Consider the following 57,671-nt stretch of genomic DNA (forward strand, 5'->3'; position numbering starts at 1 on the left):
TCAGGGTAGATCGCGGCCTCGGAACGCTGCGCCTCGACGAAGATCGACCAGCCAGAGCCGAGACGGCGAACGGCATTGTTAATGCGACCGGCAACCGCGACCAGTTCAGCGGCGACGGCGGAATCGAGGTCCGGTCCCCGAAATTTGGCGGTGCGCTGAAAACTGCCGTCCTTGTTCAGCACGACACCGGAACCGACCAGTGCAGCCCAGGGTAGGAAATCCGCGAGCTGTGTGGCGGAGCGTCGATACTCGGTGAGGTTCATCATGGCCACGCCCTCAGACCGACAGATGACCGGGGATACGCAGATGCCTGCGCCCGACCTCGACAAACAGTGGATCGCGTTTCGCCGCCCAGACTGCGAGGAAATGACCGACTGCCCAGATGGCAAGACCGACCAGCCAGAGACGCAGGCCGAGGCCCACGGCTCCGGCCAGCGTGCCATTGACGATGGCGATAGAGCGCGGCGCGCCGCCGAGCAGGATATGTTCGGTCAGCGCCCGGTGGACCGGGACGGAAAATCCCGGCACCGCGTCGAGTTGCTCAAAGCCGCCCGCCATCAGACGAGCGCCCCGCCGCCAAACGAGAAAAACGACAGGAAGAAGCTCGACGCCGCGAAGGCGATGGACAGGCCGAATACGATCTGGATCAGCTTGCGAAAGCCGCCGCCCGTATCGCCAAAGGCCAGTGCAAGGCCGGTAGAGATAATGACGATAACGGCGATGATCTTGGCGACCGGCCCCTCGATAGACTGAAGGATGCTCTGGAGCGGTGCTTCCCAGGGCATGGACGAGCCGGAGGCGTGCGCCGCCGGCGCCAGCATCAGGCTGATGGAAACAGCGGTGGCCGCGGTTGCGATGATACGGCAGCCGCGCGAAATCATGCGGATCATGAGGGATCTCCTTTCGAGGTGGTCGCGGGGGTGATGGCGTAGTCGCCGTCCGGCCCAAGCCCATCGACGCGGGCGAGTTCGACCAGGCGGCGGGACGAACCGCGCCCGGCGAGGACGGCAACGAGGTCGATTGTTTCGGCGATCAGGGAACGCGGGACCGTGATAACGGCTTCCTGGATGAGCTGTTCGAGGCGGCGCAGCGCGCCAATGCCGGAACCGGCATGGATAGTGCCAATGCCGCCCGGGTGTCCGGTCCCCCAGGCTTTGAGCAGATCGAGGGCTTCTGCGCCGCGCACCTCACCGACCGGAATGCGGTCTGGGCGCAGGCGCAGAGATGAGCGGACGAGATCGGATAAGGTGGCCACGCCATCCTTGGTCCGCATGGCGACAAGGTTCGGCGCAGCGCATTGCAGCTCGCGCGTGTCCTCGATGATGACGACGCGATCCGTGGTCTTCGCGACCTCGGCCAGCAGCGCATTGGTCAGCGTGGTCTTGCCGGTCGAGGTGCCGCCCGCGACAAGGATATTGGCCCGCGTGGCGACGTTCAAGCGCAGCACTTCGGCCTGAAGACTGGTCATGATTCCGGCTGTCACATAGTCGTCGAGCGTGAAAACGGCGACGGCAGGCTTGCGGATGGCAAAGGTTGGAGCAGCGACCACCGGCGGCAACAGCCCTTCGAACCGTTCGCCGGTCTCGGGCAGTTCGGCCGAAACACGTGGGCTACGGGTATGAACCTCGACCCCGACATGATGAGCGACCAGCCGGACAATCCGCTCGCCATCGGCGGCGGACAATCTCTCCCCCGTATCGGCCAGGCCTTCAGAGAGCCGGTCCACCCAGATGCGGCCATCCGGGTTCAGCATCACCTCGACCACGCCGGGATCTTCCAGAAACCGGGCAATGGACGCACCGAGCGCGGTGCGCAGCATCCGCGCGCCGCGGGCAGTCGTCTCGGGTTTCTGATGCGATGCGGTCATGGCGGCCCCGTTCATGACGGGGCGCGCGAAAGACAGACCCCGGATCGGGGTCGATTAAAAGAACCTGATTTGGGGCTGTTTCAACAGGTGTTTACGCGCGTGCGGGCATCGGCGGCGGGAGGCGGCGAATCGGAGGGCCCATTTCAACTGATAGAATCATGCCTACTTTCTTGCGCCGGACGATTAGCGCTAGCATGAGCGCCATCGACGGCCACGCTTTTCGCCAGATTATCATACTCGCGTTGGTCATCGTACGACCGAGCATTCGTCACACCGGAACAGCGACTTTTAGATACCTTGATCGGGCCATGAGCCAACCTGGGCCGGTGGCCGCTACAGTCGGGCCCAGGTCATCGTCGAAGACGACGTGATCGGGATCGAGCGGGGAGAACGCTGAGGCGGAGCGCTGGCCGTCGCTGCACCAGCTGCCACGGGTGCTGGCTCAAGCGGTGAATCTGGTGCTCATTTCATCCGATACGATGACAACGTCTTTCGTTAATTCGATTTTCTACTTACGATAACTGCGGGGCCGACAGGGGGATTTGTGCTGAACTATGGACGTCATTAATCTTCAGGCAGGTATCGAGAAGGCGCTGGACGCGATCCTCGCGGACAGACTGGCACTTTTGTGCGGTGCCGGTCTGTCGATGGCCGCTCCCAGCTCGGTTCCAAGCGCAGCGGTATTGGCGTGGAAGGCGAAGCAGAAATACGGCGCGACTCATGGCGCGGCGCGACCGCCACTGGCTGACTCCATCGACGATCAGGCAGAGTTCTTCTTTCAGCGGGGCGAGTTGGCCGATGTCTATCTGAAAACCTACATCGATCATGATGCGTTTGCCGGTGTTCCGAACGATGGCCACTTCGCAGCCGCCGATCTTCTCCTCACCGGTGGCATCGGCACGGCCGTCTCAACTAACGTAGACACCCTGATCGAAGCGGCGGGCAATCTGCTGTTCGGCCATGTCGGCGCAGGCGTGAGCCGCGATAAGGTCGCCGCGCTGCCGGCAAACAGGTCGCCGTTGCTCAAGATCCATGGCTGCTGGAGCGATCCTGTCGGCACCGTCTGGGCAGCAGGTCAGGTCGCCGCCGAACCAATTCATACCCGTCTGGCGGAGGGTGCCGCGTGGTTGACCCAACGCCTGCTCGACCGCGACCTCGTGATCGTTGGCTATTGGACCGACTGGGATTATCTCAATCAGGTGCTGGAACAGGCTCTGGCAGCGGTCAGCCCGAGCCGGATCATCGTCATCGATCCCTGTGACACGGCCGCGTTCGAAACAAAGGCGAAAGCGCTGTTCGATCTCGGTCAGAGAGCGACGAGCGGGTTTTACCACGTCCGGGAATCGGGCGCGGTCTTCCTCAACCAGCTACGAGTCGAGTTCTCAAGGTCGATGTTACGGCGAATCCTGCATTCGGGTGTGGCCAACTTCGAGGCGCAAGCTGGGGCGGCACCGGACGCAGCTTGGCTCGAACCTTCGTCGACGGATGCCCAGACGCTCTGGCGCATCCGACGCGATCTTGAAGGGGCGATGCCTAATGAACCCGCAAAGGGGCACCAGCCTGTCGAGGAGCCACTTCTGGGAATGACACTCCTCCAGTTGCAAGCAGCAGGCGCCGCTGCCGAGGATATTTGCTGGAATCTCGGCGGCAGTCGAATCCGTGTGTTACGATCGGTGAATCGGGCTCTCCACGAAGTCGAGGCGGCTTATGCGCGCGAAATCGCCCCGGTAGTTGCCCCCGAATATGTCATTGCCGTAGGCGCCGAGGCGCTACTCCTGCCAGCAAGCATCGCGCGGGGCGGCGGAACCGGATCCATCGTGCGTGGTTCGCCGACGAAATGGCGTTCCAGACCCGACGCTGTTGCGGAGTTAGGATTGTGAGCGTGTTGCAGATCGTGTCGCAGCAATTGAGCGAGGCCAATTATTCGGTCGCCGCACTTGAGGAGCCCTCGGTCAAATACCTGGCGTTCGAGGGCGATACAGTGCTTGGCTTCGTCCTGGCGTTTCCGGACACACGCAGTTTGATTGAGAATTGGCGGTCGCACAGCCAGCAGGTCTTGAAGGCCGCGCAATTCGGGCTGCGGCGTGCGGAAGCCAAGTCCTGGAATGCCTATCTTATCCTGCTAGCCGCAGAGCCAGCGGGTTATGGTGCTAGCGTGACGCTGAGCGCGATCGAAGAAGACCTGACGGGTACCCGGAAGATTGCACGTGCCGGGATCGGTAACGAGGACGACGCGCGCGGCGCATTGCTGCCGCTGCTTGCCATTCAGAATGCTCCCCAACTCGATGCCGTGGACATGGCAGCGGAAATCCGCCTGCGCACCACCGAGCTGCCGACCGATCTCGTCGAGGCGTTTGTCGGCGGTGCGCCAGATGCGGCGATCCTCCAAATGTTGGAGACCGGTCAATGAGGCTCAGTTACGTGCATCTTTACGGTTTCCGGGGCTACCGCGAACCCGTTCGTCTCGAATTTGCCGATAGCTTCACAATCATCGATGGTCGTAACGGTGTCGGCAAGAGCACTATATTCGACGCTGTGGAATTCGCGCTGACAGGCACGATCAGTAAATATCTCGACGCGAAAGCGGATGGTGAATCCGTCGCCGACTATATCTGGTGGGCCGGTCCCGAGGCGCAGGACCGGGACCTCTCCCACCATTTTGTGGAGGTCGGATTCTCCGACGGGAACGCGCAATTCGCGATCCGCCGTACCCCGCTCGATCCGAAGGACTTCGATGTCCGCGCCAAGGCCGAGCACTTGTTTCAGCCCGACGCGGCGCCGCGCGAAGCGATCGCTCAATTGTGCAATTCGACGATCATCCGGGACGAGCACATTGCGCGATTAACAGGCTGCGGAAAAAGGCGCTTGCCTTGATGTGGCATTGCTGATTCCAGGATCCCGTCGAGGGATGTTGAAGGGATCGGGATGCGCGGCGGTGATGAACGGAGCGAGGGGCTGTTCTCGTACGTGAGTTGCGAGGCTCGGGTGCCGGCGAACCATGCTCTTCGCGCGATCCGGGCGATTGTCGATGAAGCGCTCGAAGTGCTGTCCGCGGACTTCGACGGCCTGTATTCTCGTATCGGGAGGCCGTCGATCCCACCCGAGAAACTTCTTCGGGCCTTGCTCCTGCAGGCCTTCTATTCGATCCGCTCGGAACGCCAGTTGATGGAGCAGATGGACTACAACCTGCTCTTTCGCTGGTTCGTCGGCCTGGCGATGGATGCGCCGATCTGGGATGTCACGGTCTTCACCAAGAACCGCGAGAGGCTGCTGTCCGGGGACGTTGCCGCCAAGCTCCTGTCGGCCATCATCAACCAGCCACGCGTGCAAGCTCTTCTTTCGGACGATCATTTCTCGGTGGACGGCACGTTGATCGAAGCGTGGGCAAGCGCGAAAAGCTTCAGACCCAAGGATGAAGGCGGCCCCGGAGATGACGATGACGCCGGGTTGGCTTCCAGCCGCAGCGAGCAGGCAGCAGCGCCGACCGACCGTAATGCCGAACGCGATTTTCGCGGCGAGAAGCGCAGCAATGCAACCCATGCATCGACCACAGATCCTGATGCCCGACTATTCAAGAAGGCGCGCGGCCAGGCAGCGAAGCTGTGCCACATGGGCCATGTCCTGATGGAGAACCGCAACGGCCTCGTCGTCGATGCGATCCTCACCCACGCCACCGGCACCGCCGAACGCGAGGCCGCGCTGACCATGTTGGGCCGCATGGAAGGACGCCACCGGATTACACTGGGCGCGGACAAGAACTACGACACCGCCGCCTTCGTCGCGGCGCTGCGCGAGATGGAGGTCACCCCGCACGTAGCCCAGAACAACACCAACCGGCGCTCCGCCATCGACAGGCGCACGACACGCCATCCCGGCTACGGCCTCTCCCAGAAAATCCGCAAGCGGATCGAGGAGGTGTTCGGATGGACGAAGACCTGCGGCACCATGCGAAAGACCCGCCATCGAGGCCAGGACCGCGTCGGATGGTCCTTTACGCTCACCGCTGCCGCCTACAACCTCATCAGACTGCCAAAACTTCTGGCCGCGGCCTAATCGTGTCGCTCACGTCACCACGACCGCGCCAACGTGGCCGGTATCTCCGAATTTCACCCTGAAACGAGCGACAGACCAGTCCCCCTCCTTCGAACGCAGATCGACGGTGACCACTGCGGCGCCTTTTTCCGCAGCCTGCTAAAGCATTGTAGAGGCGGTATTACACAAGTGCGTCTTTGGTCAGGTTAAATATTCGTCACAGGATTGTTTTTTTGAGAATTACGGCATGAAGAACCCGCCGTTGACGTCCAGCACCGTCCCGGTGACGAAGGCGGCACGCTCGGAGATCAGGTATTCGACCCCGGCTACGATGTCGTATGTCTCGCCCAGGCGGCCGACGGGAATATCGTCGGTATAGGTATTCTTGTTGCCGAATCCCTCGCTTTGCGGGGTGACGATGCGGCCCGGCGCGATGCAGTTGGCGGTGATGCCGTGGGCGCCGACCTGCCCGGCGAGTACGCGGGTAAAGCCGATTACGCCCGCCTTGGTCGCGCCGTAGTGTGCCCCCGACAGGCGCGAGCGCATCCGCCCTCCCTGCGAGGAGAAGTTGACGATGCGGCCCCATCCGCGCGGCTTCATGACCGGCAGCACGGCCCGGCACATCAGGAACGTACCAGTGAGGTTGACGGCGATCACGCGGTGCCACTCATCGATGTCCGTCTCCTCGACCGGCAATGAGCGCCCGCCATGGCTGGGGCTGATCCCCGCATTGTTGATAAGCACGTCGACATGACCCCACTCGGCGACGATGCGGCCCACGCAGTCCTCGACACTGGCCGGATCGGCCACGTCGCAGCGCAGGGCGAGGCTGCCGGGCAGGGCATCGGCAACGGCATCAAGGCCCTTGACGTCGAGCAGCGCCAGCCGGTGCCCCGTTTGCGCCAGCCTCTCGGCGACGGCGCGGCCTATGCCCTGCGCGGCGCCGGTGACGATGGCGACCTTGCCTTCATTCATGGCATTCTCTCCCGAGTAATGCGGGCCGGACCCGCATGATTGTGGCCGCAAGGGCTTGCGCCGGGCGCGGCAAGATGGTCATGATCGGCACGAATTCTTGCGGTCGGGACAGGAGGGGAGCCCCATGCACGACGCCATCCGGTCCGATAATGGCCTGCCCGATACTGATGAAACGCCCGGCGCGCCCGAGCGCGGCCGCCGTCGCCACGTCACCTCGGCGGCAACGCGGATCAAGATCATCGAGGCTGCCGAAAAGCTCTTCGCCGATCGCGGGATCGACGGCGTCGCGCTGCGGGAGATCGCGGCGGCGGCAGGGCAGGGCAACAATACCGCCGTCCAGTACCACTTTGGTACCAAGGAAGCGCTGGTCTACGCGATCTTCGACTATCGCACCGACATGTTCGAGCCACTGCGCGCCGTCATGCTCGACCGCGCCGAGGAAGCGGGGCTGCTCGGTGATGCGCGCACGCTGCTGGAGATCATGTGCCTGCCGCACCTGACCATCAGCGACGAGAACGGGCGGCATCCGTACTCCGCGTTCCTCGCCCAGTACCTCACCCGCACCCGTGCGGAAGGCATCCCGCACCCTTACGACGATCCCGAGGTCCCCGTGCCCGCGCTGCGCCGGGTGCGCCGGCTGATCGTCGAGCGCGTGAACTACGTGCCGCCGGTGGCGCTGCGTTTGCGCGTGGGGCTGTGCAAGCTGATGTTCCTCAACATGCTGATGCGGCGGGACAGCGGCTTTCCGCACTTCGATCAGGGCATCACTCTCGATGCGCTGGTGGACGATACCATGGTGCAGATGACCGTCGCGCTGACCGCGCCTTACAACCATCGTCATGCGCCGCTGTTCGCCGACATGATCAAGGCCAACTGACCTTCACGTTCGTCCGTTGAGCCCGCCTCCTCATGTCCGTCATTGCTTCGCTGCGCTCGCAATGACGATGAAGGGTGACGTGCTGCCAAAGAGGTTTGAAGCCATCCCGTCTTACGCCGCCTCGTCCAGCATGCGGCGATACGTGGGGAGGGCGCGGGCGATGAACACCGTCGATGCCGCCGCTGCGACGGCGCAGGTTATGGCGAGGGAGTCGCCAACGCGGCCCTCGTCGCCGAAGACATGGTCGGTGATGAGCGCGACGAACGTAGGTGCCAGCGCCAGCCCCGCCACGCTGACGACGAAGACGTAGATGGACGAGGCGATGCCGCGCATCCGGTTGGGCGTCACCAGCTGCAGCGCGGAGGACGAAAGCGCCTGCGGCAAGCTGTAGAGCACGCTCGCCGCCGTTGCGATGGCGAAGGCGGTCCAGTAATCGGTGGCGGCCATGAGCGCGAGGCTGAGCGGCACCATCGCGACCGAGGCGCCCAGCGCGACCAGAAGCAGGTTGTCGCGCCGTCCCATGCGCTCCACCGCGCGGGCCACCCAGGGGCTGACCAGCACGCTGAGCGATCCGGTGATGAGCACGGCGATGCCGTACTCGACCCCGACTTGCGCGGCGGAGACCCCGAACTTGCGGATCAGCACCGTCGGCATCCACGCCGGGAAAGCGTAGAGCGGGATGATGAACAGCGGCATGCCGAGGTAGAAATTGCCGTAGAACCCGCGCCAGCGCCGGAACGTCGCCCGGACTTCGGCCGGGGACATCGTCTGGACCTCGGCGCTCGCCGTACTGGCGCGGCGGGCTGGCTCCCTAACGAAGACCAGCAGCAGCGCGATCAGGATGCCGGGCAGTCCGGCCGAGAAGAAGACCAGCTGCCACGGCTTCATCGCGCCAAGCAGCGGCACCGCAGACAAGTCCCAGCCTTCCGCGCCCTGCAGCAGCAATCCGCCGAAGATCAGCGCAAGCCCTCCGCCGAGGTACGGCCCCATCATGTAGACGCTGAACGCGCGCGGGATCAGGCGCGGCGGGAAGGCGTCGGCGATGATCGACCATGCGGCCGGGGTCAGGCAGGCTTCCGCCCCGCCGACGCCGAAGCGGGCGAGGAACAGCTGCCAGTAGCTGCGCGCAAGCCCACAGGCGCTGGTGCCGATACTCCACAAGGCGATGCCGAACATCAGCACGCCCTTGCGACTGCCGACGTCGGCGATGCGGCCGAACACCGGGCTCATGACGACGTAGGCCGATGTGAACGCAAGGCCCTGCAGCAGGCTGAGGCGGGTATCGTCGAGCCCGAACTCGGCCTTGATCGGGCCGACCAGCAGGTTGAGCACCTGCCGGTCGATGAAACTGGCGGTGTAGGCCAGGGTGAGCACGAAGATCAGATACCAGCCCGCCCGCGATCCCCCCTGCGGTTCGGGGGCGGCCTCCGGGTAATCGGCGCCGGCTTCGCGGATGGGCGTCACGACCGTCACTTCGCGAGGCCGGCCGGGTCGATCTTGCGTTCCGGCGTGAAGCCGCGCAGCAGTTCGAATTTCTGCACTTTGGTGGCGCTCATCGGCCAGCTTTCGACGAACCGGACGTAGCGCGGGATCTTGTAGCTGGCGATCCGGCCTGCGCAGTGGCGCGCGACGTCCTCCTCGTCCAGCGTCTCGCCGGGATTGAGTTCGATGAAGGCGGCGGCGACTTCCATCAAACGCTCGTCCGGCACGCCGACGACCTGCGCCATGCGGATCGCCGGGTGCGTGGCGAGGAAGCTCTCGAGTTCCACGGCCGCCACGTTCTCGCCGCCGATCTTGAGCATGTCCTTGAGGCGTCCTTCGTAGACCACGCGCCCCATCGCGCCGATGCGGCCAAGGTCGCCGGTATGGAGCCAGCCCCCGGCGTCGACGGCGGCGGCGGTGGCCTCGGCATCGTCGAAGTAGCCCGCGAAGACGCCGAAGCCGCGCATGCGGATCTCTCCGGGCTCGCCGTCGGGGACGATCCGGTCGTCCGCGCCGAAGATCGCCAGTTCCATGCCTTCGCAGATCGGGCCGGAGGTTTCGAACAGGACGTCGTCGGGGTCGTCGATCTCGCTGTAGCAGGGGACGCCGGTGCCTTCGGTCAGGCCGTAGCTGTTGACGTACTTCGCGCCCGGAAACAGCGTTCCGTAGCGGCGCATCAGATCGACCGGGCCGACCACGTGGTTGATCCGCAGGTCGGACTGGTCGTAGCGGCCGAACTGCGGATGCGTCACCAGCGCCGAGATGATCGTCGGGAAGCCCGCGTACTGCACGGTCGGGCGGCGCGCGATCAGCAGGTCCATCGCCTCGTCGGCGGAGAAGTGCCCCATGCCGATGAAGCAGGCACCCGTCGCCCGGCAGCCGGCCATCGGCAGGATCGTCGACATGTGGAACAGCGGCAGCGGGTCCCAGACGCGGTCCCGCTCGGTCAGGCGGAAACGTCCGGCCATCGCGGCGCCTATCCGGCTGAGCGACCCGTGCGTCAGCATGCAGGCCTTGGGGCGCGAGGTGGTGCCCGAACTGAAGATGATGAGGCCCACGTCGTCAGGCTCGACCGCCGCCGCCCGCTCCATCACGGCGTCGGCGCCGACGCCCTTGGCGGCGGCTTCCAGCATGGCGAGGCCGGGCCAGTTGCCGGGGCGCTCGTCACCCAGTTCGATCACGCCGCGCAGCGCCGGTGCGGCTGCGACGGACAGTTCGCCCCCGCTCCATCCGGCCAGCTCGGGAAAGACCTCCCCCAGCATCGGCCGGTAGTCGCAGTGCCGCCAGGCATGGCCGCCCACGAACAGCAGGCTGATCTGCGACTTGGGGATGACGTAGGCGAGGTCGTCCGCCCGATACCGCGCATTGAGCAGTACCGCGCAGCCGCCCACCATCTCGATCGCATAGTACAGGACCACGTAGTCCCAGCAGTTGGGCGCCAGCACCCCGACGTGGTCCCCCGGCTGCACCCCCAGCCCGACCAGCGACCGCGCCCGCTCGACGACTTGCGTGAAGAGTTCGGCATAAGTCGCCTCCCGCCCGTCGTAGACGAGCGCGGGACGGTCGGCGAACCGGTGGGCGGCACGGGCAAGCGTGCCGCCGACCGTCAGCGCCTGCAGCGCCGAAGAACCGTGAAGATCGAGAAGGTCGGGTTGGGGCAAGACTGTCTCCGTGAGTATGATCGGCCGCCGCTCAGGGCATGCGCCAGGTCAGCTGCAGCGCGATCGTGCGCGGCATGGCGCCGAACCCGGCCTGGTCGGCGATGCGACTGGTGTTGGTTCCGGTGCCGCTGCCCGAGCCCGCCGCATCGGTGACGCCGGTGACGACGAAGCGGTTGGTGAGGTTCTTTCCGAGCAGCGCCAGTTCCCACCGCTCATCGGCGGTGCGGATGTGGATCTGCGCGTCGAGGTTGATGTACGAACCCTGCCGCGACAGCGGCGAGCCGAAAGCCGAGGTCAGGTAGCTGGAGCTGTAGCGGCTATCCACCCCGAACCCGGCGGTCAGGCCGTCGCTTACGTCCATGTCGTACTTGACCCCCAACGTTGCGGTCCAGCGCGGCGCGGCGAACGTCGGCACCCCGTCGAGGTTTTGCCCCGGCGTGCCGGGCCGCGCAGGCGTGGTCGGCGTCGCTGCGACAGGCGGCACCAGCAGCCCCGGCGTGCAGCCATCAGCCAGCGACTGACCACCATAACACGGCGCGATGCCGTCTCCGTAGTCCGCCTTGCTGTAGTTGAGCGAGCCGTTCAGCTGGAACCCGGCAAGACCATGGGGGGCATAGTCGAACTCGATTTCCGCACCGCGCGTGCGCGCCGATCCGGCATTGATCGAATTGTAGCTGAGCGCCGCCGAGTCCAGATAGGTAACCTGAAGGTCGGTGTACTTGAAGGTATAGAGGCTGACGTTGAAACGCAGCTGCCGGTCGAACAGCATCGTCTTGACGCCCGCCTCGAAGCCCTTGCCCTTCTCGGGATCAAACGTGAAGAAGTCCGGCGCGGTCAGCGGCGTCAGGATCGAGCTGTTGGAAAAGCCGCCCGACTTGTAGGCCGTCTTGTAGGCGCCGTAGACGTTGATATCGGGCGTCACCTTCCACGCGACCGTCGCTTCGGGCGACCAGTTGGTGAACGTCTGGTCCGCCGCCAGTCGCCGCGTCACGTCGTAGTTCACGCCTGCGAAGCGCGGGTTGGCGTAAGGCTGGAAGAACGTGCTGTCCTTGGTCTCGTGAATGTAGCGCACGCCCCCGGTCACCTCGATCTCGGGGATGACCTTCCAGATCAGCTGGCCGTAGCCCGACAGCGTCTCGCCGTCGGTGGTCGATTCCTTGGCGTACTGGACGTAGCGATAGCCCTCGGGCGCGGCGCTGTTCTCGGCATTGGCGTTGATGACGACCTGATCGAAAGTGCGCTTCGTGTTCTGGTAATAGCCGCCGACGAGGAAGTTGAGCGGACCGTCGAACTGCGACAGCACGCGCAATTCCTGGCTGAACGCCTTCCACCGGCTGACTTCGCCGCCCCAGATGTTGACCGTGGGGGACGACTGGTAATCGATGTCCGCCGTCCAGTGATTGCGGTTGAAGTTGTAGTTGGTGACCGAGGTTACGGCGAGGTCGCCCAGCTGGTAGTCGATGTTGCCGGTGACGCCCCACGAACGGTAGTCGTTGAAGTTGTGATCCTTCACCAGCGCGGTCTGGTCGGCGATGTCCTTGGGCAGGTCGTTCATGCGATTGTAGAAGCCGGGGGTACAGGCGACTCCGGGCGTCGTCGTGCTGGTGCCGCCGTCGCAGGCGAAGATGTTGTAGTTCCAGGCGCCGCCGTAAGTCCTGTTCCAGCCGTAGTTGGCCTTGATCGTGGCGGTCAGATCGTCGCTAGGTTCCCAGCGCAGGGTGCCGCGCATGAGCAGGTCGCGCTCGCGCGGGCCGGCCTTGCTGGGCAGGGCGGTATGCGCGGTATTGGGGGCTACCGTGGTCGCGGTCGGCGTGTCGCGGGTATTGTAGGTGATCGGCCCGGCGCGGTTGTCGAACAGCGACCCGAAATCCTTCGATCCGCGCACGGCAAGGCGGAAGCCCGCCGTATCGCCGATCGGGCCGGAGACGAAGCCTTCGGCATAGACCTTCTGCGCGTTGAATTCGTAGCCGGTGCGCATCTGCGCGGTGAAGTGGTCGGTCGGGTTGGCGGTGGTGATCGAGATCACGCCCGCCGTCGCGTTCTTGCCGAAGAACAGCGACTGCGGACCTTTCAGGATCTCCATCGAGGCGAGGTCGAAGAAGCCTTCGTTGATGGTGCGGCCCTGGCCGTAATAGACGCCGTCGACGATGACCGCGACCGACTGCTCGACGCCGATCGAGAGCGAGTTGGAGCCGATGCCGCGCAAGGTCAGCTGTGCTCCCGAGCCCGAGACGTTGCGGCCGATCACCAGCTGCGGCGTGGCGGCGGCGATGCGTTCCAGGCTGGTGAGGTCGCGGCGGGCGATGTCCTGCGCCGAGATGACGGTGACGGCGACCGGCACGTCCTGCGCCGATTCCGCGCGGCGGCGGGCGGTGACGACGATGTCGTTGGCGCTGAACGCCGGAGCGTCGCCCTGTTGCGGCGGCGCGGCGTCCTGTGCGAACGCGGTGCCTGCGCCGCAAGTGACGGACAGGAGTGCGGTGCCCGCGAGCAGGGCTGCACGACACGACCAATGGTTCGTTGCTTCGATCATTTCAGGTTCCCCTCGACCATGCTTGTTTTTGCATTTGTGCTTGGTTCGAGCCGCGCTTATATCGTTGAATTTGGTGCGGCGGACTTAACTTATCTCGCTTTAAAATTAAGGCAACTGCCTTTTTAAATGGGACGCATTTTGCGGGCTTAGGGGGTGGTTGCGGGGGCTTTCGGCCGCCTGAAGGTGTGTTTCGGTGCTGTTAGGGTGCGCTTGGGTGCCGTTGAGTGCCGCTGGGCGGAACCACTTCCGAAACCGTTCTGCACCGCTCCGGACGGCTTCGCTACGCACGCAAAGGCGAGGTGGTTTTTCCGGTCGGAGCGAGCGTCAGAACTACGAGCGGCGCGCCCATTCGCGGGCATCGTCGCTTGCCACCCACCGCACCGCGTTGCCGACCAGTTGGCGGTAGTGCGGGTTCTCGTAAGTTCGCGCGTCGTCGCCGGGCTGGATGTAGACGAGCGGCGAATTACCCGCCGGTTTCGCCCAGGCCAGCAGCGGATTGAGCGGACCGGGCCGCCAGGGCGCACCTTCGCCGTCGCCAAGCCGCTGGACGGCACGGCGGGCCGAATGGAACCGCTCGGGCGCCACTTCGCCGTCGAGGTAGAGCAGGGGGTGGATCGCCGGATCGTCGAAGACCTGCTGGAGATACAGTTCGTCGACAAGGTCGATCCGCTCGGGCAGTCCCGTCGTGACCGGATGCCCCGGATCTGCGATTTTCGCGGTGTAGGCCAGATCGCCGAGGTAACCGGAATCGGCGCGCTCGACGCCATCGATCACGGCATCGCGATAGAGGAACTGCCCGCCGATCGCCTCGGCATAACGGGGCCACGCAGGCCATCCGGCAATGGCGTGGTGGAGCATGACCATACCCTTGCCTTCGGTCATAAGTTCCTCGAAACCCTGCGTAAAATTCTCGGGAGGCGCGATGAATCCGGGGCGCTCTGCCGCCGGAGCGCGAAAGTCCAGCCCCGGCATGTCGTAGAACAGGACCGCGTCGTAGCGCCGCATCTGCTCGGGGTTGAGCAGCACAGCGGCGGCGGGTTGGTCCACGAAAGTCGGCTCGCAGCCGATGGCGCGCAGCATCGCCTCCAGCCCATCGCGCGAGAAGGCGTGGCCCTTGACGACGACGAACAGTTCGATGCGATCTGCCTTGCGGGTCATCGGCGCGCCCGGAATCGGATCGGCAGTTCGCGCAAGGGCAGGGTCAGGAAGTTTGCCCGGTGGATCGGCTCGGTCAGCGGGAGAGCCAGCGCTATGTCGTCGAGCCGGTCGAGGATTGCAGTCACGCCGATGGCGATTTCCTGCCGTGCCAGTACCGCCCCCACGCAGAAATGCACGCCCGCGCCGAAAGCGAGGTGGGTTCCGGCGTTGCCGCGCTCCATGTCGAACATGTGCGGGCAGGCGAACTTGGCGGCGTCGCGGTTGGCGGCGCCGTAGCGCACGATCACCACCGAGTCCTTCGGGATCAGTGTGCCGCTCAGTTCCACGTCGCGGGTGGTGCGGCGGCGCAGGCCCTGCGTGGGGCTTTCGAAGCGGATGACTTCCTCGACGAAGTTCTTGATCCGCTTGGGATCTTCTCGCAGTTTCGCCATCTGCCCGGGGTGGTTGAGCAGTTGCATCATGGCATGGCCGATGGCGGTCATCGTCGACTCGAAACCGCCGCCGATGAGCTGGCTCATCACGCTCTGCAGTTCCGCCATCGACAGCGGTTCCTCGGTATCCGCATGGGCGGTGGCGAGCGCAGAAATCCAGTCTCTCGTGGGGTTTGCACGCCGTTCCTCAAACAGTTTGGCAAGATGGTGCTGCGCCTCCAGTTCGACATCGGCGTTGCGCAGCAGTTCCTCCTCGCTCATCACGTAGGACGCAGGGGCGAGCATGGCATCGGCCCATTTCTTGAAGGTCGCCACCTGGTCGGACGGCAGGCCCATCTCCTCCGCCAGGATCGTGCCGGGCAGCAGCATCGCGTATTCGCTGATGAATTCACACTCGCCGCGCGCTGCAAACGTGTCGATCAGGCGGTGGGCAACCTCCTCGATGTGCGGCGTCATCTCTCGCACGCGCCCGACGGTAAACACCCGGTCCACAAGCTTGCGATAGCGCCCGTGATCCGGCGCATCGGTGCGCTGCAGCGTGGAGATATGCGGCCACCCCCGCGCTTCCATATAGGCGCGCAGCTTCTCCGCATTCTCCGGCCCCTGCAGCGAGGCGCGATCGACCTTGTTGGAGAACGTCACCGGGTCCGTCAGCACCGCCCGCAGATCGGCATAGCGCGAGACGATGTAAAATCCCGTCTCCGGCATCCGATAGATCCCCGGCGCCTCCTGCATCGCTGCGTACATCGCAAACGGATCGCTCTGCGTCATCGGATCGAGCAGGCTGAACCCCTCCAGCCCCTCCGTCACCACGGCATCGACCATCAGAATCTCTCCCATTTTGTCGTTTGCGAGAGATTAGCTCATATGCCTTAAAAATAAAGTCGAAAGCGTGAGCGCTAGAGACGGTCGAAAACGGAACCCATGCGGGGACTGAAAAGACGCTCGTAAGTCTTGAGCAAATGCGTGTCGGTCATCGCTGCAACATGGTCGCAAACGACGCGCAGGTCGCCACCGGCAGCGTCCAGCCGGGAAAGCGCCTCGCGCGGCAAAAGCCGAGCCGGGTCGGCCGCGAGCGCCTCGAAAACGGCGACCACCATCGCCTGCCCCTTGAACTCAAGCTGCTGTACCTCAGGGCTGGTGATTACCTCTTTGACCACGAAGCCTTGCAATGCGTCGAGGAATTCGCGGCGCTGCCCCTTGAGCGCGACGCGCCAGCGCAGCAGTGGCTCGCGAAAGCCCTTGACCTCGACATAGTGCGCGCCGGTCAGGAAATGGTGGACGAGGCGGCTGATGTAGCGCTTGCGCGTGTTGGCATCGCCGAACAGGTCGTCGACCATCCGCGAGAAAACGTCGTTCTCGCTTTCGCCGGGGTACTTCTCCTTCAGTGCATCAAGGAAAGAGGCGCACTTGCCGTCGATCGCGGCGGCGAAGGCATCCTTGCTCACGAGCCCGATCGAGATCGCGTCCTCAAGGTCGTGGACGCCGTAGGCGATGTCGTCCGCCACGTCCATGATCGTGCAGTCCAGCGACTTGTGGAGCGTTCGGGCGTGCTTTCTTTCCGGGCGTTCCAGCGCCTGGAACCGGTCGCGATCGGAGGCGGAGACGGATGCGAGGATCCAGTCGACGACGTCCTGCTCGCTGTCGAAATGACACTTGGGCGGCTTGCACGAACGCGCGTCGAGCACCCGGATCGTCGAGGTTCCGGCATGGAGCGACGGCACGAGCGCGGGATTGCGGGCGACCGACCACGCGACCGGATACTTGAGCACCCCCCAGCATCGTCCGACGGCACAAGTTGGCTCCGGCGCTGGCCGAGAAGGATTCGAGCCGCGCGAGAATGCGCAGCGTCTGCCCGTTGCCCTCGAACCCTCCCGCGTCGCGCATGCAGTAGTTGAGCGCCACTTCGCCGCCATGGCCGAACGGGGGGTGTCCGAAGTCGTGCGTGCAGCCGATCGCGTGGATGAGGCTCCGGTCGGGCAAAAGTGCCGTGGCGGTGTGATCGGGGAAAGACTTGGCCAGCTGCCGGGCAAGCCCTCCGGCGATCTGCGCGACTTCGAGCGAGTGGGTCAGCCGGGTGCGATAGAAATCGCTGTCGCCGAGGTTGAGGATCTGGGTCTTGCCCTGAAGGCGCCGGAAGGATGCGGAGTGAATGACCCGCGCATAATCGATGTCGCCATCCTCGCGGGCGTCCTCGGCCTGCGGGTTCCAGTTTTCGCGTCGGGCGTGCCAGCTCATGCGACTGGCTATTCCAGTTGGAGCCGGGCTCGGCAAGGGCCGGGCCTTCGATGGGACGGGATAATCAGTCCGTCACGAAGCGGCTATTGGCATATACCGGGTCGCCGCTGCCCCATTCGCCGATGGGGCGCAGGTCGGCATGCATTCCTTCGTCGCGGATTTCGTTCGAGGGCCGGGAATCGTTCCAGTCGGTGACGACCTGCCGACGCAGGATGCGCCACTCTCCCTCGCGGCGTTCGAGGCGATCGAGATAGCGCCCGGCCATCACGAACATCTCGTTGCCCTGATTCAGCCCGCTGCCGGCCAGCTGCCCAAAGTAGCGGCTCCCGAGCAGGGCCTCGACCATCCCGGCCCGAACCCGGCAGGCGGAATAGAGGTAGCTTTCCGCGACAGCGAAATCGCCGGAGACCTCTATGTCGATGTTGAGCAGGCAATGCGTGCCCATGGCGAAGTATTGCGTGATCTCGCCGATGATGAAGGGCACGAATTCGCTGGCTCGGCCCACATAGATGCCGTGGATGTCTTCGCCGTCGGGCCAGTACACGGTTTCCATGAGGGCAAGGTCGGCGCGGTCGAGGGCGCGGCAGTAGCGCGTCAGCACGGCTTCCACGTCGCGCACCGCGATCAGTTCGGCAAGGCGCTGGCGGGCGCGGAGGGCGGGGCTCACGGCCGGTTGGCCCAGACCGGGTCGCCGGGACCGCGCTCGCCGAGCGGGCGCAGGGTGGCGAACATGCCCTGATCGAGAATTTCGTTCGAGGGGTGGTTGTCGTTCCAATCCATCACGACCTTGCGATGGAGAATGCGCCATTCTCCCCCACGCCGCTCGAACTGGTCGAGGTAGCGGCCGCCGAAGTAGAAGGTGTGGTGCGCCGGATCGAGGCCTTGCCCCGCGAACATGCCTATGTAGCGCGAACCGAAGATCTCCTCCGCCTTGCTCTCGCGGACCTTGTGATAGGCGAAGAGGTAGGTTTCGGTCGCGGCGCGGTCGCCTGCGATTTCCATGTGCACGTTCATGAGGCCGTGCATGGTGACCTCGAACCATTCCTGTATTTCCCGGATGATGAAGTCCGCGAAATCGGCCGCGTTGCCGTCGAAGACGCCGTGGCTGTCGGTGCCGTCGGGCCAGTAGACGCTGCGCATGAGGTCTACGTCGCAGCGGTCGAGAGCGCGGGAGTAACGGGTGAGAACGGCATAAATGTCGCGGCGGGCGACGAGATCCTCGACCTCGGCATCGGTCACCATGGGCCTCTCCTCTTGCTGGTCAGCAGCTTGCTCAGAGCGCCGATCCGTGCGCAGAGGATAAGGGGACAGGACAATAAAACAATCGTGAATGTTTATATTGTCGTCTCGGCCGATTTCCGGACGTAAGCCCGATGTTAACCATGGATAAGGGAATATCCCCTAGTCGCGCCTCTGGATGGGGGACCGCCTGTGCGCGTCTCGGGAATGAGGGATAATTTCTATGGTTCGTATGGTCAGTCATGTCGCGCTGGTCTGTGCGGCTGTCATGAGCACGCCGGTCATGGCGCAGGAACAGGCACCCGGTGCGGCGGATACCGATGGCGATATCATCGTCACCGCCCGCAAGCGCGAGGAACGCGCGGTCGATGTGCCGATCGCGGTCACGGCGGTCAGCGGCGCGGTGCTGGAGAAGCGCGGTGCGGCGAATCTGGCGGACTTCCTGCAGGAAGCGCCCGGCGTCGGCATCTATGACGGCGGCTCGGCGCTGGGCACCAAGATCACGATCCGTGGCATCTCGTCGTCGCTGGGCGCGAACGAGAACGGGTTCTACCTCGACGACCTGCCGTTCACCGGCGTCACCGTGCCGCTCAGCCCGGACGTGCGGGCCTGGGACCTCGACCGCGTCGAAATCCTGCGCGGGCCGCAGGGAACGCTGTTCGGTGAGGGTTCGATGGGCGGCACCGTGCGCATCCTGACGCGCGGCGCGGACCTCGACGAGTGGGAGGCCAAGGGCCTCGGCATGGTCTCGGACACGCGCGGCGGCGGCACCAATGCGGGCGCCAAGGGTGCCTTCAACGCACCCATCATTCCCGGCGTGCTCGCGTTGCGTGTCGCTGGCACGCATGAACGCTATCAGGGCTGGGTCGATAACAGCGACACCGGCAAGACCAACGTCAACGACCAGACTTACGACACTTTCCGCGCCAAGCTGCGCTTCGATCCCATCGACCGGCTGTCGATCACCGGCAGCTACTGGTGGTCGAAGTCGGACTTCCCGGCGGGCGGATCGAGCGCGCGCGACGACGACCAGCAGACGCGCGGCACGGTGCCCTACAGCAAGAGCCGCATGGAACTCTACGGAGCGACGGCCCGCTACGACCTTGGTGGGGCGGAACTGTTCTACTCCTACACGCACAGCGACTTCGGGGTGCCGCAGAGCGGCATGTCCTCGATCGGCAGCATCGAGACGAACATCGACATCGCGCTCGACGCGCACGAGCTGCGCCTTGCCTCCACCGGCGACGGCCCGCTCAAGTGGACCGTGGGCGCATATGCGCGCGATTCCCAGCGCAACGACACCGTCAAGTTCCCCGCGCGGGGCATCGACAACGATGCGCAGATCAACTCGCGCGCCCGCGCCCTCTTCGGCGAGGCGACTTACACGCTGCCCGGCGTGCCCGTCGATCTGACCGCGGGCCTGCGTTACTTCGAGGACCGCCTGCGCGGCTTCGAGGCCAATTCCGGCGTCGTCACCGACCAGCCGGGCGACACCTACAAGTCGTGGAACCCGCGCTTCTCGGTGGCGTGGCACCCGGTGGAAAACACCACGATCTACGCCAGCGCCGCCAAGGGCTTCCGCTCGGGCCAGTTGCAGCCGACCGTGCCGCTGATCCTCGGCCCGATCTACGGCGTGGAACTGCCTGCCGCGCTCAGCCAGGATTCGATCTGGACTTATGAAGTCGGCGCCAAGGCCGAACTGTGGGAGCGCAGGCTCTCGCTCGAAGCCGCCGTGTTCTACAGCGACTGGAAGGACGTGGCGGTTCGCATCCCGATCCCGGGGACTTCGTTCAACGGACTGGTCAATTCCAACGGCACCCACACCAAGGGCGCCGAACTGAGCCTCGTCGCGCAGCCGGTGCAGGGCCTGACGCTCTCGGCGGGCGGCGCCTACGTCGATGCCGAGTACACCGACGCGGTGGCCGGCACCGCCATCGTCAAGGGCTCGGCCGTGGACGACGTGGCGAAGTTCACCGCCAATGCCTCGCTCGATTATGCGACGGCGATCACCGACACGGTGCAGGCGTTCGGCCGCGTGGGCTGGCAGCACAGCTCGCCGCGCCGCAATTCGTCCTACGCGGCGTTCCTGCCCGGCGACACCATCGACCGCGTGGATGCCCGGATCGGTGTCGAGTTCGCGCAGCTGACCATCGCCCTGTTCGCCGACAACCTGACCGACGAGAACGGCGCCACCAGCTTCCGTCAGGTACAGCAGATCGGGCCGACGAGCTTCGACATCACCTCGAACCGCCTGCGCCCGCGGACGCTGGGCGTGGAAGCCAGCTTCCGCTTCGGCGGCTCGGCGCGCTGATCCATACCTGCCCCGCCGCGAGTCCATCGCGGCGGGGCGCCCTTGCGATGCTCGCGCGCGGCGATATATGGTTCATATACGAATCATATATGGAACTACCCAATGGGCATCGTGAACATCGATGATGACCTGCACGAACAGGTCCGCCGCGCGAGCAAGGTCTCCTGTCGCTCGATCAACGCGCAGGCCGCGTACTGGATCAAGGTCGGCATGCTGTGCGAGACCAATCCCGGCCTCAGCTTCGCCGAGATCATGGAACGCGAACTCAGTTCGGCCGGAGTGCTGCCGCCAACGCTGGGGGTAAGGGCCGCGTGACCAAGACGCCTGAAGAACTGGCGCTGATGGCGCAGGCCGGGCGTCTGCTGGCCTCGGTGTTCGAGATGCTGGATACCGTGCCGCTCATCGGCAGGTCGACGCTCGATATCGATACTCTCGTCGAGCGGTTCATCGTCGATGATCTCAAGTCGCGTCCTGCCAGCAAGGGGCAGTACGGCTATGGCTTCGTGCTCAATTCCTCGGTCAACGACGTGGTCTGCCATGGCGTGCCGTCGTCGTCGGACGTGCTGCGGGACGGGGATATCGTCAACTTCGACATCACGCTGGAGAAGGAAGGTTTCATCGCCGATTCCAGCAAAACCTACATGGTCGGCAATGTCGATCCGGTAGCACGCAGGCTGGTGCAGGTCACTTACGAGGCGCTGTGGATGGGCATTCGCACCGTCCGCCCCGGCGCGAGGCTGGGTGACATCGGCGCCGCGATCGAGAAGCACGCCAAGCGCCACGGCTATTCGATCGTGCGCGAATACTGCGGCCACGGCATCGGCCGCGAGATGCATGAGGACCCGCAGATCCTCCACTTCGGCCGGCCGAACACCGGCATGATGCTGCGCGAGGGCATGGTCTTCACCATCGAGCCGATGCTCAATCGCGGGCGCCGCAGCGTCTGGACGGAAGACGACGGCTGGACGGTGCGAACGAAGGACGGCTCGCTGTCCGCCCAGTTCGAACACACCGTCGCCGTCACCGCCACCGGCGTATCGGTGCTGACGCTGCGCTCGGACGAGCGCGAGATGGTGCGGCGTAGGAAGGTCGCCGCCTGACCCTTTCACCAACCTCGTCATTGCTTCGCTACGCTGGCAATGACGAGGTGATGGTGCGGAGTTACTCCTCCGGCTTGACCCCGTGGCGTTCCAGGAAGCCGAAGATGCTGTTCCACAGGTGCACGCTGATGCGCGGGCCGCGCACGGCGTGGGTCTGGCCGGGGTAGAGCATCATCTCGAACGGCGTCGCCTCGCCCTGCATTTTCGCGATGAGGGTGGTGCTGTTCTCGAAGACCACGTTGTCGTCCGACATGCCGTGAATCAGCAGCAGCGGGTCGGCGATCTTCCCGGCATCGTCCAGGGTGTCGGCCTTGCGATAGGCATCGGCGACCTTGCGCGGATCACCCATGTAGCGCTCGGTGTAATGGGTGTCGTAAAGCTCCCACTTCGTCACTGGCGCGCCCGATATGCCCGCCGCATAGAGACCGGGATCGGCCTCCAGCATCTTGAGCGTCATGTAGCCGCCGTAGGACCAGCCGTAAGTCGCGATCTTGGCCGGATCGACGAAGTCCAGCGTCTTGAGGTACTCGGCCCCGGCGCGCTGGTCCTGCACCTCGACGGTACCCATAGCCTGATGGATCTGCGATTCGAAGGCGACCCCGCGATTGGCGCTGCCGCGGTTGTCGATCTCGAAGTAGATGTAGCCCTTGTCGACGATGGCCTGCGCCAGCGCGCCCTTCCATCCGCGCGTCACGGTCTGGACGTGCGGGCCGCCGTAATGCTCGAAGAACACCGGGTAGCGCTTGCCGGGCCTCAGCGGCGGGGTGATCATCATCCAGTGCAGGTCGGAGCCGTCCGCTGCCTTGATCGTGCCGAACGTTGTTGGTCTATGGCTGGCCAGATAGGGGCCATAGGGATGCGTGGCATCCAGCTTGTTCTCCTCCACCCAGGCCAGACGCTTGCCGTTCTCGTCGGCGATGTAGGTCTGCGAAGGCTGCATCGTCGAGGAGCGGGTGACGAGCACCGTCGATCCGTCCCGGCTGCCCGATGCGGCATTGGCCCAGCCCGCTTCGGTCAGCTGCTTCGGGGTGCCGGGCTTCGCGAGATCGATGGCATAGAGCTGCGGGGCCAGCACATCGTCGCGGTTGCCTAGGAACAGCACGCGGCCCTTCGCCTCGTCTACGGAGACCAGCTTGGTCACCATCCACTTGCCCGAAGTCAGCTGCTGCCACTTGCCGTTCCGGAAATGGTAGAGGTGCCCGTAGCCGTCGCGCTCCGACCACCAGACGAGGCTGCCATCCTTCAGGAAACGGTAGTTGTCAGTCAGGTTGACCCAGCTGCCCCTGGCGGCCTCTTCGGTGAACAGGACGCGGCTCTTGCCGGTCTGCGGGTCCACCGCCAGCATGTCGAGGCGGGTCTGCTCGCGGTTCTGGCGCTGGACGTAGAGCGTGCGCCCGTCACGCGCCCAGTTGACGCGGGCGAGGTAGATGTCGCGGTCGGGGCCGAGGTCCACTTCGACGCTGCCGCTGCCGTCCGGCTTCATCACATGGAGCGAGACGAGGGCATTGGGCGTGCCTGCCGCCGGGTAGCGTTGCTGGTAGGTGTGGGTGCCCTCGGCCCCGATCGCGGTGCGGGTGACCACGCCGACCGGCGCCTCGTCATAGCGCTCCACGGCGATGAGCTTGTCGTCGGGCGACCACCAATAGCCGTCCATGCGCGCCATTTCTTCCTGCGCGACGAACTCGGCCTCGCCCCAGTGGACGGTGTCGGCGGTTTCCTTCGGGGTGATCGGCTTGTGCTCGGTCCCGCCGAGCGGGCCGACGTAGAGCCGCCCGTCGCGCACGAACGAGACATAGGCACCCCTCGGGCTCAGCGCGGCGTTCAGCTCGTCCTCGGGGGAATCGGTCAGGCGGCGCACCGAACCGTCGATCCCGGCGAGGTAGAGATCGCCGTCGAGCGGGACCAGCACGGCATCGCCGCCCTCGGTCCATTCGTAGGAGATGATGCCCTTGAGGCTGCCGACGCGCTGGCGTTCGCGCTGCATCTTCTCCGCCTCGCTGAGCGCGCGGCCCGAGCCCAGCTTGAGGGAATCGACGAGCATGCGCCATTCGCCATTGCGGCGGTCATAGGCCCACAGATCGTAGCGGTCCTTGTCCTCGGCGCGGCCGCGCAGCAGCGTGATGTAGCGCCCGTCCGGAGAGACCCTGACCGCGCGCGGCTGCGGGCCGTCCAGCGAGGGGCTGGCGAAGACGCGGTCGAAGGTCAGGTTTTGCGCGGTTTCAGAGTCGGCGGTCAGGGGCATGGCAGATGCATTCCGTTCGGCGGGGGCGGCAAAAGCGGGAAGGGCGGCAGTAGGCAGCGCGGCTAGGATGCAGGCGCTCAGCAGACGGGCTCTGTTCATGTCGGGTTTCCTAATCACAGGTCCGTGCGAGGGGAAGCCATTGGCACCATCTTCGACATTTCTTATGTGGAGCATCATGCGCGTTCGGGTCGGCGGGGAGACCGCAATTTGACAAAGAGGTGGGCAGCGGGCCTGTCGATGGCTCTGCTGACGATGACGGGTGCCGGCTCGGCCCAAGGGCGGGAGCACGCGCAAGTGGGGGCATGGGCACCCCGCGCCCGTGCGGCGGCCTCCTATCTCGACGGCCAGTGGGGCAAGCCGGACGGCTGGGCGCAAAGCGAGGCGTGGCAACGCTTCGTGATCGTGGACGCCCTGCTGGACCATGCGCGCCGCACCGGGGACGATCGCTGGAACGCGCGTGTCTCTGCAGCGGTGCGCAATCGCTCGGGGCTCTACCTCAACGATGACGACTTGTGGGCCGTCATCGCCAACGTCCACGCCTGGCAGGTGGAGCGCGATCCCGAATTGCTCGACTATGCGAGCACGACTTATCGGCGCCTCGTTACCGCTTATTGGGACGATCGTTGCGGCGGCGGGATCTGGTGGGACCGCAAGCGGACGTACAAGAACGCGATCACCAACGAACTTCTGCTCTATGCTTCGACGCAGCTCTACCTCGCGACCGGGGAGGCGAGCTATCGCGACTGGGCCTTGCGCACGTGGGCCTGGATCGATGGATCGACGATGATCGATGGCGATGGGCTGGTGAACGACGGCCTCGACGCCGCCTGCCGCAACAATGGCCAGCCTCGCTTTACTTACAACCAGGGCGTTCTGCTCGGCGGGCTGGGCGATCTTGCCCGCATCACCGGCGATGGCCGCTATCGCGCGCTTGCCGTCAGGACCGCACTGGCGGCGACCCGCAAGCTCTCCACGCCGGAAGGCATCCTGCGCGAACCCGTGCCCTCGATCGGTGCGGACGGGCGCATGTTCAAGGGGGTTTTCGCGTTCCATCTCGGCCGCTTGCTGGACGACCTGCCCGATGGTCCGGAGCGCGGTGAACTTGCCGCATGGGCCGATCGCAATGCCGAGGCGGTCTGGACGCTAAGTGATGCCGGCGCCAGGGCCATCGCCGGAGACTGGTCCGAGGCCGCCTCGCAGACGGATGCGGCGGCGCAGACCTCGGGTCTTGCGATGATGCTCGCCGCAGCGGGAGCGGGGCGGGAAAGTGCTGCGGGGCATTCCGGCGCCGATCGCTAGGGTTCTGTCTCTGGGTTTGATCCCGAGGGTCGGTTTGCCATATGACGTCCACAATGGACGCAAACGATATCGCACAGGGCATCCGCCAGTTGACCCCCCGCCAGCGCGAGCGGCGAGAGCGGATACAGGCGGCGACGTTCGCCCTGCTTGCGCTTCATGGCGGCGAAGCGCTGTCGATGCGCCTGATCGCGGAAACCGCAGGCGTCGCCGAGCGTACGCTGTTCAACATCTACGGCTCCAAGGACCGCCTCTTCGCCTTCAACGCGCGCGAGCGCAGCGAGGAGACCATCGCCCAGGCCCATGACGAGGGCGGGGAGGGCTTCGGCTTCTTCGAGGTGCTCCCCAGCCGGTTGGCCGAGAAAACCTTCGAGGCGCCCGAACTCGCGCGGGCGTTCGGGTCCATCCTCGTCGAGCACGCGGACATGGTCGGCCTGCCGGACGTCTACGAGCGCTTCGCCGGGGGGGCGCTTAAAATCATGCGAGCAGAGGGCCTTGTAGCCATCGACGACATCGCCACCGTGTCCCGCTTCGTGTGCATGAGGATGGTCGGCACGATCGTGCTCTGGGCCAAACGCGAGATACCGGACGATGCACTCGAAACCCACTTGCGGCTCGCGATCTGCCAGGTGCTGCTGCCTTATGCAGAAGATCCGCTGGCGACGCAGTTGAGGGACCGGGCGCGGGTACTGACGCGCGCGCTGACCAGGGTGGTTACCCCCGCCTAGCATTTATTGCAGTCCACTGCATTTTTTAATGAAGATACGTTCCGCCCAGTCTCGAATACGAGGCACCGGGGGGCGACCAAGTCAGAACAGGCCCTTTCCGGTTCAAGGGGAAAGGAGCTTTCGATGTCTGGAGAGGCAGCACGAACCGTGCGTACCGCGCTCATGGCGAGCATTGCCATGTCGGCTTTCGCATTCACATCCGCAAATGCTCAGGAAGCGGTCGTAGCGCCGCCGCCAGCACCCGCTGCGCAGGAGCATGCCGAAGGCGGTCTCGGCGACATCGTCGTCACCGCGCGACGCCGGGCGGAGAGCCTGCAGGACGTGCCGGTCGCCGTCACCGCGCTGACCGCCGAAGTGCTTGAACGCTACGACATGACCAGCCTGGAGAAGATCTCCACGCAGACGCCGCAGTTCACGATCGGCCGCGCCTCGAACGGCTCGGGCGCGCAGCTGACCTTGCGCGGCATCGGGTCGTCCTCGACCTCGATCGGTATCGAGCAGTCGGTCGCGGTCGTCGTCGATGGCGTCTACTACGGCCAGGGCCGCGTCATCAATGAGGGCTTCCTCGACCTTGAGGGCGTGGAAGTGCTGAAGGGGCCGCAGTCGCTGTTCTTCGGAAAGAACGCCACCGCCGGCGTGATTTCGCTGCGTACAGCAGACCCCACATCCAGCCCCGAATTCAAGGCCAAGCTGGGCTACGAGTTCCGAGCCAAAGAACTGGTCGGCGAGTTCGTCGGCTCCGGCCCGATCACCGAGACACTGGGCGTGCGCGTTGCCGTGCGGGCATCGAACATGTGGGGCGGCTATTTCAAGAACGGCGGCATCGACAAGACCTACAACACCTTCGACGTCGCCACCGGCGTGACGACGCCGCACTTCGCACCGGCCTATGACGGCGACAACCCCGGCAACAAGGAACTGCTCGGCCGCGTGACGCTGGTGTGGGACCCCGGCAACGATTTCAAGTTCACGCTGAAGGCAAACGGCTCGACCTCGAAGAACAACAACAATTCGTGGAATTACGTCCCATTCGGATGTGCAACGGGGACGTATTCGCTGAACCCGGCGATCAAGTGTGGCAAGTCGTTCACCGTCTACCAGAACTATTTCCCGGAAGACCTCGCCGGCACGAACCCGTGGTCGCGTGACGACGGCGCGCTGTACAACACCTACAAGAGCTGGGCCGTCACCGGCACCGCGGAATACGCGATGGACAACGTTGATCTCACCTGGGTCAACAACTTCAACCGTAACGTCAACCAGTGGGCGTGCGACTGTACCTTCGTATCGAGCGATCTGGCCGCCGCGCCTTCGTCCGAGCGGTCCATCTACCACGCATTCTCGAGCGAGTTGCGCGCCCAGACCAGGTTCGACGGGCCGATCAACCTCCTCGTCGGCGCGTATTACCAGAAGACCCATCGCAACCACCGCCAGAGCGGCTCGTTCGGCAACATCGAGGATTCGACCGCCTCGGCCGAATATCGCTACCTCGGCTACTTCAAGCATTCCGAAACCCATGGTGAGACGCTGTCCGCCTATGGGCAGGCGACCTGGAAGATCCTGCCGACGCTTGAGGCTGCCGTGGGCGTCCGCTACATTCACGAAACCAAGGACAGCTATCTCGTCCAGCCTTACGTGAACGCCGCGTTGCAAGGGATCTTCCTGCAGGATACGCCCATCAACGCGGACCAGACCTTCAACAACTGGTCGCCCGAAGCGACGCTGACGTGGAAGCCGACGGATGACGTCACCGTCTACGGTGCCTACAAGACCGCGTACAAGTCCGGCGGGTTCTCGAACTCCGGTTTCGTCAGCGCCAGCACGGTTCCCAGCGACGTCGCGTTCGCCCCGGAAAAGGCGCGCGGTTTCGAAGTCGGCATCAAGTCCAAACTGCTCGACAACCAGCTGCGCCTGAATTTCGACGTCTACAGCTACAAGTACGTCAACCTGCAGGTCGACTTCTTCAATTCGCAGACGTTTGCCTTCATCACCACCAACGCCGGTGCCGCGCGGACCAAGGGTGCGGAACTGGAGTTCGAATTCGCACCCTACGCCGCGCCGGGCCTCAACCTGCACGGCTCGATCAACTACAACAAGGCGCGCTATCTGAACTACATCGCACCCTGCTATGGTGGTCAGTCGGTGGCGCAAGGCTGCGACACCACGTTCCAGGGCGCACCGGGCCAGGACCTGAGCGGCGCTCCCACGGCCGTCGCGCCTCGATGGACCGGTTCGCTCGGCGTCGGCTATGAAAGCGACATCGGTGAGGGCACCAAGCTGGGTGCCACGATCGACACGCGCTATTCCAGCACCTACCTTACCTCCAGTTTCGCGCATCCGCTCTCGCGTCAGGCGAAGTACCTGACGGTGGACGGCACGATCCGCGTGAAGTTCAACGATGAACGCTTCGAACTGGCCCTGATCGGCAAAAACCTGACCAACCAGTTCATCGTCGGCGGTGCGATCGACGCGCCGAACACCGGCAATACCGGGATTGCCGACCAGATCGGCTTCGTCAACCTGCCCCGCACGGTGCAGTTGCAGGCCAGCGTGAGGTTCTGATCCAGTGGGCCGACGCATGATGCGTCGGCCCTTTCCATCGAAAGGAGCGGCCATGACCGACCTTCAGACGCTCATCGCCAAGGATGAAATCCGTGACCTCGCCATGCGCTATATGCGTGGACAGGATCGGCTCGATCGTGCGCTGCAACTGGATACTTTCTGGCCGGATTCGACGACCGACTACGGCATCTTCAAGGGCAGCGGACCGGACTTCGTCGCCTTCGCGCAGGACCTGCTGACCCAGCATCTCGCCAACCAGCACATCATCGGGCAGCACCTGATCGAGTTCGACGAAACCGATCCCGACCGCGCCTATGGCGAAGTCTACTATTACGCTTTCCACCGCATCCTGGCCGAAGGCGTGCCCACCGACATGATCATCAGCGGCCGCTATGTCGATCGCTACGAACGGCGGGGCACGGAGTGGCGCTTCGCCCACCGCAGCGAACTCGTCGACTGGGCGCGCACGGAGCCTGCCGCAGACGGCATCCTGTCCGGCGACCTCGCCGCCTGCCTGCTTGGCCGCCACGACATGACCGACCGATCCTACGATCGCGAATGGCTCAGCAACGCCTGACCGGAAAGAGATAACCCAATGACCCATAAGAGCATCATCGTCACCGGCGCCGCGTCTGCGGGCGGCCTCGGCTTCGCCACCGCACGTCTGTTGGCCCGGGAAGGCCACGGCGTGACCCTGACCGACCTCGATGGCGATGCCGCCGCGGCCCGTGCCGAGGAATTGCGCGCTGAGGGCCTTGCCGCCACCGGATTCGCGCAGGACGTCACCGACGAAGCGGGCTGGGCCACGCTGATCGATACGGTGAAGGCGCAGACCGGCCGCATCGACGGCCTCGTCAACAACGCGGGCATCGCGGTACTCAAGTGGACCGCCGACCTCGATCCTGCCGCATGGGACCGGCAGATCAACGTCAATCTCAAGAGCGTCTACCTCGGCTGCCGGGCGGTCCTGCCGGTGATGGAGGCGCAAGGCGCAGGCTCCATCGTCAACTTGTCTTCCGTCGCCGGACTCGTCGGCATTCCCGGAGCTTCGGCCTACGCCGCGAGCAAGGGGGGCGTGCGGCTCTACTCCAAGTCGCTGGCGCTGGAAGTCGCCGCCAAGGGCATCCGTGTGAACTCGGTTCACCCCGGCGTGATCTGGACCGACATGCAGAAGGTCGCGATTGAGGACAACCCGGACCAGTACGACGCCATCAACGCCATGATCCCGATGAAGCGCATGGGCGAGCCCGACGACATCGGCAACATGATCGCCTTCCTCCTGTCCGACCGCGCCAGATACGTGACCGGCGGCGAGTTCGTAGTCGACGGCGGCCTCACCGCGCAGTGATGCCCTCCGGCGTCAGACCAGCACTTCGGCGGTCTGACGCCCGGCCTCGCCGAAGATGCGCAAGTAGCGGTCGATCTCCGCAAGGTCGCCGGTCGCCTTCGCGGGATTGTCGGAAAGCTTGACGGCCGGCCGACCATTCGCTTCCACCACCTTGCAAACGAGCGAAATCGGATCGAGGCCGTTCGTCGCGAAAGGTGCGCAGCCACGGAAGTCGTTCGTCAGGTTGGTGCCCCAACCGAAGCTCATGCGCACGCGGCCGTGGAAGTGGCGATAGGTCGCCTCGATGCTGTCAATGTCCATGCCGTCGGAAAAGATCAGCAGCTTCGTGCGGGGGTCGCGGCCCTTTTCCTCCCACCAGCGGATGATCTGCTCTCCGCCTTCGATCGGCGGGGCGCTGTCCGGGCGAAAGCCGGTCCAGTCGGCCAGCCAGTCGGGCGCATTGCGAAGGAACGAGGCGGTGCCGAAGGCGTCGGGCAACGCGATGAGCAGGTTGCCGCCGTAGTGCGCGCTCCAGTCCTGCAGCACGCGGTAGGGAGCGCTCGCCAGTTCATCCTCATTGTTCGACAACGCAGCGTAGACCATCGGCAGCTCATGCGCGTTGGTGCCGATCGCCTCGAGGTCCGCGTCCATCGCCAGCAGCACGTTGGAGGAGCCGATGAAGCGCTCGCCCAGTCCTTCCTTCAGGGCCTCGACGCACCAGCGCTGCCACAGGAAGCCGTGCCGCCGCCGCGTGCCGAAGTCCGAAATGACCAGATCGGGGAGCGTCGACAGCCGCTCCACCTTCTCCCACAGCTTGGCCTTGGCACGGGCGTAGAGTACATCGAGTTCGAACCGTCCGCGCCCCTTCATCGCCGCGCGCGACCGTAGTTCGTTGATGATCGCAAGCGCCGGAATCTCCCACATCAGCGTATGGGTCCAAGAGCCGTGGAAGCGCAGTTCGTACTGGCCGTCGCGCTTTTGCAATTCGTACTCGGGCAAGCGGAACTCGGCCAGCCACGCGATGAATTCCGGGCTGAACATTTGCCTGCGGCCATAGAAACTGTTGCCCGCCAGCCAGATCAGCTCCTTCTTGCCGAACCGCAGCGAGCGCGCATGATCGAGCTGCGCGCGTAATTCTGTTTCGTCGATGACTTCGGCAAGGCGGACGCTGCGGGTGCGGTTGATCAGCTCGAAGGTCGCCTGCACCTCGGGGTGAAGCTGCCGGATCATCTGCAGCATCAGCAGCTTGTAGAAATCGGTGTCGAGCAGGCTGCGCACGATCGGATCGAGCCGCCAGTTGTGGTTGTAGGTGCGCGTGGCGATATCGGTGAAGACCATGGTGGACCTGCTCAGGCGTTGACGTTGATCGGGCGGAAACGGAAGAGTTCGGCAGGGCGGAACGAGGCCCCGGTCTCGCGCTCCCCGGTGGCTTCGAGCCATCCCCGGTCGAGCATGCGGCGACGGAACGCCGACTTGTTCAGGGATTGGCCAAGGATCGCCTCGTGCACGTCCTGCAGGGCGCGCAGCGTGAACCGCTCCGGCAGAAGTGCGAAGGCGAGGGGGGAGTAGTCGATCTTCCCGCGCAGCCGTTGCATGGCGACGCCCAGGATATCCGCGTGGTCGAAAGCCAGCGGGAGGACGCCGTTCCTGCCTGTGACCTGTGCCGGTTTCCCGTCGGTTACCGAGATACGCGCCAGTGTCAGCGCAGGGTCTGCCTCCAAAGCGGAGGAGAAACGATCGGCCGGCAGCAGCGCGAAATAGGCGACGCTGATGACCCGCATGCGCGGATCGCGATCGACACCGCCGAACGTATAGAGTTGCTCCACATAGGCGCCGTCCATGTGGGCCTTGTCGGCAAGGATCCTGCGTGCCGCGGCGTCGAGATCCTCATCCACCGCGACGAAGCCGCCGGGCAGTGCCGACTTGCCGGCATGGGGCTGCTCGTCCCGTCGAATAACTAAAACCGTTGGACGGCCGTCCACGACCGACATGAGCACGAGATCGACTGTGACCGAGGGACGGCCATAGGCCTGGACATCATAGTCCGCCAGGAATTCAGCCTCGTCCTGCAGCACGTCATTCAGTCCTTATGTGCAAGTTGCGCTTTACTTATGTGCACTATGAATATATGTCAAGTGCATCAGCAACAGCAGGAGGCTCCGGTGGGCAGCTTCGTCATAGTCGTGGATATGCAGCATGACTTCGTGCGGACTTCCGGAGCGCTTCCGGTTCCCGATGCCGAGGCGATCGTGGCGCCGATGCAAAGCTGGCTGGGGTCGCTCGATCCGCAGGACGTGGCGGGCGTGTTGATGACGTTCGATACCCACCAGGCCTTAAATTACGTTGGATCGGCGGAAGCAGAGCTGTTCCCGCTCCATTGCGAAAAGGACACCCCGGGCTGGGAAAGCGTGCTCGATACTTCTGCAATAAACCCCGCCATTCCACTCTACACGCTTGAAAAAAATGTGTTCGACATGTGGCGGGAGGATGCCGTCAGCGTCCGCTCCACTCACGGCGCGCAGATCGAACGTGAGGCGTTCTTCGGCGGCCTGGCGGCTCAGGGTGTAGATCGTGTGACCGTAGTGGGCGTGGCGGCCGACTACTGCGTGCGTTGGGCTGTAGAAGGACTGCTCGCGCGCGGTTTCGCCGTGGACATTTCGGCTTCGTTGACGCGGGGAATTTCTCAGGATGCCCGGGCCGTTGCGCAGGAACTGGGCCGCGAGGACCGCCTGCGGCTGGCGGCATGAGGAACTCTTGCACTGATAGATAACCCGGCGCGGATGTCCGGTTTGTCGTCCAGTGGATAATCACGGTCGCTTTCGTGATCTCGTGCCTCGATGGGGTAAGGGTCGGTACGCCCCATCCGAGGAAGGACCATGATGCGACTAGAGCAGCCCGACATGCGCCCGGATACGGGCCGGGCAATCGGACCCATGATCGCGTGGATCACCGTCGCTACGCTGTTCCTGGCGCAGATCGTGTCCACCATTGATCGCGGCATGCTGGCGCTGGTGATCGACCCGGTGCGTCATGACCTCTCGATCAGCGAGATGCAGATCGCGTTGCTGCAGGGGTTCGCGTTCTCCATCTTCTACGTCACTGTCGGCCTGCCGCTGGGTGCCGTCGCGGATGTGGTCAACCGGCGGCGTCTGCTCATTGGCGGGATCGTGGTGTGGAGCGCGGCGACGATCGCTGGCGGCTTCGCACAGGGCTTCGGGTCGATGTTCGCATCGCGCCTGTTCATCGGCGTCGGCGAGGCCGTGCTGGGGCCATGCGCGGTGACGATGATCAGCGACCTGTTCCCGCCGCACCGGCGCGGACGTCCGATGGCACTCTACGTCTTTGGCAGCATGATCGCCTATGGCCTCGGCTCGCTGGTCAGCGGGGTGATCCTCGACCTGGCGCCAAAGGGGGTGTTCGCCGGGCTGCCGATCATCGGCGCGCTTGCCCCCTGGCGCATCGCGTTCGCGCTGGTCGGCGGATCGGGTCTTCTGATCGTCATCCTGCTGTTCCTGCTGCGCGAGCCTGCGCGCCGAACCGACGACGCCACGAGTTCGGAACCCAAGCTCTCCTTCGCCGAGGGTCTCGGCCTGCTGGCGGCGCAGCGTTCGGTTTTCCTGCCGCTCTACGGATCGCTGGCGCTCTACGCCATGGGCGGTTCGGTGGCGACGGGGTGGGGTGCGGTGTTCCTCACCCGCGCGTTCGGCTACCAGGTCGGCGCGGCGGGACAAGGCCTCGGCACCAGCCAGATCGCGTGGTCGGTGGCCGGAGCGCTCGTCGCCAGCGTCGTCGTCGATCGCGTAGGGGCTCGTTCGGGCGCACGTGGACGCATGCGGCTCGCGGGGATACTGTCGCTGGTCGGCATTCCATCCTGTCTGCCGCTGCTGTCGGGAAGCGGCCCGCTGGCGATGGCCATGCTGGGCGAGGTCATGCTGGTCAGCGCGATCTACGGCACGACGATGCTCTCGGTCATCTCCGAGATCGCGCCGACCAAGGTGCGGGGCTTCGCCGTTGCGCTCTATGCCTTCGTGATGACCATCATCGGCGGCTCGCTCGGCCCGCTGGCGGTGGCATGGCTTACCGAGTCGGTCTTCGGCTCTCCGCTGGCGGTCGGCCGATCGATGGCGATCGTCGGGGTGTGCGCCTTCGTCGCGGCCTCGTTCCTCGCTCTCCGCGCGGCTTCGCGCATCACCTCTGACGAACGGAACTGACGATGTCCAAGATCCTGCGCGGCTATGCGCCGAGCCGCTTCGGCCAACTCCACTACCGTATCGCCGTGTGCGACAGTCCGGACGCGTTGCCGCCGCTGCTGTGCCTCCACCAGACGCCGAGCAACAGCGGCGACTGGGTGCCGGTGATGGAGCCGTTGTCGGCAAAGCGCACCGTGATCGCCGTCGATACACCCGGCTACGGCATGAGCGACTCCCCGCCCGAGCCGGTCACCATCGAGGATTTCGCCGAGATCATGGCGCAGTTCATGACCGACCTCGCGGCAGAGGGCGTGATCCCCGGTGGCCCGTTCGACGTCATGGGTTTCCATACCGGATCGCTGGTTGCCACGCAGCTTGCCCGCAGCCTGCCCGAGCAGGTACGCCGTGCGGTGGTCTTCGGGCTTGCGGCTTACCCTGCCGAACTGCGCGAAGCCAAGCTTGCCAACCTGCTGACGGCTTTCCCGCCGCCGGGACCCGACCTCGCGCATGTCGAGAAACTCTGGGCGATCATCGGCCAGTTGAGCGACCCGCGCATCTCCTACGAAGAACGCCACATCAGCATGGCCGAATGCCTGCGTCTCGGTGCGCGGATGCCCTGGGGATACATTTCGGTCTATCGTTTCGACTTTCTCGGTGCGATGGCCGAAGTGGCCCAGCCGGTGCTGGTGATGAACCCCGAGGACGATTTGTGGGAGCCGACTCTCGCGACCTCGCATCATTATCCCAACGGCCGCCGTGTCGATCTCCTCGGGGTGAAGCACGGCGTGCTCAAGCTGGAGAATGCCCGGGTCGTCGGCGAGATCGACGCTTTCCTGAGTTGACCCACTTGAGCCGGGCGGCGGACATGCCACATTGTCCGTCCGCCCGATTGCCAGGATGAAGGAAGACCCGTGAACCTCGTGCAGCTTAAGCGAATGATCGCGATCTACGAGAGCGGGAGCCTGCGCAAGGCATCGAAGGCGGTCGGCATCACGCAACCCGCGCTCACGCTCAGCATCCGCCAGCTCGAGGAGGAGTTCAACACCAGCCTCTTCGAGCGCGGTCCCAACGGCGTGCGTCCGACCGAGATGTGCGAAAAGCTGGTCCAGCGCGCGCGCCTCATGCTGATGGAGGAGCAGCGCATCCTCCATGATCTCGCCACGGCCAACCGCGTGCCCAAGGTGGCGGTGGGGGTGCATCCCATCATCATGAACGACACCATGAGCCGGGCAATGCGCCAGTTCGTCGAACAGGCCTGCCACATCGACATGTGGGTGCGGGAGGGCTATACGACGCAGCTGCTCGATCTGCTGTCGTCCGGTGATCTGGACTTCGCGTTTTGCGGCCTGCCCGAAGGCTACGCGGACGACACGCTCGACTTCGAACCGCTGTTCACGCGCGAATATGCCGTCGTCGCCACGCCCGACCATCCGGTCTTCACCCTGACCGACAAGGACTTCGCCAAAGGCACCGATTTCGTGTGGGCGCACGTCAGCGCCTACGAGACGGCCGATCCCATCGACAACGACGATGTCGTGAACATGCTGGGCCGGTTCGGTTACCGGCCTGAGAGCAAGTCGGTTAAGGCGTCTTCGACCACCTTCGTCAAGGCGATGATCCTGCATTCAGGGATGATCGGCATGGTCGCTTGCGAGGCGGTAGCCGACGAACTGGCGAACGGCACATTGAAGCGTCTGGCGGGTTCGGAAATCCCGGCACCCGCCTTCGGCTTCATCACGCTCAAGGATCGCTACGAGACCCGCACGATCCGGTTGCTGAAGGCGACCATCCGGCAATGGTGCGCCCGCAAGCCGAACTGAACGCTGGTCACGCCTCGTCGAGGAAGGCGTTGAGCACGCGCCCGGTGGCGGGCGGATTGTCCTGCATCACGAAAGCGCCCGAATTCTCGACCACGGCAGTCTTGCCGTGCCTGAGTTTGGCCTCGGCGTCGCTGCGGAACTTGAGGTATGCCTTGTCGAATTGCCCATAGACCAGCAGCGTCGGTGCTTCGATCCGGCTCATGGTCCCGGCGATCTCGGTGATCGCGACACCGCGCTCGGAGGGCTGGATCCACTTGCCTGCGGCCCTGCGGCTGAGGATGCCGTCCGCGTTGATCGGGCCGGTATTGATGATGCCGAAGGTCCTGGACAAAAGTTCGGGCGACGTCGGCACCGGATCGCCGTTCTTGTCGAACAGTGCACCCTGTTTGTCGTCCACTGCCACTTTGATCTCGGCCAGCGAGCGGCGATGGCCGAGCGCGCAGGAGACGAGCGCCAGCTTGTTGACCCGCTCCGGCCAGAACGCGGCAAGCGGCACGGCAAGGCAGCCGCCGAGCGAGGTGCCGATCAGGTCCACCTTGTCGAAGCCGAGTTCGTCGAACGCACCGACCAGCAGCGCCGCCGTTTCGCCGAGGCTCTGGATGTAGGGTGCCGGGCCATCCCAGCGCGAGCCGCCATGGCCGGGAAGGTCGAACGCATAGACCTGCCGCCCCTTGGCCAGCATCGGTGCGACGAAACGCCAGTCGGATAGCCAGCCACCCAGCTTGTGAAGCAGCACCACCGGCGGCTTGCCCGCAACCGGCTCTCCGATCACGGCATAGTGCAGCACGCCGCCCGCGCGACGCAGTTCTCCGAACCGGGTCCACTCACCCTTGGGTGGCACCGGCAGGCTCGCGGACTTTACGCCTGACTTCTGCGCGGCGAGGGCGGGAAAAGCGCTGACTGCTCCGGCCAGTCCGATACCTCTGGCAACATCACGACGGCTCAACATGATCCTATTCCTCTTCGAGAGTGGCAGTAGCGGTCAGGCCCACATCCGGGGTTCGCATCCCAGCGCGGGATTGGCGACGAAGGCATTTTCGGGGCGCGGCAGGCCCAGATTCTCGCGCAGGGTATCGCCTTCGTATTCGTCGCGGAACAGGCCCCGCTTCTGAAGGATGGGGATGACCTGGTCGACGAAGTCCTCAAGCACACCGGGCTGGTAGTTGGGCGAGAGCGAGAAACCGTCGGCTGCGCCCGCACGGAACCAGTTCTCGCACAAGTCGGCCACCTGTTCGGGCGTGCCGGTATAGGAGAAGCTGGCACGCGAGACGACGACGCGGCGGGCGAGCAGGCCGATCGGCAGGTCTTCCTCGCGGGCCATGCGGATGATCGACTGCTGCACCCACTTGCCGCCGTTGGTCTCTGGCAGATCGGGCAGGCGGTCGTTGACCGAAAGGTGCGAGAGATCGACGCCCAGCTGCAGACTGAGCGTGCGCAGCGCCAGTGCCTCGGGAACGAGGTCGAGCAGTTCCTCGTCGGCGCGGCGGGCCTCGGCCTCGCTGGCGCGGACCATGAGCTGCACCGACGGAATGATCTTCACATGGTCCGGATTACGGCCGAAGGCGGCGGCGCGGGCGCGCATGTCGTCGCGGAACTCCTTCGCGACTTCCACCGAACTGGCGGCGGTGAAGATCATGTCCGCCGTGCGTGCGGCCAATGCACGGCCGGGGCCGGAGCCGCCTGCCTGCACGATGATCGGGTGCCCCTGCGGCGGACGGGCGACATTGAGCGGACCGGCAACCGTGAAGTGCTCGCCCTTGTGGCCGAGTTCGTGGACCTTGGCGGGGTCGAAGTAGCGCGCCGCCTCACGGTCGCGCAGGATCGCGCCGTCCTCCCAGCTGTCCCAGAGGTTCTTGCACACGTCCACGAACTCCTCGGCGCGGGCGTAGCGGGCGTCATGGTCCATGTTGAGATCGCGGCCGAAGTTGCGCGCCTCGCCGTCGCTGGCGGAGGTGACGACGTTCCAGCCCGCGCGGCCTTTGGAGATGTGGTCCAGCGAGGCGAAGCGGCGGGCGATCGCGTAAGGCTCGTTGTACGTGGTCGAGGCGGTGGCGATCAGGCCGATGTGCTTCGTGACGACGGCCAGCGCGGCGAGCAGTGTGGTCGGCTCCAGCTTGCCTGCGTAATCGGTGGCGGCGAAGGCGTCCTTGCCGGAAATGCTCGGAAAGCCCTGGGAATCGCCTGAGAAGTAGCAGTGCATCTTCCCGCGCTCGGCCGTCTGGGCGAGGTGGGCGAAGTGCGCGAAATCATGCTGGTCCACGGCAGGCGCGCCGGGCCAGCGCCATCCGCCGGGATGCGCGCCGCTGTTGTGGATGAAGGTGGCGAGAATCATATGGTTGGGGTCGGGCATGGTACGGGCTCCGGGGAGATCACAAGTGGCTGGCGCCGATGACACGCGCCAGTTCGCCGTCCGCCGGGGCGGAGCGATAGGCGCGCGCGGCGGCCGCGAAACAGGCCGCCGCCAGCACGAGGCATGGCAGGACGACGAGGACGAAGGAAGCAGCGATGCGCGAGGGATCGCCGAGCACCTTCTCCGAGACGAAGGCGATGGCGAACGGCCCTCCGGCGCCTGCGGGCAAGGCGGCGACGACGCTGAGGAAAGCGTACGAGAACCCGCGCATGTCGTTGGGCACGATCTCCTGCACGGTCGCGTTCATGGCGACGTTGAGCATCGGCGTGGTCAGGCTGATCGTGGCAAGCGCGGCAATGGCAAGACCAAGGCCCGGCGCATAGCCTGCGAAGGCGGTGGGCAGCGCGACCAGCGGCAGCACCGCCATCAGTCCGATGCGCCCGGCCTTGCGGGTGTCCGCCGCGAAGCCGCCGAGCAGGTAGCCTGAGACACCGGCGATGAGCATGCCGAGACCGAGCAGGTTGGCGATCTGCGGCAGCGTCAGCCCATACGTGCGCATCAGCAGCGGCGCGGTCCACGAGGTCACGCCGACGAAGGCGAGGTAATAGAGGCAGAAACCGGCGAACAGCGGCACGACCAGCTTCCGCTGGCGGCCGAGATAGGCCAGCTTGTCACCCACCCGCGCGGGTGCCCTTGCCTCGGCGGGAAGGCCGCGCCGGACGGGTTCGCGGATGGTCAGAAAGGCGAGGCCCACGGCCGGACCGACGATCCCGCAGAGCAGGAAAGCGCTGCGCCACGGGACGACGAGGCCGTAGCCCGGCAGCGCGATATGCAGCTTCGCGGCGAGGATCGCGCCGGGGATCACCGAGGACAGCGCCGTGCCGATGGTCGCGCCGATGAGGTATGCGCTCAACGCGCGGCCGCGACGGTCGGGCGGGAACATGTCCGCGATCAGCGACATGGCGGCAGGCGCGACCGCCGCTTCGCCAAGGCCGACGAGGGCACGGAACACGAAGAACGTCTCGAAATTCGGCGCGAGGCCCCCGAGCGCGGTGGACAGACTCCAGACGATGATCGCGCCGCCGAGCACACGCTTGCGGACATGACGGTCCACCAGAGAGCCCAGCCACAGGCCGCACACCCCGCTCAGCAGCGAATAGGCAAGGCCCATGAGCAGGCCCATGCGAATGTCGTCGATGCCGAGGTCGGCCTTGATCGGCTCCGCAAGAACGCCAACGATGGCCTTGTCGATGCTGTAGAAATTGGCCGCCAGGAACAGCAGCAGCATCGGCCAGAGCGTCTGGCGGACCGGAGGGAAGGGCGCCGGGGTGTCAGTCGACACGAACGGTGCGCCCGTCGATGCAGGCCATCAGGCGGCCGTCGGCATCGTTGAGGATCTCGACCGTGTCACCGTCGAGGTAGATGATGTCCTCGAAGTGGAACTTGCCGATCTCCGGGCCGATCCAGGGCAGGTCGCAGCTGAGGACCATGCGGTCGACCAGTTCGAAGCTGTGCATGCCGCCGCCCGGATGCGGGTGATCGGTGTGCTCGAGCCCGACCGAGTGCAGGCCGCAGGCGCGGAACTCGGGGTTGCCGTGGGCCTGGATCGAGGCGACGACGGCCTTCTCCACGTCGGTGGAGAGACGACCGGCGCGAAATTCCGGCAGAGCCGCCTGCCAGCCAAGGCGCGTGGCGTTGTAGCGCTTGAGCTGTTCGGGTGAGGGCTCGCCGATCACGGCGGTGCGGCCGATGTCGCTGGTGTAGTGCGAGAACTCTGCGGTGGCGTCGAAGGTCACCATGTCGCCCTGTTGCAATTCGGCGTTCTTGGGCAGGCGCCCGAAGCCGGGGCGGTACGGGGTGATGAGCAGGAACACCGGGCGCCCGCCCGCCAGCGCGGCGGCGGACCAGAACACCCGCTCCGCCTCGGCGCAGGTGGCCCCGGCGGCCAGCGCCTCGGCCGAGAGCTGGAGCGAGAGTTCGGTCTTGCGGGCGGCGGCGCGCATGTTGGCCATCTCGGCGGGCGTCTTGACCATGCGCATGTCGCGCAGGAGATCGCGCGCAGGGACCACGTCGATGGTGCCGCCGAGCAGTTCGTTGACATCGAGGCCGAGGCCGCGATCCTCGAACGCCACGCGCGAGCGGTCGAGGCCGAGTTCGCGCAAGTATTGCGCCACGGCTTCCTGATGGTTCTGCGGCAGCCCCTCGGCGGTCAGCGCGGCCTGCACGCCGCCCGCGCCGATGCCGGGCTTGCGGGCGTAGCCGCGCACCGCCATCCACGTGCCCTGCCCCTGCTGGGGCTGGCCCATATCGACCTCGACGGTCAGCACGGCGGCATCGAGCGCATGGTCGCGCGGCAGGATCGCCAGCGCGAGATCGCCGAAGCCCCAGCTGGCGTCGGTGGCCCAGCTGGAGAGGTAGTAGGTATTGATCGGGGTCGAGGCGACGACGACCGCTATGTCCTCGCGGTCCATCAGAGCGTCGGCGCGGTCTCGATTGATGAGCATCAGGTCAGGTCCGTCTGGAGGTATCAGGCGACAGGCGCGGAGCGGCGGCCACGCACGAGGCGGCCGGGCAGGGCGCCGGTGGGAATGTCGTCGCGGGCGGTGACGACGCCGGAGAGGATCGTCGCGGTGTAACCGCTCGCCCCTTGCGTCAGGCGGCGGCCACCGGCGGGAAGGTCGAAGCTGGCGCGCGGCGGGGCAAGGCGCAGACGGTCGTAATCGATGACGTTGAGATCGGCCTTGTAGCCCGGCGCGATGATGCCGCGATCGCCGAAGCCGCCGACATGGGCGGTGTGGCCGGTCATCAGGTGCACCGCTTCCGGGATCGAGAGGCGCTCTCCCACGCGGTCGCGGGTCCAGTAGGTGAGCAGGAACGTCTGCATGCTGCCATCACAAATCGCGCCGACATGCGCACCGCCGTCGCCGAGCCCGAGCACGGTATCCTCGCGCCGCAGCATGTGGTGGACGACGTCGAGGTTGTAATGCGTGTAGTTGCGCGCCGGGAAGTAGAGGATGGCCTGACCGTCCTCCTCCAGCAGCGCATCGTAGGCAACCTCATAGACACTGCAGCCGCGCTGGCCGGCAATGATGTCGAACCGAGCGCTTTCGGGCGGGGCATAATCCGGGTTTTCGCCCATGGCATAGCACTGGGAGACTTCGCGCATGAACGCCGGATACTTTTTCGGGTCGAGCGGCAGGCCCATTTCCGAGAGGATCGTGGCCTTAACCTCGGCTTTGCGCATTTCCCGCGCGCGCGCAGCGATGGGCAGGTCTTCGATGGCTTCGTAAGTCGGGCAGCCGCGGAACGGATTGAGCGATAACTGATGGCCGAACAGAACGCCGACCGGGCGGCCGACGACCTGCCCATAGATGTCGATCCCCTGCGCACGGCTGGCGGCGCAGGCGTCGGCGATCTCGCGCCAGCGGTCGGGTGCTTCGTTATACTGCAGGAGCGGGAACGTGACCGTCTGCCCCGAAGCCTCCGCAACGCGCGACAGCATGCGGAACTCGGACGAGAAGCCGTTGCCGGTATCGAACTCGGAGGCCGACATGAACAGATGCCGCCCAAACGGCTTCATGGCCATGGCGATGGTGAGGAGTTCGTCCTCGCTCGCGGTGGTGACCGGAAGCTGGTCGCCGCTGGCGGTGCGGTGACCGATGACGCGGGTGGTGGAGAAGCCGAAGGCACCTGCCTCCAGTCCCTCGCGGACGATGGCGGCCATGGCCTGCATGTCGGCGCCGGTGGCCGGTTCGCGCTCGATGGCGCGCTGACCCATGACGTGAACGCGCACCGGAATATGCGGGACGGCGACGGCGAAGTCGGCATCCATGTGCCGCTGCTCGATGGCGTCCATGTATTCGGGGAAGCTCTCCCAGTTCCACGGGAGGCCTTCGGCCATCACGATGCCGGGAATGTCCTCGACGCCTTCCATGACGTCGATCATCTGTTCGCGCATGTCGGGGCGGCAGGGCGCGAAGCCGACGCCGCAGTTGCCCATGAGCACGCTCGTCACGCCGTGATTGGTCGAGGGCGAGAACTGCGTATCCCAGGTGACTTGCGCGTCGTAGTGGGTGTGGATATCGACGAAGCCGGGCGTGACCAGCTTGCCGCGCGCGTCGATCTCCTCGCGCCCGGAACCCGTGACGGTTCCCGTCGCGACGATTACGCCGTCACGCAGTGCGACGTCCCCCTCGAAGAGTTCGGCGGCGGTGCCGTCGGCGACGGTGCCGCCGCGAATGACCAGATCGTATTCGCTCATCGTCGTATCCATCTGCTCAAGTTGACATTCGTTGCGCGGCGGAATGCAGGCTGCACCCCGCCGCGCATCAGTGCTCGTCAGAACTTCACGGTTGATCGCACACCGAACGTGCGCAGATCGCGCAGCGCCACCGCAACGCCCGAGAACGGCGAAAGGTAGGAGTTGGTGCGCTCCAGCAGGGTGAAGTCGATCGCGGCCGGATAAGCCTTGTTGTTGAACAGGTTGGTCACGAAACCTTCGAACGTGAAGCGATCGTTCCCGAAGCCCGCGCGCAAGTTCACCTGCGTCATGTCCGGCGTCTTCGTCAGGTTGGAGGCATTGGTGTAGACCCCCGACTTGTAGGTGAAGTCGGCGCGGGCGAAGGCCTCGACGTCACCGCGCAGCGGCATCGTGTAGTTGGCCGAGACCGAGCCCGACCAGCGCGAGGCCAGCGGATTGTGGTTGCCGCTGAAGTCGGTGATGCCGGTAAGGGCGGTCACCGTCGGCGCGCTCAGCTTGCGGATGTCGCTTTCGTTGTACGAACCGTTGGCCGAAAGGGTCAGGTGGTCGGTCGCCGCGAAGGAGAAGTCGCCTTCGAGGCCGTACATCTTGACCTTGCCGGTGTTGAGCTGGGCCTGGATGTTGTAGACCACGCTCGTCGCCGGATCGACCAGGGTGATGACGTTGGCGTTCAACTGGTCCTTCCAGATGCCGTAGTAGGCGGCGACCGAGTAGCGCAGGCGGTTGTTGAACGCCTTGCCCTTGGCGCCGATCTCGAAGTTGTCGAGCTTTTCAGGTTCGACCGCGATGCGCAGGCCCGCGTCGGCCGCCAGAACCTGCGCGGCGGGGCTCAGGTTGGACAGGAACACGGTGTTGAACGCGGCCGGGTTCACGCCCTTCGAATACGAGGCATAGATCATCATGTCCGGCGTCACGTCGTAGTTGACGATCACGCGCGGGGTGAAGTTCTTGTAAGTCTGCTTGGCGAGGACCGAGCCTTCCTCGTAGAAGCCGGGCGTCGCGAAGGCGGCCGAGGCGATGGTCTGGCCGCCCGGACGGGCATAGGCGTACATCGTGTCGATCTGGTAGCGACCGTCGAAGTTGATGCTGAGGTCCGGCGTCACCTTGTAGCCGAGGCCGAAGAAGGCGCCGAAGGTGCGGTTGCGGGTCTTGCCCGAGACGACGCTGAACTGGCTGGTGCCGAGCGCGCCGTTGTTGCCGCCGCCGCCGCCCTGGAACGTCGCGTTCAGGTAGCTGCCGCCGAGCGTCGCGGTGAACGGCCCGCCATCGTCATAACTTGCGCGAAGTTCCTGCGAGAAGTCCTTGCTGATGGCTTCGACGAGGTACGGATAGTCGAAGTAGCTCGGCGCGCCCGGCGCCGTGCCGACAGCGTTGGTCGAGTTCGGCGCGGTGGTGTTGTAGTAGAGGTCGAGGTCCGAAAGCTGGCTGCGGCGCTCGTTGTTGTAGCCGGTGAGCGAGGACAGCGTGATGCCGCTGCCGACCTCCCAGTCGACGTTGAAGTGCAGGTGATAGAACCGGCTGCGCAGGCCATAGCCCTGAACGCCGTCCTCGGGGTCGAGCAGGCGGCCCTTCGGGTTGGCGAGGAAGTCCTTGATGAAGGGCGTGTTGACCGTGTTCATCGAGGGCGCACCGGCAGGCAGGCCGGGCAGGGTGCCGCAGAAGTAGCGGTTGTTGCCGAAAGCGCAGTTCGAGGAATCCGGAACGATCACCGCGCCGTCCGAAGGGTTGGTGACGGCATGCGCGGCCAGCAGGCCGGTCGCGTTGGGACCGTCGTTGTTCTTCGAGATCATCGCGAAGGCCTTGGCCTTCAGGTTCGATGCGGGCGTGAACTCCATCGCCAGGGTTGCGGCACGGGTGCGCTGGTCTCCCAGCGTCTGGCCGGGCACACCCTGGTTCTTCCACGAACCGCCCTTGGCCATTTCCTGCACGGTCGCGCGGAAGCCGACGAGGCCCTCGATCAGTGGCGCGCCGATGGAGGCCTGGATGTCATGGTTGTCGCGCGTGCCGATCATGCCCGAGAAGCTGCCTTCGAGACGGTCAGGCGTCGACTTGGTCACGACGTTGACGGCACCAGCGAAAGTCTGGCGACCGAAGTAGGCGCTCTGCGGACCCTTGAGCACTTCGATGCGCTCGGGATCGGAGATGGTCTGGATCGCGGTGGCGGTGGAGACCGGCACGCCGTCGATGAACATCGAGGCGGTCTGAACCGAAGCACTCGACGGGGTGAAGCCGCGAATGATGACCTGCTGGAACGAGCGGTCGTTGCGACCCGACGAACTCGAAACGATCTTCATGCTGGGCGTGAAGGAGGCAAGGTCGGTGACCGATTGCACGCCGCGCTTCTGCATGTCCTCGCCGGAAAGGGCGGTAACCGAGATCGGGGTCTTGAGAATGTCCTCGCCGCGCTTGCGGGCAGTCACAACGATGTCGCCGGGCGCGCTGGCCGACGTATCGACGGCATCCTGCGCGCTGGCGGTGCTCGAAACACCTGCCGCGACGATCAACGACGTACAGGACAAAAGAACGGCGCGACGTAGCGCCGACGTACTGGTCATGATTGCTTTCCCCATTTCGATCCCCGACCGTTATCGGCCTAAGTTTTGAGATCGTTCTTCCTGCGTGAAACTTCTTGTTATATTTCGTTTTTTAAGCGTTTAATCAATAATTTAGCGCCTTCGCTGTCATCAAATCGCCACTTGATGAGTGCAAGGTAACACCGGTTTTTTCGCGCCGAAAATCAGAACGCCTTATCACCTGCAAGGAATCCTGATTGGCGCGGTCGGCGAAGTCGTGCTCGTTATCCGGATATGTCAGGGGGCAAGGCTGGCTTAGGCCGCAGTTCCCGGCAAGGGTGTTCCCCGACAGGCTCAATTCTTCGACGCGAGGCGCCAAAGACGTCATGAAACTGCTTGCGTTCCTGATGCAGACCGGTGGCCATATTGCTGGTTGGCGCCACTCCCGCGCCGCCGACAATGCCCTGTGTGATGCCGACTATTTCCGTGCACTTGGCCGCACTGCGGAGAAGGGGCTGTTCGACGGCGTCTTTCTGGCCGATTATCTGGGCTATCATCCGGTCCGGGGCGCGTCGGTGTTTGCCGGGCTGGAAACGCCCAAGCTCGATCCCCTGATCGTGCTGGCCACGATCGCGGCGGAGACGCGGCATCTCGGGTTGGTCGGCACAGCGTCCACCACATATAACCATCCTTACGACCTAGCCCGTCGCTTCGCCTCGCTCGACCATATGAGTCGGGGCCGCGTGGGCTGGAACATCGTAACGTCGACGATGGAGAATGAGGCGCACAACTACGGTTTCGACAGCCACCTGGCCCATGGCGACCGCTATGCCCGTGCGGAAGAGTTCGTGGCCGTGGCGCGCAGGCTGTGGGACAGCTGGCAGGACGGCGCGGTCGTCGCTGACAAGGCCAACGGACGCTATACCGACCCTGCGCGGATCAGCGCCGTCGACCATCGGGGCGAACACTTCAGGGTCGCCGGACCGCTGACCGTGCCGCGTCCGCCGCAGGGACACCCGGTGCTCGTGCAGGCCGGCGCTTCCGCCACCGGCCAGCGCTTCGCTGCCGCCAACGCGGAAGTCATCTTCACCTCGCACCCGACGATCGAGACCGCGCAGGCATTTCGAACGGCAATGCATGATCAACTGGCACAGTTCGGCCACCTGCCGGAAAGCCTCAAGATCATGCCTGCCGTCACTCCGGTAGTCGGTCGCAGCCGCGCAGAGGCCGAAGACCTCAAGCGCGAGCTCGATGACCTGATCCCGGCCGAAATCGCGATTTCAAAGCTCGAAGGGCTTCTCGGCAACATCGACCTGTCGCAGGCCGACCCGGACGGGCCTTTGCCACCTCTGCCGGAGGCAGCGCTTGCAGGGCAGAATTCTACGCGCGATCGCGTGCTCGAACTGGCCGAGCGTCAGGGCCTGCCGGTGCGCGAACTGGCGCGCCGGGTCGCTGCCGGGCGTACCGGGCACACCATCGTCGGTACGGCCGAGGAGGTTGCCGAAACGCTCATCCACTGGGAGACGCAAGGCGCGGCGGACGGCTTCGTCATCTCTGCGCCGTTCCTGCCGGGCGGGCTCGAGGACTTCGTGGATCTCGTCGTGCCGATTCTCCAGGATCGCGGGCACTTCCGCAAGGAATACGAAGGTGCGACGCTGCGCGAGAACCTGGGACTGGCCGTTCCAGCCAACGCTTTCGATGCCGACCCCGGCCTGCGGAGCCGCCCCGAAATCTGGTGATCGGCAAGGCCCCGTCCCTGGCGCGGCACGTCGAGCGACGACGCCGCGCCCTCAATTGCGCCCCAAGGAAACGTCTGCCCCATGCCCGCGCTCGCCCCTTTGATTAACCGTGCCGTTGCCGAAAGCGTGATGAGCGAGCACGGCATATCGGCGCTGGTCCTTGCCGATCCGACGAACATCTATCATGCCACCGGCTTCTTGCCGCAAATGGTGCTGATGGGCCAGTCGGGGGCTGCCTTCGCCGTTGTGCCGGCATCGGCCGAAGAACCGGTGATCCTGATCACCAGCCAGTTCATCCATTATCTCCACGATGTCGAGGACCCCGCCGAGGGCGGCCCACTGGACATCTTCCTCTACACCGCGCCCGACGGGCTGGAGGGCGATGCCGCCGCGCCGGTCTTCCTTGATGAGCCGCCGGGCGGACGGCCCGATCTGCTCGACAGGTTGAGCCGGACAGCGACGCTGGGTGTGCTGTCTCGCAGACCGGCATTCCGTAACGCTGCGACTGCCCTGAGCGCGGCAGTCGCTCCTCATGGCGCGAACCTTGCGGTAGATACGCTGAACGCCGCTGCGGGAGTCGGACTGACGGGCGCGTGCACGCCTGCAGAGCCGCTGCTGCGCCGCATCCGGATGATCAAGTCTGCGGCGGAGATCGCGCTGATGCGCCACGCCGCCGCAAGCAATGCCGAGGCAGCCCGTGCCGCCATTCTCTCGATGCAGGCGGGATCGACTTACGAGGAGCTACGCCTGGCGTTCTTCGCCGAAACCGGCCGTAGGGGTGGGGTGCCATTGTTCCTGTCGACCGACAGCATGGCCATGCGCCGCCGCGACGGCATCATCCGCGACGGACGCAGCTTCCAGATCGACGCGGTCAGCCACTACGCCGGATACCACGGCGATTTCGGGCGCACGGTCTTCGTCGGTGCTCCCGATCCGATCGTCATGCGCATGGTCCAGGCGGCGGTCTGCGCGAATGACGCCATCGCCCGCGAACTGCGCCCCGGACTGCTCTATTCCGATGTCCGCCGTATCGGCCAGGGCGCGGTTGCACGCGCAGGCTACGACGTTTCCGTAGCCTGCGCCACGCACAGCGTCGGCCTGTTCCATACGGATGAGGCGTTCAAGGGCAATGCGCTGAATTTCGACAAGGACGACCATCGTATCGAGGTAGACATGGTCATCAGCGTGGACTGCCCGGTGCTCCACCTGAATGCTACCGGAAACGTTCATCTCGAAGATCTTTGGCTGATCACCGAAGACGGCTGCGAGCCGCTGAACGATCGCAGAGAACCATTCCTTCAGATATGACGTATTTCTAAATAATACCTATTTATCATAATGATATATGATTTACGGCAGGTTGCTTATGATGCAGGTCACATAAGCTCGAATCAAATAAAGAAATATCATATAAGCATTTGATATATAACGTCGATGCGGATCAAGGCTTCGACGCCGGCGCGGACACGATCACCCGGACAACGGCGACTACACACCATTCCCGCAAGACCGGCCCGATCGACGGCATTTCCGTCACACCGCAATGAGGGCAGGGCGCGTGCCCCCAGTTACAGGTTGTCCGAGACCGCACCGAATTCGATGGCGGTCACGCGGTCACGGCCCTCCTGCTTGCTACGGTAAAGCTGCCGGTCAGCTTCCTTCAGCCACATCTCGGGCGTCATGTCGGGCAGGCAGCGCGCGCTGGCGACGCCGATGCTGACGGTGATGAAGGGGCTGATCTGCGAGCGCTCGTGCGGGATGTTGAGCGATTGCACATGCTGGCTGATCTCCTGCGCCACCAGCGCTGCGCCATCCGGGTCGGCGCCGGGCAGGATGCAGGCGAACTCTTCGCCGCCGTAGCGGGCCGGAAGGTCTGAGGCGCGCTTGACGGCGCGGGCGAGGGCGGCGCTGACCATGACGATGCAGCGGTCCCCCGCCGGGTGGCCGTAGGTGTCATTGAACTGCTTGAAGAAATCGATGTCGATCATGATGACCGTCAGCCAGTCGCCGGTACGCCCGAGCCGTCCCACTTCGGCGTGGAGCGCCTGCTCCATCTGGCGGCGATTGCTGAGGCCGGTAAGCGCATCGGTGACGGCAAGATTCGCCAGCTGGTCGCGCAGGCGCTTGAGTTCGACATGGTTGCCGACCCGGGCGCGCAGGATCGCGGGCTGGATCGGCTTGGTCACATAGTCGATCGCACCCAGTTGCAGGCCGCGCATCTCGTGGTCGGTATCGCCCAGGCCCGTGGTGAAGATCACCGGGATATCGGCGAGCTGGGGGTCCGCCTTGATCTGGCGGCAGACCTCGAAGCCGTCGATTCCGGGCATCAGCACATCAAGCAGGATCAGGTCGGGCGGGGTGATCCGCGCGGTATCCAGCGCCTGCTGGCCAGAGGTGGAGAACAGGACTTCGTAGTCGTCCTCCAGCACCGCATTCATGATCTCGATGTTGGAGACCTCATCGTCGACGATGAGGATCGTGCCCCTGCTCATGCCGTTGCTCCTGCCTTGCCGATCGGCTCGGCGGCGGTGTCATCCGCGTCGAGCAATTCGATTGCCGTATCGTAGTCGAGCTTTTCCAGCGCGCGGTTGACCGGATGCGCGGCGCGCTCGTCTTCATTCAGGCCGATCGCAGCGGCATAGCGGCCGAAACTGGCCCGCGCGCCAAGGCTGCGGCGGCGCAGCAGGGCACGCAATTCGTCGCGTGCCACAGCTGCCGCGCCCATATCGCGATCAGCCTCGGCGGCCGGGGCAACGGCTGCGCGGTTTGCTGAGAGAGAGCGGGCCGCCGCGATGGCGGGGGCCAGCAGTACATCCAGATCGACGATCGCCGCCTGCGCCTGAAGCGCGTCGCCATCGGCAAGCATTCGCTCGATCTCTGCCGCCGAACGCTGGATCTGAGGCAGTTCGAGGGACCCTGCGACCCCCTTGAGGCTATGGGCGAGACGCCGGGCATCGGCGAGCAGGCCACCGGCGATATGCGTTCGCAAATCCTGCCCGACGTTCGCGTAAGTCTCGCCGAAGGTGATGATCAGCTTGCGCAGCAGCGAGGCCTTTCCATTCACGCGCAGCAGGGCGGCGCGCAAATCGAACGGCGGCAGGTGCTCCGGCAGGACAGTGTCCTGCCCCGGAGCTGGAGCCAGAATGGAAGCCATAGCGGCGACCGGAGCGAGCGCCGCCACCGGAGCGAGCGCCGCCACCGGCGCGCGCGCCGAGGTTTCGGCCGTGACCGGCTGCAACCAGCGTTCGAGCGTGCGCATCAGCATCGCCGGATCGACCGGCTTGGAGATATGATCGTTCATACCCGCGTTGAGGCAGCGCTGGCGCTCCTCTTCATGGGCATGGGCGGTCATGGCGATGATCGGCAGGCGATGGGCGGACCATGTCTCGCGGATGAGACGGGTCGCGGCGATGCCGTCCATCTCGGGCATCTGCACGTCCATGAGCACGGCTGCGTAATTGCCGTTAGCGGCCTGCACACGGTCGCAGCCGATGCGTCCGTTTTCTGCCTGATCGACGATGAGACCGGCCTGCACGAGCAACTCGATGGCGATTTCGCGGTTGATCTCGTTGTCCTCGACCAGCAGGACGCGGGCGCCCTGGAACTGGGCGGCGACGGTCGGCGCGGCTTCCGCCGTGGCTTCGCCGACGTGGCCGGTATCGTGCGACGCGACCTCGATGATCGTCTCGAGCAGGGCGCGGGGCGCTATCGGCTTGGTCAGTACCGCCGCGACGTGGGCCGGGGTGCCGCCGGGAAGGAGGCTGTCGGCGCCATAGGCGGTGACGATGAGAGTGCGCGGCAAAGGCGCAGTGTGCTCCATGATCTGCATCGCCTCGACCGTCTGCAGCCCGTTCATGCCGGGCATCTTCCAGTCGAGCAGGACAAGGTCGTAGGCATGGCCGGCCTCGTCCGCGCTGCGGATCGCGCTCAGCGCCTCGTCGCCCGAGGCGACGAGATCGAGTGAAATCTCCCAGCCCGCAAAGATGTCCTGCAGTACTTGACGCGACGCCGCGTTGTCATCTGCGGCAAGCACGCGCAGGGCGCGGATGTGCGCGGGAACGGCGGGTTCGAGGGCAGCATTCTCGTCCTCGCGCGCCATCTGCATCCGGGCAATGAAAGTGCTGCCCTGGCCGGGGGCGCTCTCGACGCGGATCGAACCTCCCATCTGTTCGACGATCTGGCGGCAGATCGCGAGGCCGAGGCCGGTGCCGCCGAAGCGCCGCGTGGTCGAGCTGTCCGCCTGGGTGAAGGACTGGAACAGCGCAGCCTGCTGTTCGGTGTTCATGCCGATGCCGGTGTCGCGCACCTGCAGTTCGACGGTGAGTTGATCCCCCGTCTCCTCGACGATGTCGAGACTGACGGTGACGCTGCCGTTTTCCGAGAACTTGACCGCGTTGCTGACGAGGTTGAGCAGCACCTGGTTGAAGCGCAGCTCGTCGCCCATCAGGCGATGGGGCAGGGCACCGGACACCTCGGAGGTGACGCGCACCCGCTTGGCCTCCGCATCGCCGGCGACCAATTGCAACTGGTTGGCGATGGCATTGCGCACATCGAAGGGGTTTGCCTCCAGCGTCAGCTTGCCTGCCTCGTTCTTCGAGAAGTCGAGGATGTCGTTGATCAGGCGCAGCAGCGACATGCCCGCCTGCCCGATCTTGGCGACGTAATCCTTCTGCTTCGGGTCGAGGTCGGTACGCCCGATCAGGTGGCAGAAGCCTAGGATCGCGTTCATCGGCGTGCGGATTTCATGGCTCATGTTGGCCAGGAACATGCTCTTGGCCCGGCTCGCCTCTTCCGCCTCGCGGGTGCGTTCGCGCAAGGCGAAGGATTCGACCAGCTGGTCGCTCAGCAGCACCAGCACACTCGCCTGGAAGATGACGATGACGGCATGGAGCACCACGCGGCCAAGGTTGCCGCCGCCCGCGAACACGATCGAGGGCAGCAGGTACAGGAGCAGCAGATGATGCAGGGCCACCGCGGTCGCCGCGACCAGAACCGCGCGGCGATCGCACCAGCCGATGGTGAGCGTCAGCATGGCGAAGAAGTACATGTGCATGTCCATCTGCCAGGGATGGCCACGCAAGAGGACGAGCAGGATCGCCGGCTCCGCCATCAACGCGACGGCGGAGAGGTATCGCGTGGCGGGCGCGATGCCGTGCCGCAGCCACATCAGGTGGTAGCTTCCGGCAACGACCGCACCGGCGAGAGCCGCCGCCATCGGACTGTGCCCGGTCATGAACGCGACAACGGCGAAGAGCGGGACATGCGCCCAGAAGAGCGCCAGGAGCAGGCGGCCGGACTTGCGGCGCAACTGGTCGAGTTCGACGTTCACGAAGTCTGCTCCTGCGAAGAAGAAGGCGCGCCGCAACCCGCGACGGCCGGAACGGAAACGGCAAGCCACGCGCCCGCCTTGCGCAGCGACGCGGCGAAGTGGGTCTGCGAAGACCCCGCGATCACGACGTTGGGTAGCGAACTGGTGGCGGCAAGGCGGCCCCCGGTGCGCGTGACGAGATTGACGCTGTCGACCAGCGAAGAACTCGGCGCGGTCACCACGAGGTACTGCCCGGACTGCGTGCCGGAAAGCATCCAGCTTGCCGTCAGGCCCATGAGCCCGGCGGCAAGGAGCCCGGCAGCGGGCAGGAAATCACGAAAGCCGCCTTCGGAGGGCGCGATTGGTCCATGTTTGCAGGCATGGGCACCGGCACGCGACTCAGGTCGACGAGATACTGTCCAATAAAACATGGGCACGGCCTACGAAACTATGGCTATTTTTTGGTTAAAGGCTCGACGAAATCCCGCCAGATTTCGCACATTTCACTATTGTAACCGCCCACCTGCCAATGTGACGTGGTGCGCAGGCGGGTGGGCCGCCATCAGAACGGCCGCAGCGTCGCTCGGAACTGCGCGCGAATAGAGAAAGCCCTGACCCAGCATACATCCGAGCGCCGTCAGCTTGCGCGCCTGCCCGGCGGTCTCGATACCTTCGGCGACCACCTGGATGCCCAGCTTGGTCGCGATACCGATGATACCCTCTACGATGATCTGGCTGGGTGCATGGGAAACGATGCGGTCTATGAAGGACTTGTCTATCTTGATGTAGTCCACCGGCACGCTCATCAGATGCGTGAGCGAGGCGTAGCCGGTGCCGAAATCGTCGAGGGCGACCTTCAGACCCTTGGCACGCAGGGCCTCCACCGACCGGCGCACGACGCCGGCCTCGTCCATGTAGACGGACTCGGTAACTTCAAGGCTGACGTGGCGCAGCGGCACCCCTTCGCGTTCGAAAGTATCGCTAAGCAGGCCATAGATCGAGGCGCCGTTGAAGTCGGCGGAAGAGACGTTGATGCTGACCTGCGGCACGGCGATGCCTGCGGCAAGCCATTCAGAGATGTCGCGCGCCACGGCTGCCATCATGCGCTGGGTCAGCGCGCCTGCGATCTGCGCGTCGGTTGTCGCCTCGTGGAACGAGGCCGCCGGCACGACCTGATCGCCGATCCTCATGCGGCACAGCGCCTCCAGGCCGATCACTTCGCCGCTGCGAATATCGACGACGGGCTGGTAATGCGGCTCGATCCGGTTTTCGCGCAGAGCCGCGTTGACGTCGCGGATCGCCGTGAGCCGCTGCGTCATCCGGCTGCCAATGCCCGGCCAGTAGCGCACGAACCCGCCGCGCCCCGTTTCCTTGGCGTGATAGAGCGCGAAATCGGCGTTCTGGCGCACCTGCTCGGCCGTCGTCTCGGCAAGCGAGCATTCGGCTAGCCCTATTGTCGCTCCGGGGGAAACGACGTGGCCGTCGCAATTGGCGGTCAGGGCGATTTCATCGAGATATGCCTGCGCCGTGCGCTCGAGATCGCGCAGCGCTGCCTCGCTTTCGACGACGATCGCGAATTCGTCGCCGCCGATGCGATAGGCGCGATCGGGGTAGGCGGCGATGGTCAGGCGGTCCGACACCTGCTGCAGCAGAAGATCGCCCGCGCGATGGCCGAAGGTGTCGTTGACGAACTTGAGGTTGTCCACGTCGAGCAGCAACAGCGCCCAGCTGCCCGGAACCGCACCATCGAGACGGTGCAGGGCGGTATTGAAGGCACCGCGATTGGCAAGACCGGTAAGGGCATCGGTATTGGCGCGCCGCTCGTACTCGACTACCCGCAGCTGGCGGTCCAGCGCGATCGAGCACAAGTGGATGCACTGCTCGACGATGTCGCGTTCGAGCAGGGAGGGGCCGCGCATTTCGCGATAGTAGAAAGCGAAGGTCGCCACCGCTCTGCGCTGCGCATCGAATATCGGATGGGACCAGCAGGCCCTCAGGCCCCACGGCAGGACGAGGTGCCTGAACTCGCTCCATCGCGGATCGTTGGCGATGTCGGCGGTCGTGATTTCCTGCCCGCGATAGGCCGCGGTTCCGCAAGTGCCGACTTCCGGGCCGATCGAAATCCCCTCGATGGCAGCGCAGAAAGCCTGCGGCAAACCGGGGGCTGCAAGCGTATGGATGCGCCCCAGTGGGTCCACCGTCACGACGGAACAGATAACGCCGGGAACGAGGCGCTCGACTTCAAGGCACAGCCGCAAGGCCGTGTCTGCCAGCGTCTCGCCCTTGGCGATCATCTCTAGGATCGTGTTCTGTAAAGCGCTCATCGGCTCCGAGCCTGGCCAGCCGGGAGTCAGTGTGCGTCACAAGGGTTAATTTTCTTTCCTCTGTGCCGTCATGCGCGGCCGTGTCGCTTTCGGCCCGTCGCGGGTTCGATGCGGTTCGTCCTGCACATCCCATCCGGCGAGGATGCCGCGCCGGATCGCGGCGATGCCGGAGGTTTCGCGCCAGGTCATGCCGATCTCGCGCGCTTTTGCGCCCGGGCCGTGGGAGCCGGTCTCCCAGAAGCGGGAATCCTGCGGCCGGAACACGCCGGTCATGGTGCCGTCGCGGGCGGTGCCGTTCATCGTCGTCCAGTGATCCGGGTGGATGTGACGGTCCATGAAGCAGTCTATGAAGATCGCCTGGCCCACGGCGGCAGGATCGGCATAGCGCCCATCGGCAAAGCGCGTCGTCGGATGCCACGGTCGTGCGAGCGCCACGGCGCCGTCGGGGACGCCGGCTTCCCGGGTCAGGCGGGAACGATGGACGACGATGCCATGCGCCTGCGATAACGGAGTGGAAGGCGCCGCGATGAACGACTGGAACTCGCCCTGTACATGAGGCGCGCTGCGGGGGCGGGAGCGGATCTCGCTGTCCTCGATCAGCAGTTGGCCATTGCCGAAGATGAAGTCGATGTTGCCCGCCACCAGACTGCGGCGCACCAGCGCCCGGCCGCCGTTCGCGAACAGCGTGTCCTGATAGCCCAGCACCGCCGAGCGATCGACAAGAACGCGGTCGCTGTGCACGTCGAGCAGCAGCGCGACAGCCTGGGGATTGGCGATCCGCTCGGCGGTGCCCTGCGGGTGACGGTCGTTGGCGAGGTAGTCGAAGGTGTTCTCCACCGTCAGCCCCCGGACCACGACCTCCTGCGCATCCACTGTCAGCGTGGCGGAACCGGGCGTGCCCCAGCCGTCCCGGTGCCAGCCCCGGGCGGTCTGCGCGACGGCACTGAAGTGTACGCGCGTGCGCTCTTGGCCACTGCCGATCAGGCGGACCCGGTTGCGGGTCACGACCGGCTTTTCCGCATAGTCGCCGGGCGCGATGCGGATGGTGATCCAGTCGCCCGAACTGTCGCGGGCGGCAGCGTCGAGCGCCAGCTGGATCGAGGTATAACATGGCGCCGAACTGTCCGAGCACATCGGCCGCACGAGATACTCGGTGGGAGCCGCCAGCGCGGGTAGGGCAGCGGCGTTGGACAGTATCGCGCCAAGGAGGGAGGCAAGGCTGCGGATCATCTGGAGGCGATCCCTTGCGCGGGTTCGGGAAGGTTGCCGAGAAAGCCGTCGATCTCGGCGGCCACGGCGGCCTTGCCTTCGGTGAAGCGCGTGATGCCGCCGCTGACGATCAGCGTCGGCGGCGACCGTGGCCCCACATGGCTGGCGGCGCTGGCCTCTTTCCAGCGCGCCGGGACATGTTCGTAGGAGCCCCCCAGCCAGCGGGCCGCAGGGCGGAACACGTCCATGTGCAGATCGCGCGTGCCGGTGTTCTTGTAGGGACGGTCGAACAGGACCGACTGCCCTTCGCGCCAGGTGACGGCAGGCCAGGCGATCCCCGGAAACCTGTCTCGGTACTGCTCGAAACGCTGGCCGATGGTGTAGCTGTCGTCCACTTCGCGTGCCGGGGCGGTGCCCGGGAAGAGCATGGCGGCAAGGACCAGCGCCAACCGCGTCTTGCCTGAAGTCGGCACTATGTATCTCTCCCTGTAGAATACGAAAAAGAGGGCCGTCGCCGGGTCGGCCTGGTATGAAGGATCATAGCGCGGATCGGCGTAGATGGCCGCCCAGTATTCCTGCGGGACCGACTGCTGCGTCGCGGATGGCGCGCACGCCGGTCCAGACCTGCTTCTCCACCGCCTTTTCGGTCATGCCGAGGTGGGCGGCGATTTCCTTTTGGGACCAGCCTTCGATCTTGCGCAGTTCCACCACCCGGCGGCAGCGTTCGGGCAGGCGGCCGATGATCGCCAGCACTCGTTCGTAACTCATGCGGCTTGCCGCCTGTTCCTCGGGCGAGGGGGTTTCGTCCTGCCATGTCTCGATCTCGCTGACCGCCTCCAGCACCACGACCTGCCGACGCTTGAGGCGCCGCAGCACGAGGTTGCGAGTGATCGAGAACATATAGGCCAGCGGCCGATCGATGTGGTCGACCGAGGGCAGCATCGCGATCCGGCAGTAGGCTTCCTGCATCACCTCGTCCACGTCCTCCGGCGAGAGGCGCGAGCGGGCCAGCCAGCGGCGGACCCGCGCCTCATGGGGCACGATCTCGCGCGCGACCCAGAGGGCCGTCCGGCGTCGCCGCGCAAGTTCCTTGTCTGCCTCCCCTGGCGTGGCACCCTCCCTCAAGGCTTTCGGATTTCCCGTTTGCCATGAAAGAGACCCCGCGCGGAAAAATCCTTCCGCGCGGGTGCAGATTTTTTCAGGAGAGGAAGCGGACCACCAACGCGGGGCCTGCGGTGGTGACCGGACCGTCGATCCGGGCGCAGTCGAGATAGCCGAGATGGGTGTCGTCGAGTGTCTGCGCTTCGAGTGCGAGGAGGAATGTGGTGCCTGCGGGGGTGACTATTTCGCCGGGGGTCAGGCGCTGCATCTCGCAGGTGTATACGCCGCGACGGACCATGGCGTTGAGGTCGAGCACCGGCCCGCCCAGCGGGACACCTTCGACGCTCGCCGTGCCGTCGAAGGGGAAGGGCGCGCTGACGGGGTTGAGGACTGCGTCCACGGCTCCGGACAAATGCAGGGTGCCTTCCAGCACCGCCAGCGTCCGGTCGATGCCCTCGAATGCGGAGAACGGCCCGGCCTGCTCTACGCGCGCCATGCTGAGGCGCCAGAGGAAGTCGCCCATCGCCGCGCCGGGCGGGAAGACGGCGATCTCGCGCGTGGTGCCGCCGCCGTTCTTCCAGGGAACCTCCGGGCAGTCGGCGGCGCGGATGATGCGGGCGATGGTCATCGGCGTTCCGGTCTCGTCATTCGGTTATCAGTCTGTGGCCGAGGGGGCTTCGACAAGCTCAGCCTGAGCGGAATTTAAAGACCTGCTCTCAACACCGCTCAGGCTGAGCTTGTCGAAGCCCCTCGCGCCGGGGCGCTCCGGCCGTCTAAAGAATGCCCGGCAGATCCAG

General features: G+C 65.1%; 50 protein-coding genes and 1 pseudogene (2 of these 51 only partly in view). 19 read left to right on the plus strand and 32 right to left on the minus strand.

Annotated features, from left to right (window positions below):
• The 4 genes in view from trbE to trbB are tightly spaced (at most 10 nt apart) and all read right to left on the minus strand, a layout consistent with a single transcriptional unit that may run on beyond the window.
• Window positions 1-266: the 5' portion of a conjugal transfer protein TrbE gene (gene trbE, locus ACODRZ_RS06865; protein ID WP_488972947.1), read on the minus strand. 2,242 nt of this gene lie to the left of the window's left edge; 266 of the gene's 2,508 nt are visible here — the first part of the coding sequence; its start codon is at window positions 264-266; the stop codon falls past the left edge of the window.
• Window positions 267-276: 10 nt separating this feature from the next.
• A complete protein-coding gene (locus ACODRZ_RS06870; RefSeq protein ID WP_255330010.1) occupies window positions 277-558 on the minus strand; it encodes a VirB3 family type IV secretion system protein in 282 nt (93 codons plus the stop codon).
• Window positions 558-890 (minus strand): TrbC/VirB2 family type IV secretion system protein, encoded by a 333-nt coding sequence (locus ACODRZ_RS06875; RefSeq protein ID WP_488972941.1) that lies wholly within the window; start codon window positions 888-890, stop codon window positions 558-560. The genes ACODRZ_RS06870 and ACODRZ_RS06875 overlap by 1 nt, the downstream gene beginning before the upstream one ends.
• Window positions 887-1,867, minus strand: a complete 981-nt coding sequence (gene trbB, locus ACODRZ_RS06880) for a P-type conjugative transfer ATPase TrbB (protein ID WP_488972942.1) — start codon at window positions 1,865-1,867, stop codon at window positions 887-889. Before trbB ends, ACODRZ_RS06875 begins: the two co-directional genes overlap by 4 nt.
• A gap of 554 nt (window positions 1,868-2,421) precedes the next feature.
• On the opposite strand from trbB, the gene ACODRZ_RS06885 reads away from it, so the two are divergent.
• From ACODRZ_RS06885 to ACODRZ_RS06900, 4 genes are read left to right on the plus strand one after another with little or no spacing between them, the layout of a single operon-like run.
• On the plus strand, window positions 2,422-3,747 hold the full coding sequence (locus ACODRZ_RS06885; RefSeq protein ID WP_488986185.1) for an SIR2 family protein: 1,326 nt from the start codon (window positions 2,422-2,424) through the stop codon (window positions 3,745-3,747).
• A gap of 2 nt (window positions 3,748-3,749) precedes the next feature.
• Window positions 3,750-4,277 (plus strand): hypothetical protein, encoded by a 528-nt coding sequence (locus ACODRZ_RS06890; protein WP_488986186.1) that lies wholly within the window; start codon window positions 3,750-3,752, stop codon window positions 4,275-4,277.
• Window positions 4,274-4,741: an AAA family ATPase gene (locus tag ACODRZ_RS06895; RefSeq protein ID WP_488986187.1), complete on the plus strand. Its 468-nt coding sequence runs from the start codon at window positions 4,274-4,276 to the stop codon at window positions 4,739-4,741. The genes ACODRZ_RS06890 and ACODRZ_RS06895 overlap by 4 nt, the downstream gene beginning before the upstream one ends.
• A 51-nt stretch (window positions 4,742-4,792) precedes the next feature.
• Complete coding sequence (locus tag ACODRZ_RS06900; protein ID WP_103098074.1) at window positions 4,793-5,920, plus strand: IS5 family transposase; 1,128 nt, start codon at window positions 4,793-4,795, stop codon at window positions 5,918-5,920.
• A 219-nt stretch (window positions 5,921-6,139) separates the two neighbouring features.
• Here ACODRZ_RS06900 and ACODRZ_RS06905 read toward each other — a convergent pair whose 3' ends face one another.
• Window positions 6,140-6,874: an SDR family NAD(P)-dependent oxidoreductase gene (locus ACODRZ_RS06905; protein WP_488969222.1), complete on the minus strand. Its 735-nt coding sequence runs from the start codon at window positions 6,872-6,874 to the stop codon at window positions 6,140-6,142.
• 124 nt (window positions 6,875-6,998) lie between these two features.
• Here ACODRZ_RS06905 and ACODRZ_RS06910 point away from each other — a divergent pair, with 124 nt between their 5' ends.
• The gene (locus ACODRZ_RS06910) at window positions 6,999-7,751 is read left to right on the plus strand and encodes a TetR/AcrR family transcriptional regulator (RefSeq protein ID WP_488969221.1); all 753 of its coding nucleotides are present in this window, start codon (window positions 6,999-7,001) and stop codon (window positions 7,749-7,751) included.
• Between the two features lie 111 nt (window positions 7,752-7,862).
• Here the strand turns inward: ACODRZ_RS06910 and ACODRZ_RS06915 are convergent, their stop codons facing one another.
• The 9 genes and pseudogenes from ACODRZ_RS06915 to ACODRZ_RS06955 form a co-directional block, all read right to left on the minus strand.
• A complete protein-coding gene (locus ACODRZ_RS06915; RefSeq protein ID WP_488969220.1) occupies window positions 7,863-9,215 on the minus strand; it encodes a spinster family MFS transporter in 1,353 nt (450 codons plus the stop codon).
• A 5-nt stretch (window positions 9,216-9,220) separates the two neighbouring features.
• Window positions 9,221-10,894 (minus strand): AMP-binding protein, encoded by a 1,674-nt coding sequence (locus ACODRZ_RS06920; RefSeq protein ID WP_488986188.1) that lies wholly within the window; start codon window positions 10,892-10,894, stop codon window positions 9,221-9,223.
• A 31-nt stretch (window positions 10,895-10,925) separates the two neighbouring features.
• Complete coding sequence (locus tag ACODRZ_RS06925; protein WP_488969218.1) at window positions 10,926-13,427, minus strand: TonB-dependent receptor; 2,502 nt, start codon at window positions 13,425-13,427, stop codon at window positions 10,926-10,928.
• 330 nt (window positions 13,428-13,757) lie between these two features.
• A complete protein-coding gene (locus ACODRZ_RS06930) occupies window positions 13,758-14,585 on the minus strand; it encodes a ThuA domain-containing protein (protein ID WP_488969217.1) in 828 nt (275 codons plus the stop codon).
• Window positions 14,582-15,856, minus strand: a complete 1,275-nt coding sequence (locus tag ACODRZ_RS06935) for a cytochrome P450 (protein ID WP_488986189.1) — start codon at window positions 15,854-15,856, stop codon at window positions 14,582-14,584. Before ACODRZ_RS06935 ends, ACODRZ_RS06930 begins: the two co-directional genes overlap by 4 nt.
• 59 nt (window positions 15,857-15,915) lie before the next feature.
• Entirely contained in the window at window positions 15,916-16,788 is an 873-nt protein-coding gene (locus ACODRZ_RS06940; protein WP_488969215.1) for a dGTPase, read from the minus strand.
• Window positions 16,789-16,849: 61 nt separating this feature from the next.
• A pseudogene (dgt, locus tag ACODRZ_RS06945) lies at window positions 16,850-17,254 on the minus strand (dGTP triphosphohydrolase); the annotation flags it as partial.
• Window positions 17,255-17,318: 64 nt separating this feature from the next.
• Window positions 17,319-17,921, minus strand: a complete 603-nt coding sequence (locus ACODRZ_RS06950) for a nuclear transport factor 2 family protein (protein WP_488969214.1) — start codon at window positions 17,919-17,921, stop codon at window positions 17,319-17,321.
• Window positions 17,918-18,496 carry a nuclear transport factor 2 family protein gene (locus tag ACODRZ_RS06955; RefSeq protein ID WP_488969213.1) on the minus strand — a complete coding sequence of 193 codons (579 nt, stop codon included), beginning with the start codon at window positions 18,494-18,496 and terminating at the stop codon, window positions 17,918-17,920. The genes ACODRZ_RS06950 and ACODRZ_RS06955 overlap by 4 nt, the downstream gene beginning before the upstream one ends.
• Before the next feature lie 220 nt (window positions 18,497-18,716).
• Here ACODRZ_RS06955 and ACODRZ_RS06960 point away from each other — a divergent pair, with 220 nt between their 5' ends.
• From ACODRZ_RS06960 to map, 3 genes are all read left to right on the plus strand, one after another.
• Complete coding sequence (locus ACODRZ_RS06960; RefSeq protein WP_488969212.1) at window positions 18,717-20,804, plus strand: TonB-dependent receptor; 2,088 nt, start codon at window positions 18,717-18,719, stop codon at window positions 20,802-20,804.
• Between the two features lie 102 nt (window positions 20,805-20,906).
• Window positions 20,907-21,119, plus strand: a complete 213-nt coding sequence (locus tag ACODRZ_RS06965; RefSeq protein WP_008830224.1) for a ParD-like family protein — start codon at window positions 20,907-20,909, stop codon at window positions 21,117-21,119.
• The gene (gene map / locus ACODRZ_RS06970) at window positions 21,116-21,904 is read left to right on the plus strand and encodes a type I methionyl aminopeptidase (protein WP_488969211.1); all 789 of its coding nucleotides are present in this window, start codon (window positions 21,116-21,118) and stop codon (window positions 21,902-21,904) included. Before ACODRZ_RS06965 ends, map begins: the two co-directional genes overlap by 4 nt.
• A 61-nt stretch (window positions 21,905-21,965) precedes the next feature.
• Here the strand turns inward: map and ACODRZ_RS06975 are convergent, their stop codons facing one another.
• Window positions 21,966-24,245 carry a S9 family peptidase gene (locus ACODRZ_RS06975; protein ID WP_488969210.1) on the minus strand — a complete coding sequence of 760 codons (2,280 nt, stop codon included), beginning with the start codon at window positions 24,243-24,245 and terminating at the stop codon, window positions 21,966-21,968.
• Window positions 24,246-24,353: 108 nt separating this feature from the next.
• Between ACODRZ_RS06975 and ACODRZ_RS06980 the strand changes: the two genes are divergently transcribed.
• The 5 genes from ACODRZ_RS06980 to ACODRZ_RS07000 all read left to right on the plus strand — a co-directional run bounded on the left by ACODRZ_RS06980 (window position 24,354) and on the right by ACODRZ_RS07000 (window position 30,080).
• The gene (locus ACODRZ_RS06980) at window positions 24,354-25,445 is read left to right on the plus strand and encodes a glycoside hydrolase family 76 protein (RefSeq protein ID WP_488969209.1); all 1,092 of its coding nucleotides are present in this window, start codon (window positions 24,354-24,356) and stop codon (window positions 25,443-25,445) included.
• Window positions 25,446-25,498: 53 nt separating this feature from the next.
• Entirely contained in the window at window positions 25,499-26,170 is a 672-nt protein-coding gene (locus tag ACODRZ_RS06985; RefSeq protein ID WP_488969208.1) for a TetR/AcrR family transcriptional regulator, read from the plus strand.
• A gap of 123 nt (window positions 26,171-26,293) precedes the next feature.
• Window positions 26,294-28,732 carry a TonB-dependent receptor gene (locus ACODRZ_RS06990; RefSeq protein ID WP_488969207.1) on the plus strand — a complete coding sequence of 813 codons (2,439 nt, stop codon included), beginning with the start codon at window positions 26,294-26,296 and terminating at the stop codon, window positions 28,730-28,732.
• A gap of 52 nt (window positions 28,733-28,784) precedes the next feature.
• Window positions 28,785-29,309 carry a nuclear transport factor 2 family protein gene (locus ACODRZ_RS06995; RefSeq protein ID WP_488969206.1) on the plus strand — a complete coding sequence of 175 codons (525 nt, stop codon included), beginning with the start codon at window positions 28,785-28,787 and terminating at the stop codon, window positions 29,307-29,309.
• 18 nt (window positions 29,310-29,327) lie between these two features.
• A complete protein-coding gene (locus ACODRZ_RS07000; RefSeq protein ID WP_488969205.1) occupies window positions 29,328-30,080 on the plus strand; it encodes an SDR family NAD(P)-dependent oxidoreductase in 753 nt (250 codons plus the stop codon).
• 12 nt (window positions 30,081-30,092) lie between these two features.
• Here the strand turns inward: ACODRZ_RS07000 and pncB are convergent, their stop codons facing one another.
• Window positions 30,093-31,397: a nicotinate phosphoribosyltransferase gene (pncB, locus tag ACODRZ_RS07005; RefSeq protein WP_488969204.1), complete on the minus strand. Its 1,305-nt coding sequence runs from the start codon at window positions 31,395-31,397 to the stop codon at window positions 30,093-30,095.
• Window positions 31,398-31,408: 11 nt separating this feature from the next.
• Window positions 31,409-32,134 carry an NUDIX hydrolase gene (locus tag ACODRZ_RS07010; protein WP_488969203.1) on the minus strand — a complete coding sequence of 242 codons (726 nt, stop codon included), beginning with the start codon at window positions 32,132-32,134 and terminating at the stop codon, window positions 31,409-31,411.
• Between the two features lie 87 nt (window positions 32,135-32,221).
• Here ACODRZ_RS07010 and ACODRZ_RS07015 point away from each other — a divergent pair, with 87 nt between their 5' ends.
• The 4 genes from ACODRZ_RS07015 to ACODRZ_RS07030 all read left to right on the plus strand — a co-directional run bounded on the left by ACODRZ_RS07015 (window position 32,222) and on the right by ACODRZ_RS07030 (window position 36,069).
• Window positions 32,222-32,806, plus strand: coding sequence for a cysteine hydrolase family protein (locus tag ACODRZ_RS07015; RefSeq protein ID WP_488969202.1), 585 nt, complete (start codon window positions 32,222-32,224; stop codon window positions 32,804-32,806).
• Window positions 32,807-32,935: 129 nt separating this feature from the next.
• Window positions 32,936-34,270, plus strand: coding sequence for an MFS transporter (locus tag ACODRZ_RS07020; RefSeq protein ID WP_488969201.1), 1,335 nt, complete (start codon window positions 32,936-32,938; stop codon window positions 34,268-34,270).
• 2 nt (window positions 34,271-34,272) lie between these two features.
• Window positions 34,273-35,091 (plus strand): alpha/beta fold hydrolase, encoded by an 819-nt coding sequence (locus ACODRZ_RS07025; RefSeq protein ID WP_488969200.1) that lies wholly within the window; start codon window positions 34,273-34,275, stop codon window positions 35,089-35,091.
• A 69-nt stretch (window positions 35,092-35,160) separates the two neighbouring features.
• On the plus strand, window positions 35,161-36,069 hold the full coding sequence (locus tag ACODRZ_RS07030; protein WP_488969199.1) for a LysR family transcriptional regulator: 909 nt from the start codon (window positions 35,161-35,163) through the stop codon (window positions 36,067-36,069).
• Window positions 36,070-36,076: 7 nt separating this feature from the next.
• Here ACODRZ_RS07030 and ACODRZ_RS07035 read toward each other — a convergent pair whose 3' ends face one another.
• The 6 genes from ACODRZ_RS07035 to ACODRZ_RS07060 form a co-directional block, all read right to left on the minus strand.
• Complete coding sequence (locus ACODRZ_RS07035) at window positions 36,077-37,018, minus strand: alpha/beta fold hydrolase (protein WP_488969198.1); 942 nt, start codon at window positions 37,016-37,018, stop codon at window positions 36,077-36,079.
• 33 nt (window positions 37,019-37,051) lie between these two features.
• The gene (locus tag ACODRZ_RS07040; RefSeq protein ID WP_488969197.1) at window positions 37,052-38,419 is read right to left on the minus strand and encodes an LLM class flavin-dependent oxidoreductase; all 1,368 of its coding nucleotides are present in this window, start codon (window positions 38,417-38,419) and stop codon (window positions 37,052-37,054) included.
• Window positions 38,420-38,438: 19 nt separating this feature from the next.
• A complete protein-coding gene (locus ACODRZ_RS07045) occupies window positions 38,439-39,761 on the minus strand; it encodes an MFS transporter (RefSeq protein ID WP_488969196.1) in 1,323 nt (440 codons plus the stop codon).
• Window positions 39,751-40,923: a M24 family metallopeptidase gene (locus ACODRZ_RS07050; RefSeq protein WP_488969195.1), complete on the minus strand. Its 1,173-nt coding sequence runs from the start codon at window positions 40,921-40,923 to the stop codon at window positions 39,751-39,753. Before ACODRZ_RS07050 ends, ACODRZ_RS07045 begins: the two co-directional genes overlap by 11 nt.
• Before the next feature lie 23 nt (window positions 40,924-40,946).
• A complete protein-coding gene (locus ACODRZ_RS07055; protein WP_488969194.1) occupies window positions 40,947-42,680 on the minus strand; it encodes an N-acyl-D-amino-acid deacylase family protein in 1,734 nt (577 codons plus the stop codon).
• A gap of 77 nt (window positions 42,681-42,757) precedes the next feature.
• Window positions 42,758-45,235: a TonB-dependent receptor gene (locus tag ACODRZ_RS07060; RefSeq protein WP_488969193.1), complete on the minus strand. Its 2,478-nt coding sequence runs from the start codon at window positions 45,233-45,235 to the stop codon at window positions 42,758-42,760.
• A gap of 344 nt (window positions 45,236-45,579) precedes the next feature.
• Here ACODRZ_RS07060 and ACODRZ_RS07065 point away from each other — a divergent pair, with 344 nt between their 5' ends.
• Both ACODRZ_RS07065 and ACODRZ_RS07070 read left to right on the plus strand, forming a co-directional pair.
• The gene (locus tag ACODRZ_RS07065) at window positions 45,580-46,932 is read left to right on the plus strand and encodes an LLM class flavin-dependent oxidoreductase (protein ID WP_488969192.1); all 1,353 of its coding nucleotides are present in this window, start codon (window positions 45,580-45,582) and stop codon (window positions 46,930-46,932) included.
• A gap of 81 nt (window positions 46,933-47,013) precedes the next feature.
• Window positions 47,014-48,240 (plus strand): M24 family metallopeptidase, encoded by a 1,227-nt coding sequence (locus ACODRZ_RS07070; RefSeq protein WP_488969191.1) that lies wholly within the window; start codon window positions 47,014-47,016, stop codon window positions 48,238-48,240.
• A 260-nt stretch (window positions 48,241-48,500) separates the two neighbouring features.
• On the opposite strand, the gene ACODRZ_RS07075 is transcribed toward ACODRZ_RS07070, so the two are convergent.
• The 9 genes from ACODRZ_RS07075 to hutU form a co-directional block, all read right to left on the minus strand.
• Window positions 48,501-49,424 carry a diguanylate cyclase gene (locus ACODRZ_RS07075; RefSeq protein ID WP_488969190.1) on the minus strand — a complete coding sequence of 308 codons (924 nt, stop codon included), beginning with the start codon at window positions 49,422-49,424 and terminating at the stop codon, window positions 48,501-48,503.
• Window positions 49,421-52,261 (minus strand): response regulator, encoded by a 2,841-nt coding sequence (locus ACODRZ_RS07080; RefSeq protein WP_488969189.1) that lies wholly within the window; start codon window positions 52,259-52,261, stop codon window positions 49,421-49,423. The genes ACODRZ_RS07075 and ACODRZ_RS07080 overlap by 4 nt, the downstream gene beginning before the upstream one ends.
• Window positions 52,258-52,671, minus strand: a complete 414-nt coding sequence (locus ACODRZ_RS07085) for a hypothetical protein (RefSeq protein ID WP_488969188.1) — start codon at window positions 52,669-52,671, stop codon at window positions 52,258-52,260. The genes ACODRZ_RS07080 and ACODRZ_RS07085 overlap by 4 nt, the downstream gene beginning before the upstream one ends.
• Window positions 52,672-52,746: 75 nt before the next feature.
• Entirely contained in the window at window positions 52,747-54,564 is a 1,818-nt protein-coding gene (locus ACODRZ_RS07090; protein WP_488969187.1) for a putative bifunctional diguanylate cyclase/phosphodiesterase, read from the minus strand.
• Window positions 54,565-54,609: 45 nt separating this feature from the next.
• On the minus strand, window positions 54,610-55,794 hold the full coding sequence (locus ACODRZ_RS07095; RefSeq protein ID WP_488969186.1) for a pectinesterase family protein: 1,185 nt from the start codon (window positions 55,792-55,794) through the stop codon (window positions 54,610-54,612).
• Entirely contained in the window at window positions 55,791-56,246 is a 456-nt protein-coding gene (locus tag ACODRZ_RS07100) for a hypothetical protein (RefSeq protein ID WP_488969185.1), read from the minus strand. The genes ACODRZ_RS07095 and ACODRZ_RS07100 overlap by 4 nt, the downstream gene beginning before the upstream one ends.
• 64 nt (window positions 56,247-56,310) lie before the next feature.
• Window positions 56,311-56,898, minus strand: a complete 588-nt coding sequence (locus tag ACODRZ_RS07105) for an RNA polymerase sigma factor (protein WP_488969184.1) — start codon at window positions 56,896-56,898, stop codon at window positions 56,311-56,313.
• A gap of 73 nt (window positions 56,899-56,971) precedes the next feature.
• Window positions 56,972-57,502 (minus strand): HutD/Ves family protein, encoded by a 531-nt coding sequence (locus ACODRZ_RS07110; protein WP_488969183.1) that lies wholly within the window; start codon window positions 57,500-57,502, stop codon window positions 56,972-56,974.
• A 145-nt stretch (window positions 57,503-57,647) separates the two neighbouring features.
• On the minus strand, window positions 57,648-57,671 hold the final stretch of the coding sequence (gene hutU, locus ACODRZ_RS07115; protein WP_488969182.1) for a urocanate hydratase. Its footprint extends 1,641 nt past the window's final position; the window shows 24 of its 1,665 coding nt (coding positions 1,642-1,665); its start codon lies off the right edge, out of view; the stop codon is at window positions 57,648-57,650.

Source organism: Novosphingobium sp. FG90, assembly GCF_057808725.1.

Coding starts and splice junctions, on each gene's coding strand:
- ACODRZ_RS06870 (WP_255330010.1), bottom strand. CDS start 558: ATGGCGGGCGGCTTTGAGCAACTCGACGCGGTGCCGGGATTTTCCGTC.
- ACODRZ_RS06875 (WP_488972941.1), bottom strand. CDS start 890: ATGATCCGCATGATTTCGCGCGGCTGCCGTATCATCGCAACCGCGGCC.
- trbB (WP_488972942.1), bottom strand. CDS start 1,867: ATGACCGCATCGCATCAGAAACCCGAGACGACTGCCCGCGGCGCGCGG.
- ACODRZ_RS06885 (WP_488986185.1), top strand. CDS start 2,422: ATGGACGTCATTAATCTTCAGGCAGGTATCGAGAAGGCGCTGGACGCG.
- ACODRZ_RS06895 (WP_488986187.1), top strand. CDS start 4,274: ATGAGGCTCAGTTACGTGCATCTTTACGGTTTCCGGGGCTACCGCGAA.
- ACODRZ_RS06900 (WP_103098074.1), top strand. CDS start 4,793: ATGCGCGGCGGTGATGAACGGAGCGAGGGGCTGTTCTCGTACGTGAGT.
- ACODRZ_RS06905 (WP_488969222.1), bottom strand. CDS start 6,874: ATGAATGAAGGCAAGGTCGCCATCGTCACCGGCGCCGCGCAGGGCATA.
- ACODRZ_RS06910 (WP_488969221.1), top strand. CDS start 6,999: ATGCACGACGCCATCCGGTCCGATAATGGCCTGCCCGATACTGATGAA.
- ACODRZ_RS06925 (WP_488969218.1), bottom strand. CDS start 13,427: ATGATCGAAGCAACGAACCATTGGTCGTGTCGTGCAGCCCTGCTCGCG.
- ACODRZ_RS06930 (WP_488969217.1), bottom strand. CDS start 14,585: ATGACCCGCAAGGCAGATCGCATCGAACTGTTCGTCGTCGTCAAGGGC.
- ACODRZ_RS06935 (WP_488986189.1), bottom strand. CDS start 15,856: ATGGGAGAGATTCTGATGGTCGATGCCGTGGTGACGGAGGGGCTGGAG.
- ACODRZ_RS06955 (WP_488969213.1), bottom strand. CDS start 18,496: ATGGTGACCGATGCCGAGGTCGAGGATCTCGTCGCCCGCCGCGACATT.
- ACODRZ_RS06960 (WP_488969212.1), top strand. CDS start 18,717: ATGGTTCGTATGGTCAGTCATGTCGCGCTGGTCTGTGCGGCTGTCATG.
- ACODRZ_RS06965 (WP_008830224.1), top strand. CDS start 20,907: ATGGGCATCGTGAACATCGATGATGACCTGCACGAACAGGTCCGCCGC.
- ACODRZ_RS06975 (WP_488969210.1), bottom strand. CDS start 24,245: ATGAACAGAGCCCGTCTGCTGAGCGCCTGCATCCTAGCCGCGCTGCCT.
- ACODRZ_RS06985 (WP_488969208.1), top strand. CDS start 25,499: ATGGACGCAAACGATATCGCACAGGGCATCCGCCAGTTGACCCCCCGC.
- ACODRZ_RS06990 (WP_488969207.1), top strand. CDS start 26,294: ATGTCTGGAGAGGCAGCACGAACCGTGCGTACCGCGCTCATGGCGAGC.
- ACODRZ_RS06995 (WP_488969206.1), top strand. CDS start 28,785: ATGACCGACCTTCAGACGCTCATCGCCAAGGATGAAATCCGTGACCTC.
- ACODRZ_RS07000 (WP_488969205.1), top strand. CDS start 29,328: ATGACCCATAAGAGCATCATCGTCACCGGCGCCGCGTCTGCGGGCGGC.
- pncB (WP_488969204.1), bottom strand. CDS start 31,397: ATGGTCTTCACCGATATCGCCACGCGCACCTACAACCACAACTGGCGG.
- ACODRZ_RS07020 (WP_488969201.1), top strand. CDS start 32,936: ATGATGCGACTAGAGCAGCCCGACATGCGCCCGGATACGGGCCGGGCA.
- ACODRZ_RS07025 (WP_488969200.1), top strand. CDS start 34,273: ATGTCCAAGATCCTGCGCGGCTATGCGCCGAGCCGCTTCGGCCAACTC.
- ACODRZ_RS07035 (WP_488969198.1), bottom strand. CDS start 37,018: ATGTTGAGCCGTCGTGATGTTGCCAGAGGTATCGGACTGGCCGGAGCA.
- ACODRZ_RS07040 (WP_488969197.1), bottom strand. CDS start 38,419: ATGCCCGACCCCAACCATATGATTCTCGCCACCTTCATCCACAACAGC.
- ACODRZ_RS07050 (WP_488969195.1), bottom strand. CDS start 40,923: ATGCTCATCAATCGAGACCGCGCCGACGCTCTGATGGACCGCGAGGAC.
- ACODRZ_RS07055 (WP_488969194.1), bottom strand. CDS start 42,680: ATGAGCGAATACGATCTGGTCATTCGCGGCGGCACCGTCGCCGACGGC.
- ACODRZ_RS07060 (WP_488969193.1), bottom strand. CDS start 45,235: ATGACCAGTACGTCGGCGCTACGTCGCGCCGTTCTTTTGTCCTGTACG.
- ACODRZ_RS07065 (WP_488969192.1), top strand. CDS start 45,580: ATGAAACTGCTTGCGTTCCTGATGCAGACCGGTGGCCATATTGCTGGT.
- ACODRZ_RS07070 (WP_488969191.1), top strand. CDS start 47,014: ATGCCCGCGCTCGCCCCTTTGATTAACCGTGCCGTTGCCGAAAGCGTG.
- ACODRZ_RS07075 (WP_488969190.1), bottom strand. CDS start 49,424: ATGAGCAGGGGCACGATCCTCATCGTCGACGATGAGGTCTCCAACATC.
- ACODRZ_RS07085 (WP_488969188.1), bottom strand. CDS start 52,671: ATGTTTTATTGGACAGTATCTCGTCGACCTGAGTCGCGTGCCGGTGCC.
- ACODRZ_RS07090 (WP_488969187.1), bottom strand. CDS start 54,564: ATGAGCGCTTTACAGAACACGATCCTAGAGATGATCGCCAAGGGCGAG.
- ACODRZ_RS07095 (WP_488969186.1), bottom strand. CDS start 55,794: ATGATCCGCAGCCTTGCCTCCCTCCTTGGCGCGATACTGTCCAACGCC.
- ACODRZ_RS07110 (WP_488969183.1), bottom strand. CDS start 57,502: ATGACCATCGCCCGCATCATCCGCGCCGCCGACTGCCCGGAGGTTCCC.